This window comes from Pseudomonas trivialis, from assembly GCF_001439805.1.
GTDB lineage: Bacteria > Pseudomonadota > Gammaproteobacteria > Pseudomonadales > Pseudomonadaceae > Aquipseudomonas > Aquipseudomonas trivialis.
On the sequence record NZ_JYLK01000015.1, the window covers coordinates 112,039 to 163,955 of the forward strand.

At 53.7% G+C, this 51,917-nt stretch carries 43 protein-coding genes and 7 pseudogenes (1 of these 50 running past the window's edge); 34 read left to right on the plus strand and 16 right to left on the minus strand.

The window, feature by feature from the left end; translation table 11 throughout:
• From pheA to TU79_RS20070, 22 genes are all read left to right on the plus strand, one after another.
• Nucleotides 1-411, plus strand: partial view of a prephenate dehydratase gene (pheA, locus tag TU79_RS19965; RefSeq protein ID WP_057009614.1) — the end only. The gene continues 684 nt to the left of window position 1, outside the view; the window shows 411 of its 1,095 coding nt (coding positions 685-1,095); its start codon lies off the left edge, out of view; the stop codon is at nucleotides 409-411.
• Nucleotides 412-420: 9 nt separating this feature from the next.
• Complete coding sequence (hisC, locus tag TU79_RS19970; protein ID WP_057009615.1) at nucleotides 421-1,533, plus strand: histidinol-phosphate transaminase; 1,113 nt, start codon at nucleotides 421-423, stop codon at nucleotides 1,531-1,533.
• Between the two features lie 28 nt (nucleotides 1,534-1,561).
• Nucleotides 1,562-3,772, plus strand: a complete 2,211-nt coding sequence (locus tag TU79_RS19975; protein WP_057009616.1) for a bifunctional prephenate dehydrogenase/3-phosphoshikimate 1-carboxyvinyltransferase — start codon at nucleotides 1,562-1,564, stop codon at nucleotides 3,770-3,772.
• On the plus strand, nucleotides 3,769-4,458 hold the full coding sequence (gene cmk, locus TU79_RS19980; protein WP_012722932.1) for a (d)CMP kinase: 690 nt from the start codon (nucleotides 3,769-3,771) through the stop codon (nucleotides 4,456-4,458). The genes TU79_RS19975 and cmk overlap by 4 nt, the downstream gene beginning before the upstream one ends.
• A 119-nt stretch (nucleotides 4,459-4,577) precedes the next feature.
• The gene (gene rpsA, locus TU79_RS19985; protein ID WP_003235361.1) at nucleotides 4,578-6,269 is read left to right on the plus strand and encodes a 30S ribosomal protein S1; all 1,692 of its coding nucleotides are present in this window, start codon (nucleotides 4,578-4,580) and stop codon (nucleotides 6,267-6,269) included.
• Between the two features lie 160 nt (nucleotides 6,270-6,429).
• A complete protein-coding gene (locus tag TU79_RS19990) occupies nucleotides 6,430-6,714 on the plus strand; it encodes a hypothetical protein (RefSeq protein WP_057009617.1) in 285 nt (94 codons plus the stop codon).
• A 133-nt stretch (nucleotides 6,715-6,847) separates the two neighbouring features.
• Nucleotides 6,848-7,144 (plus strand): integration host factor subunit beta, encoded by a 297-nt coding sequence (ihfB, locus tag TU79_RS19995; protein ID WP_003189779.1) that lies wholly within the window; start codon nucleotides 6,848-6,850, stop codon nucleotides 7,142-7,144.
• 24 nt (nucleotides 7,145-7,168) lie between these two features.
• A complete protein-coding gene (locus TU79_RS20000) occupies nucleotides 7,169-7,411 on the plus strand; it encodes a LapA family protein (RefSeq protein WP_057009618.1) in 243 nt (80 codons plus the stop codon).
• Nucleotides 7,412-7,884: 473 nt separating this feature from the next.
• Nucleotides 7,885-9,165, plus strand: coding sequence for a Wzz/FepE/Etk N-terminal domain-containing protein (locus tag TU79_RS20005; RefSeq protein ID WP_057009619.1), 1,281 nt, complete (start codon nucleotides 7,885-7,887; stop codon nucleotides 9,163-9,165).
• Nucleotides 9,166-9,644: 479 nt separating this feature from the next.
• The gene (gene tviB, locus TU79_RS20010; protein ID WP_057009620.1) at nucleotides 9,645-10,922 is read left to right on the plus strand and encodes a Vi polysaccharide biosynthesis UDP-N-acetylglucosamine C-6 dehydrogenase TviB; all 1,278 of its coding nucleotides are present in this window, start codon (nucleotides 9,645-9,647) and stop codon (nucleotides 10,920-10,922) included.
• 43 nt (nucleotides 10,923-10,965) lie between these two features.
• Nucleotides 10,966-11,991, plus strand: a complete 1,026-nt coding sequence (locus TU79_RS20015; RefSeq protein WP_057009621.1) for an NAD-dependent epimerase/dehydratase family protein — start codon at nucleotides 10,966-10,968, stop codon at nucleotides 11,989-11,991.
• 50 nt (nucleotides 11,992-12,041) lie between these two features.
• Nucleotides 12,042-13,472 carry an oligosaccharide flippase family protein gene (locus TU79_RS20020; protein WP_057009622.1) on the plus strand — a complete coding sequence of 477 codons (1,431 nt, stop codon included), beginning with the start codon at nucleotides 12,042-12,044 and terminating at the stop codon, nucleotides 13,470-13,472.
• Nucleotides 13,473-13,502: 30 nt separating this feature from the next.
• Nucleotides 13,503-14,378 carry a glycosyltransferase family A protein gene (locus tag TU79_RS20025; protein WP_269457981.1) on the plus strand — a complete coding sequence of 292 codons (876 nt, stop codon included), beginning with the start codon at nucleotides 13,503-13,505 and terminating at the stop codon, nucleotides 14,376-14,378.
• 49 nt (nucleotides 14,379-14,427) lie between these two features.
• Nucleotides 14,428-15,651 carry an O-antigen polymerase gene (locus TU79_RS20030; RefSeq protein ID WP_082638603.1) on the plus strand — a complete coding sequence of 408 codons (1,224 nt, stop codon included), beginning with the start codon at nucleotides 14,428-14,430 and terminating at the stop codon, nucleotides 15,649-15,651.
• 10 nt (nucleotides 15,652-15,661) lie between these two features.
• Entirely contained in the window at nucleotides 15,662-16,693 is a 1,032-nt protein-coding gene (locus tag TU79_RS20035) for a glycosyltransferase family 4 protein (protein ID WP_169793803.1), read from the plus strand.
• A gap of 56 nt (nucleotides 16,694-16,749) precedes the next feature.
• Nucleotides 16,750-18,636 (plus strand): asparagine synthase (glutamine-hydrolyzing), encoded by a 1,887-nt coding sequence (gene asnB / locus TU79_RS20040; protein ID WP_057009626.1) that lies wholly within the window; start codon nucleotides 16,750-16,752, stop codon nucleotides 18,634-18,636.
• Nucleotides 18,633-19,775 (plus strand): glycosyltransferase family 4 protein, encoded by a 1,143-nt coding sequence (locus TU79_RS20045; RefSeq protein ID WP_057009627.1) that lies wholly within the window; start codon nucleotides 18,633-18,635, stop codon nucleotides 19,773-19,775. Before asnB (TU79_RS20040) ends, TU79_RS20045 begins: the two co-directional genes overlap by 4 nt.
• Nucleotides 19,775-21,730 carry an asparagine synthase (glutamine-hydrolyzing) gene (gene asnB / locus TU79_RS20050; protein ID WP_057009628.1) on the plus strand — a complete coding sequence of 652 codons (1,956 nt, stop codon included), beginning with the start codon at nucleotides 19,775-19,777 and terminating at the stop codon, nucleotides 21,728-21,730. Before TU79_RS20045 ends, asnB (TU79_RS20050) begins: the two co-directional genes overlap by 1 nt.
• Nucleotide 21,731: 1 nt before the next feature.
• The gene (locus TU79_RS20055) at nucleotides 21,732-22,859 is read left to right on the plus strand and encodes a glycosyltransferase family 4 protein (protein WP_057009629.1); all 1,128 of its coding nucleotides are present in this window, start codon (nucleotides 21,732-21,734) and stop codon (nucleotides 22,857-22,859) included.
• A 104-nt stretch (nucleotides 22,860-22,963) separates the two neighbouring features.
• The gene (locus tag TU79_RS20060; protein WP_057009630.1) at nucleotides 22,964-23,566 is read left to right on the plus strand and encodes a sugar transferase; all 603 of its coding nucleotides are present in this window, start codon (nucleotides 22,964-22,966) and stop codon (nucleotides 23,564-23,566) included.
• A gap of 74 nt (nucleotides 23,567-23,640) precedes the next feature.
• The gene (locus TU79_RS20065; protein ID WP_057009631.1) at nucleotides 23,641-24,816 is read left to right on the plus strand and encodes a DegT/DnrJ/EryC1/StrS family aminotransferase; all 1,176 of its coding nucleotides are present in this window, start codon (nucleotides 23,641-23,643) and stop codon (nucleotides 24,814-24,816) included.
• 74 nt (nucleotides 24,817-24,890) lie between these two features.
• The gene (locus TU79_RS20070) at nucleotides 24,891-26,885 is read left to right on the plus strand and encodes a polysaccharide biosynthesis protein (RefSeq protein WP_057009646.1); all 1,995 of its coding nucleotides are present in this window, start codon (nucleotides 24,891-24,893) and stop codon (nucleotides 26,883-26,885) included.
• Nucleotides 26,886-26,950: 65 nt separating this feature from the next.
• Here the strand turns inward: TU79_RS20070 and TU79_RS20075 are convergent, their stop codons facing one another.
• From TU79_RS20075 to TU79_RS26115, 6 genes and pseudogenes are all read right to left on the minus strand, one after another.
• Nucleotides 26,951-27,805, minus strand: coding sequence for a 3-hydroxyacyl-CoA dehydrogenase family protein (locus TU79_RS20075; protein ID WP_173670269.1), 855 nt, complete (start codon nucleotides 27,803-27,805; stop codon nucleotides 26,951-26,953).
• Nucleotides 27,806-27,819: 14 nt separating this feature from the next.
• The gene (locus TU79_RS20080; protein ID WP_015371583.1) at nucleotides 27,820-28,476 is read right to left on the minus strand and encodes an acetyltransferase; all 657 of its coding nucleotides are present in this window, start codon (nucleotides 28,474-28,476) and stop codon (nucleotides 27,820-27,822) included.
• Nucleotides 28,477-28,921: 445 nt separating this feature from the next.
• Nucleotides 28,922-29,388: pseudogene (locus TU79_RS25505) on the minus strand (IS66 family transposase zinc-finger binding domain-containing protein); the annotation flags it as partial.
• Between the two features lie 126 nt (nucleotides 29,389-29,514).
• Nucleotides 29,515-30,699: an acyltransferase family protein gene (locus TU79_RS20090; protein WP_082638605.1), complete on the minus strand. Its 1,185-nt coding sequence runs from the start codon at nucleotides 30,697-30,699 to the stop codon at nucleotides 29,515-29,517.
• 112 nt (nucleotides 30,700-30,811) lie between these two features.
• Nucleotides 30,812-30,974: pseudogene (locus TU79_RS26650) on the minus strand (lysis protein); the annotation flags it as partial.
• Nucleotides 30,961-31,143: pseudogene (locus TU79_RS26115) on the minus strand (IS66 family transposase); the annotation flags it as partial. The pseudogenes TU79_RS26115 and TU79_RS26650, both read right to left, overlap by 14 nt.
• Before the next feature lie 150 nt (nucleotides 31,144-31,293).
• Here TU79_RS26115 and TU79_RS20095 point away from each other — a divergent pair.
• A complete protein-coding gene (locus TU79_RS20095) occupies nucleotides 31,294-31,626 on the plus strand; it encodes a ComEA family DNA-binding protein (RefSeq protein WP_003238622.1) in 333 nt (110 codons plus the stop codon).
• 185 nt (nucleotides 31,627-31,811) lie between these two features.
• A pseudogene (locus tag TU79_RS25515) lies at nucleotides 31,812-32,018 on the plus strand (hypothetical protein); the annotation flags it as partial.
• Nucleotides 32,019-32,025: 7 nt separating this feature from the next.
• On the opposite strand, the gene TU79_RS25520 reads toward TU79_RS25515, so the two are convergent.
• Both TU79_RS25520 and eat read right to left on the minus strand, forming a co-directional pair.
• A complete protein-coding gene (locus TU79_RS25520) occupies nucleotides 32,026-32,193 on the minus strand; it encodes a DUF2897 family protein (protein WP_069665401.1) in 168 nt (55 codons plus the stop codon).
• 111 nt (nucleotides 32,194-32,304) lie between these two features.
• A complete protein-coding gene (gene eat / locus TU79_RS20100; protein ID WP_057009649.1) occupies nucleotides 32,305-33,669 on the minus strand; it encodes an ethanolamine permease in 1,365 nt (454 codons plus the stop codon).
• Nucleotides 33,670-34,063: 394 nt separating this feature from the next.
• On the opposite strand from eat, the gene kdpF reads away from it, so the two are divergent.
• The 6 genes from kdpF (at nucleotide 34,064) to TU79_RS20130 (ending at nucleotide 42,173) form a co-directional block, all read left to right on the plus strand.
• Nucleotides 34,064-34,153: a K(+)-transporting ATPase subunit F gene (gene kdpF, locus TU79_RS20105; protein WP_003218754.1), complete on the plus strand. Its 90-nt coding sequence runs from the start codon at nucleotides 34,064-34,066 to the stop codon at nucleotides 34,151-34,153.
• A gap of 9 nt (nucleotides 34,154-34,162) precedes the next feature.
• A complete protein-coding gene (gene kdpA, locus TU79_RS20110; RefSeq protein WP_057009633.1) occupies nucleotides 34,163-35,857 on the plus strand; it encodes a potassium-transporting ATPase subunit KdpA in 1,695 nt (564 codons plus the stop codon).
• An 11-nt stretch (nucleotides 35,858-35,868) separates the two neighbouring features.
• Nucleotides 35,869-37,926, plus strand: a complete 2,058-nt coding sequence (kdpB, locus tag TU79_RS20115) for a potassium-transporting ATPase subunit KdpB (protein WP_173670270.1) — start codon at nucleotides 35,869-35,871, stop codon at nucleotides 37,924-37,926.
• A 33-nt stretch (nucleotides 37,927-37,959) separates the two neighbouring features.
• Nucleotides 37,960-38,505: a potassium-transporting ATPase subunit KdpC gene (gene kdpC / locus TU79_RS20120; protein WP_057009635.1), complete on the plus strand. Its 546-nt coding sequence runs from the start codon at nucleotides 37,960-37,962 to the stop codon at nucleotides 38,503-38,505.
• A 289-nt stretch (nucleotides 38,506-38,794) separates the two neighbouring features.
• The gene (locus TU79_RS20125) at nucleotides 38,795-41,446 is read left to right on the plus strand and encodes a sensor histidine kinase (RefSeq protein WP_057009636.1); all 2,652 of its coding nucleotides are present in this window, start codon (nucleotides 38,795-38,797) and stop codon (nucleotides 41,444-41,446) included.
• A 37-nt stretch (nucleotides 41,447-41,483) separates the two neighbouring features.
• Complete coding sequence (locus TU79_RS20130; protein WP_057009637.1) at nucleotides 41,484-42,173, plus strand: response regulator; 690 nt, start codon at nucleotides 41,484-41,486, stop codon at nucleotides 42,171-42,173.
• A gap of 36 nt (nucleotides 42,174-42,209) precedes the next feature.
• On the opposite strand, the gene TU79_RS20135 is transcribed toward TU79_RS20130, so the two are convergent.
• Nucleotides 42,210-43,247 carry a patatin-like phospholipase family protein gene (locus TU79_RS20135; protein ID WP_057009638.1) on the minus strand — a complete coding sequence of 346 codons (1,038 nt, stop codon included), beginning with the start codon at nucleotides 43,245-43,247 and terminating at the stop codon, nucleotides 42,210-42,212.
• Between the two features lie 218 nt (nucleotides 43,248-43,465).
• Here TU79_RS20135 and TU79_RS20140 point away from each other — a divergent pair, with 218 nt between their 5' ends.
• From TU79_RS20140 to TU79_RS20150, 3 genes are all read left to right on the plus strand, one after another.
• A complete protein-coding gene (locus tag TU79_RS20140) occupies nucleotides 43,466-43,744 on the plus strand; it encodes a hypothetical protein (protein ID WP_003238638.1) in 279 nt (92 codons plus the stop codon).
• 38 nt (nucleotides 43,745-43,782) lie between these two features.
• Nucleotides 43,783-44,544 carry a CHAD domain-containing protein gene (locus TU79_RS20145; protein ID WP_057009639.1) on the plus strand — a complete coding sequence of 254 codons (762 nt, stop codon included), beginning with the start codon at nucleotides 43,783-43,785 and terminating at the stop codon, nucleotides 44,542-44,544.
• Between the two features lie 110 nt (nucleotides 44,545-44,654).
• Complete coding sequence (locus TU79_RS20150; protein WP_057009640.1) at nucleotides 44,655-45,452, plus strand: acyl-CoA thioesterase; 798 nt, start codon at nucleotides 44,655-44,657, stop codon at nucleotides 45,450-45,452.
• 11 nt (nucleotides 45,453-45,463) lie between these two features.
• Here TU79_RS20150 and TU79_RS20155 read toward each other — a convergent pair.
• A pseudogene (locus tag TU79_RS20155) lies at nucleotides 45,464-45,673 on the minus strand (terminase); the annotation flags it as partial.
• 199 nt (nucleotides 45,674-45,872) lie between these two features.
• Nucleotides 45,873-46,262: an Imm50 family immunity protein gene (locus TU79_RS25525; protein WP_331716205.1), complete on the minus strand. Its 390-nt coding sequence runs from the start codon at nucleotides 46,260-46,262 to the stop codon at nucleotides 45,873-45,875.
• Nucleotides 46,263-46,435: 173 nt separating this feature from the next.
• Between TU79_RS25525 and TU79_RS27020 the strand changes: the two are divergent.
• A pseudogene (locus tag TU79_RS27020) lies at nucleotides 46,436-46,574 on the plus strand (glutamate carboxypeptidase); the annotation flags it as partial.
• 9 nt (nucleotides 46,575-46,583) lie between these two features.
• Here TU79_RS27020 and TU79_RS20165 read toward each other — a convergent pair.
• The 5 genes and pseudogenes from TU79_RS20165 to TU79_RS20180 form a co-directional block, all read right to left on the minus strand.
• Nucleotides 46,584-46,964 carry a hypothetical protein gene (locus TU79_RS20165; RefSeq protein WP_057009642.1) on the minus strand — a complete coding sequence of 127 codons (381 nt, stop codon included), beginning with the start codon at nucleotides 46,962-46,964 and terminating at the stop codon, nucleotides 46,584-46,586.
• Nucleotides 46,961-47,083 (minus strand): hypothetical protein, encoded by a 123-nt coding sequence (locus TU79_RS26760; protein ID WP_269457970.1) that lies wholly within the window; start codon nucleotides 47,081-47,083, stop codon nucleotides 46,961-46,963. Before TU79_RS26760 ends, TU79_RS20165 begins: the two co-directional genes overlap by 4 nt.
• Before the next feature lie 173 nt (nucleotides 47,084-47,256).
• Nucleotides 47,257-48,057: pseudogene (locus TU79_RS20170) on the minus strand (IS5 family transposase); the annotation flags it as partial.
• 67 nt (nucleotides 48,058-48,124) lie between these two features.
• The gene (locus tag TU79_RS20175) at nucleotides 48,125-48,457 is read right to left on the minus strand and encodes a hypothetical protein (protein ID WP_057009643.1); all 333 of its coding nucleotides are present in this window, start codon (nucleotides 48,455-48,457) and stop codon (nucleotides 48,125-48,127) included.
• Nucleotides 48,454-51,917 (minus strand): RHS repeat-associated core domain-containing protein (locus tag TU79_RS20180; RefSeq protein ID WP_057009650.1); only part of this gene is annotated, 3,464 nt, incomplete at its 5' end. The genes TU79_RS20175 and TU79_RS20180, both read right to left, overlap by 4 nt.

Consider the following 51,917-nt stretch of genomic DNA (forward strand, 5'->3'; position numbering starts at 1 on the left):
GTCAAGGGTGAGTGGAATTCGGCGGCGATTGCCGGTGATATGGCTGCGGGCCTTTACGGGCTGACGCGCCTGGCCGAAAAGATCGAGGACCGCCCGGACAACTCCACGCGGTTCCTGATGATCGGCAGTCAGGAAGTGCCGCCGACCGGCGACGACAAGACTTCGATCATCGTGTCCATGAGCAACAAGCCAGGCGCCCTGCATGAACTGCTGGTGCCGTTCCACGACAACGGGATTGACCTGACGCGCATCGAGACGCGTCCTTCGCGCAGCGGTAAATGGACCTACGTGTTCTTTATCGACTTCATCGGCCACCACCGCGACCCGCTGGTCAAGGGCGTACTCGAGAAGATCAGTCAGGAAGCCGTGGCACTCAAGGTGCTGGGCTCTTACCCGAAAGCGGTTTTGTGAGGCTTTGACATGAGTGGCAACTTCCTCGCCCTGGCGCAGCCGGGCGTGCAACAACTCTCGCCATACGTGCCGGGCAAGCCTGTGGACGAGCTGGCGCGTGAGTTGAATCTGGACCCTTCGAAGATCGTCAAGCTGGCCAGTAATGAGAACCCGCTGGGCCCGAGCCCCAAGGTGCTGGCGGCGATTCGTGAAGAGCTGACCGAGCTGACCCGTTATCCGGATGGCAACGGTTTTGCGCTGAAGTCGCTGCTGGCGCAAAACTGCGGTGTAGCGCTCGACCAGGTGACCCTGGGCAACGGCTCCAACGACATTCTTGAGCTGGTCGGCCGTGCCTACCTGGCACCGGGCCTGAATGCGGTGTTCAGCGAGCATGCGTTTGCGGTCTACCCCATCGTGACCCAGGCCGTTGGCGCCGATGCACGGATCATTCCGGCCAGGGATTGGGGCCATGACCTGCCGGCGATGCTGGCGGCCATCGACGCGCAGACGCGCGTGGTGTTTATCGCCAACCCGAACAATCCGACCGGCACCTGGTTCGATGCCCAGGCGTTGAACGACTTCCTGCAGGGTGTGCCCGAGCACGTGCTGGTCGTGCTCGACGAAGCCTATATCGAGTACGCCGAAGGCGGCGAGTTGCCAAACGGCCTCGACTTCCTGGCGGCCTATCCGAACCTGCTGGTGTCGCGCACCTTCTCCAAGGCCTATGGCCTGGCGTCGCTGCGCGTTGGCTACGGCCTGTCGACGGCGGTGGTTGCAGATGTGCTGAACCGCGTGCGCCAGCCCTTCAACGTCAACAGCCTCGCCCTGGCGGCAGCTTGCGCGGCGGTGAAGGACACCGAGTACCTGGAGGAAGGCCGCCGCATCAATGAACGCGGCATGCTGCAACTGCAGCAAGGTTTCCGTGAGTTGGGCTTGGGCTGGATTCCATCCAGGGGCAATTTCATCTGCGTCGACCTCGGCCAGGTAGCTGCACCGGTATTCCAGGGCCTGCTGCGCGAAGGCGTGATCGTGCGCCCGGTGGCCAACTACGGCATGCCGAACCACCTGCGTATCACCATCGGCCTGCCGGCCGAGAACAGCCGCTTCCTTGAGGCGCTGGCCAAGGTTCTCGCTCGTGGTTGATGTCACTGCATTGCAACCTGCTGTGCCTATGATCGGTCGCCTGGTAGTGGTCGGCCTGGGGTTGATCGGTGGTTCCTTCGCCAAAGGCCTGCGTGAAAGCGGGCTGTGCGGCGAAGTGGTCGGTGTGGACCTGGACCCGCAATCGCGCACGCTGGCGGTTGAGCTGGGCGTGGTCGACCGCTGTGAAGCGGACCTGGCCCTGGCTTGCCAGGGCGCCGATGTGATCCAGCTGGCGGTGCCGATCCTTGCGATGGAAAAGCTGCTTGGGGTATTGGCCGGCATGGACCTGGGGCAGGCGATTCTCACCGACGTCGGCAGTGCCAAGGGCAATGTGGTGCGCGCGGCGCAGCAGGCGTTTGGCGGCATGCCGGCGCGCTTTGTGCCGGGCCACCCGATTGCCGGCTCCGAACAGAGCGGGGTGGAAGCCTCCAATGCGCAGTTGTTTCGTCGGCATAAAGTGATTCTGACGCCGCTGGCGCAAACCGATCCGGCGGCGCTGGCCGTGGTTGATCGTCTGTGGCGCGAGCTGGGGGCGGATGTGGAGCATATGCAGGTCGAGCGTCACGACGAAGTGCTGGCGGCGACCAGTCACCTGCCGCATTTGTTGGCGTTTGGTCTGGTGGATTCTTTGGCCAAGCGCAACGAAAACCTGGAGATCTTCCGCTACGCCGCCGGCGGTTTCCGTGATTTCACGCGGATTGCCGGCAGCGACCCGGTGATGTGGCACGACATTTTTCTCGCCAATCGCGAAGCGGTGTTGCGCACCCTGGACACCTTTCGCAGCGACCTCGACGCCTTGCGCGACGCGGTCGATGCCGGAGATGGTCATCAGTTACTGGGCGTGTTCACCCGTGCGCGGGTGGCACGTGAGCACTTCAGCAAGATCCTGGCGCGCCGGGCCTATATGGAAACCGCTGTGAGCGCTGATGAGGTGGTCTTCGTGGCCAGCCCGGGTGGTCGCTTGAGTGGGCGCATCCGTGTGCCGGGCGACAAGTCGATCTCCCATCGCTCGATCATGCTGGGCTCGTTGGCCGAGGGGGTCACCGACGTTGAAGGTTTCCTGGAGGGCGAGGATGCCCTGGCGACCTTGCAGGCGTTTCGTGACATGGGCGTCGTGATCGAAGGTCCGCACCATGGGCGCGTGACGATTCATGGCGTCGGTCTGCTGGGGCTGAAGGCGCCACCGGGGCCGATCTACCTCGGCAACTCCGGCACTTCGATGCGCCTGCTCGCCGGGCTGCTCGCGGCGCAGCGTTTTGACAGCGTATTGACCGGCGACGCCTCGCTGTCCCGGCGCCCGATGAATCGTGTGGTCCAGCCGCTGCGGGAAATGGGGGCGGTGATCGAGACGGGGCCTGAGGGGCGTCCGCCGTTGAGCATTCGTGGTGGTCAGTCGTTGAAAGGGTTGAATTACACGCTGCCAATGGCCAGTGCCCAGGTCAAATCCAGTCTGCTGCTGGCGGGGTTGTATGCTGAAGGCAAGACCGCAGTGACCGAGCCTGCACCGACCCGTGATCATACCGAGCGCCTGTTGCGCGGGTTTGGTTATCCGGTGGCGGTGGAGGGCTCGACGGCTTCCTTGGAGTCGGGTCACTTGCTGAGCGCAACCCATATAGAAGTGCCGGGGGATATTTCCTCGGCGGCGTTTTTCCTGGTGGCGGCTTCGCTCGCCGGCGGGGCCGAGCTGCTGCTGGAGCATGTCGGCATCAACCCGACGCGCACTGGCGTGATTGATATCCTGCGGCTGATGGGCGCTGATATCAGCCTGGAAAATCAGCGTGAGGTGGGCGGTGAGCCTGTCGCGGATCTGCGGGTGCGTTCGGCAGCGTTGAAGGGGATTGAAATTCCCGAGGCACTGGTGCCGTTGGCAATTGATGAGTTTCCGGTGTTGTTCGTGGCTGCCGCCTGCGCTGAAGGTAGAACGGTGCTGCGCGGTGCTCAGGAGCTGCGCGTGAAGGAATCCGACCGCATTCAAGTCATGGCCGATGGTCTGCTGATGCTCGGGGTGAAGTGTGAACCGACTCCCGATGGGATTATTATCGACGGCGGCCCGTTAAGCGGCGGCGAGGTCCAGGCCCATGGCGACCACCGGATTGCCATGGCCTTCAGCGTGGCTGGCTTGCGAGCGGCTGCGCCGATTCGTATCCATGACTGTGCCAATGTAGCGACGTCTTTTCCGAATTTTCTTACCCTGTGTGCCCATGTCGGCATGCGTGTTGCCCAAGAGGCTCAATTGTGAATATCAAAGCACCGGTGATTACCATCGACGGGCCAAGCGGCTCGGGCAAAGGCACTATCGCCGGCATCCTAGCCAAGCGCCTGGGCTGGTGCCTGCTGGACTCCGGCGCGCTGTATCGCCTGCTGGCGTTTGCCGCACGCAACCATGGCGTCGACCTTACCAACGAAGAATCCCTGAAACTGCTGGCGGCGCATCTGGATGTGCAGTTCGTCGGCGCGACCGAAGGTCATCCGCAGCGCATCATCCTCGAAGGCGATGATGTGACCGACGACCTGCGTAACGAACAGGTTGGCTCGTGGGCATCCCAGGTCGCCGCGCTGCCGGCGGTGCGTGATGCCTTGCTGCAGCGTCAGCGCGCGTTTCAGGAGCCACCGGGCCTGGTGGCTGATGGCCGCGACATGGGTACCGTTGTGTTTCCCGAGGCGCCGCTGAAGATTTTCCTGACCGCCAGTGCCGAGGAGCGCGCGCGCCGTCGTTACTTGCAGTTGAAGGGCAAAGTCGATGGTGTTAGTCTGTCGAGTCTGCTAGATGAGATCCGTGCACGCGATGAGCGTGATACCCAGCGTGCGGTAGCCCCGCTCAAGCCGGCGGCTGACGCTATACAGCTGGATTCCACGGAGCTTTCCATCGAGCAGGTGCTGGAACGCATCATGAGTGAAATCGCCATTCGCGATATTGCCGGATGACCAAGAAGGCTGCAGGGGACCAGTCAAAGTCCTGCGGTGCTTCTTCTAAATGAAACTGACCCACACCGTCTGGGGTGTGGAGATGGGCGTATTCTTCGCCCTTATCAACAGGAATTAAAATGAGCGAAAGCTTTGCGGAACTCTTTGAAGAAAGCCTAAAAACCCTGAACCTTCAGGCAGGCTCCATCATCACCGGTGTTATCGTTGATATCGATTACCAAGCTCGTTGGGTAACCGTTCACGCTGGTCTGAAGTCTGAAGCTCTGATCCCGCTGGAACAGTTCTACAACGATGCTGGCGAGCTGAACATCAACGTCGGTGACGAAGTTCACGTTGCTCTGGACTCGGTTGAAGACGGTTTCGGTGAAACCAAGCTGTCCCGTGAAAAAGCCAAGCGCGCTGAATGCTGGATTGTTCTCGAAGCAGCCTTCGCAGCTGAAGAAGTGGTCAAGGGCGTTATCAACGGTAAGGTTAAAGGCGGCTTCACTGTCGACGTTAACGGCATCCGTGCGTTCCTGCCAGGTTCTTTGGTCGACGTTCGTCCAGTGCGCGACACCACGCACCTGGAAGGCAAGGAACTCGAATTCAAGGTCATCAAACTCGATCAGAAGCGCAACAACGTTGTCGTTTCCCGTCGCAGCGTCCTGGAAGCAGAGAACTCCGCCGAGCGTGAAGCTCTGCTGGAATCCCTGCAGGAAGGCCAACAAGTCAAAGGTATCGTCAAAAACCTCACCGATTACGGCGCATTCGTCGATCTGGGTGGCGTCGATGGCTTGCTGCACATTACCGACATGGCTTGGAAGCGTATCAAGCATCCTTCCGAAATCGTCAATGTTGGCGACGAGATCGATGTCAAGGTTCTGAAATACGATCGCGAACGCAACCGTGTTTCCCTGGGCCTGAAGCAACTGGGTGAAGATCCATGGGTTGCTATCAAAGCGCGTTACCCGGAAAGCACTCGCGTGACCGCGCGTGTAACCAACCTGACCGACTACGGCTGCTTCGCTGAGCTGGAAGAAGGCGTGGAAGGCCTGGTACACGTTTCCGAAATGGACTGGACCAACAAGAACATCCACCCTTCGAAAGTCGTACAAGTCGGCGACGAAGTGGAAGTTATGGTTCTGGACATCGACGAAGAGCGTCGTCGTATCTCCCTGGGTATCAAGCAGTGCAAATCCAACCCATGGGAAGATTTCTCCGGCCAGTTCAACAAGGGCGATAAAATCTCCGGCACCATCAAGTCGATCACCGATTTCGGTATCTTCATTGGTCTGGACGGCGGCATCGACGGCCTGGTTCACCTGTCCGACATCTCCTGGAACGAAGTCGGCGAAGAAGCTGTTCGTCGTTTCAAGAAGGGCGACGAGCTGGACACCGTTATCCTGTCGGTTGACCCAGAGCGCGAGCGCATCTCCCTGGGTATCAAGCAACTGGAAAGCGATCCGTTCTCTGAATTCGTTCAGGACAACGACAAAGGCGCAATCGTTAAAGGCATCGTGAAAGAAGTTGACGCTAAAGGCGCCATCATCACGTTGGCCGACGATATCGAAGCGACTCTGAAAGCCTCCGAAATCAGCCGTGACCGCGTTGAAGACGCGCGTAACGTTCTGAAAGAAGGCCAGGAAGTAGAAGCCAAGATCATCAGCGTTGACCGCAAGAGCCGTGTAATCCAGCTCTCCATCAAGTCGAAAGACGATGCTGAAGAGAAAGAAGCCATCCAAAGCTTGAAAGACAAGCCTTCGGATAGCATCGCTGCTGGTCCTACCACTCTGGGCGACCTGTTGCGTGCACAAATGGAAAAACAGAACTAAGTTCTGTCAGACCATAGAAAAAGGGCGACTTTGGTCGCCCTTTTTTGTGCCTGAAATTCGTTGAATCATCCTCGGGTATCTCTGGTCTACAGGTCGTTGTCAGAACTGGCTATAGTCATTGTAAAAGCGCTCTCGGCGTTTTGTTTCAATAAGGATTTGAATGAACAGGCTTATCGTAGTGCTTGTATTGGTGGTGTTGTCAGGCTGTTCCGTCACCAGCGCAAAAACGCACGTCAAGCGCGGTGTGAGTGGTATAGAGATCGACTGCTCGGGCCTTGGCGGTAATTGGGAGAAGTGCGAGAAGCGCGCTGCTCGCGAATGCAAGATGCAGGGCTATAAGGTCGTTACGCGGTCCAGTGATGCGAAGGACGAAGAGGGCGATTACTTGTTTGGTTGGAATCCTGCCGGCGCAGTTACTCGAACGATGCTGGTCATCTGTAAATAACCCCCTCACGGTGCCTGCCAGAACAGCTCTATTAACCTGCACATAAGTTATTGCGTGGGCTGTTCAAATTCATCAAGTCATGCTAAAACCTTCGAAGCGCTTTTCCTAGCTGCTTGAAAAAGAAGGGAAAAATATGACGAAGTCGGAGTTGATCGAACGAATTGTCACCCATCAGGGGCTGCTCTCATCCAAGGATGTTGAGCTAGCTATCAAGACCATGCTTGAGCAAATGTCCCAGTGTCTGGCTACCGGGGATCGCATTGAGATCCGTGGCTTCGGCAGTTTCTCCCTGCATTACCGTGCGCCCCGCGTTGGCCGCAATCCCAAGACAGGCCAGTCCGTCAGCCTTGACGGTAAATTCGTTCCTCACTTCAAGCCGGGTAAAGAGTTGCGTGACCGGGTGAATGAAGAAGAGGAAGAGGGCGTCTGAGTGTTTTTGGGGAAGGAGAAAGGTATGCGTGGGGTTAAGCGCGTTGTTGCGGTATTTGCGGTGCTGATTGTTGCTTTGATCGTGCTGGCGTTTGTATTGGAAAATCAGCAGGGTGTATCACTTTCGTTCCTGGGGCAGGCTACTGGGGAGCTGCCGGTTTCGGTGTTTGTGGTGGTGGCGTTGATTGCTGGGATGGTGATAGGGCCGTTGTTGAGGGCGGTGGTAGGTCGTAGGAATCGTACGTCTGTCGCAGCGGGGCGAAGCTGAAGGCCGCTCTTGTTTGTTTGGGCTGGTCTGAATAAAGGATTCGAGGACCGTCTGTCAGAAAATGTTGCTCAGGGTATGCTCAAGTACCCAAGCATTTTTCTCATTGAGAGTGTCTCAATGGCTAGTATTCCTTTAAATCATTGGCTGTCATCTTCAGATCTGAAATTTCCCCTGCATTTCCTTATCACCGAGGCATAACTGATAGAGGTTTGCCTGGTTTTGTAAGTAAAGGCCTACAGACATGTCAAGGCTTGTAATAAACCAAAGAGATGGCAAAATGAAATCTGTTCTCGATAACAGGCAGTTTGTGCGCTCGGAATTTGGCAGAGACGCTCGGTTCAGGCGATCCTCCAATTAGAAAAAACACATTTTGTCTGCATAACGAGCCCGCAGTTTCTTTTTGAAGGCAGGTTTTTGTTGTGAGTAGCAGTCTTCGCGTCACCCCGGTTCCAGCGGGAAAAATTGGCCTTGAAATGCTTTTTCAGGGGCTGTGGCAAAATAAGGCCACAATTATCGTTGTCGTTGTACTCGCTGGAATTCTGTCGGCCGTTTACGCTTTTTTAGCGACACCTGAATATCAAGTGACCAGTGTACTGCGCCCTGCCGCAATTAATGAGTTGGACGCTTTGAATCGGTCCGAAGTTTATACGCTTCCACCAGCGCAAGCGTTGCTTAAAGTAGGAGAAGCGCTTGAATCCTATGATATTCGTCTTGGTTTTTTTCGCTCGCATCAAAATCTGTTTAAGGCTTTCTCGCGCCCAGGAAGAACATTGGAGCAGAGTTTTGAGGAGTTTAATAAAAACTCTATCAGTCTTGAAGTTCCCGATCCGAAGAAGACGAACACGTTAAGCAATTATATTAGGCTTGAAATGACCTACCCCAAGGGAATAGACGGGGTATCTATCCTCAATGGCTTTGTCGAATATGCAATTAATGTAGAGCGGCAGCAGATTGCTGCTGACTTAACTGTGATTGTTAAAAACCGATTAGCAGAAATTGAAGGAAAGTTAAACGCAGCTCGCTCAAGTTATGAAATGGATAAAGAGGCCAGGATTGCAAAGTTGGCCGAGAAAGATGTGCTTCGTCGTGCTCAATTGCAAGATGAGCTCAAGGCGCTGCGCGCTCAACTGAAAGCCGTTCGTAGCGACCGACTGGCCTTGTTGGATGAATCCATAAACATTGCCAAATCACTTGGAATACAAAAACCCTCCACGCTTTCGTCGTTAGGTGATAAGAGCGGCAATCGGTCATCCAGCATCATTCGCACCGAAATCAATAATCAGCAGGTCCCGCTGTACTTTATGGGCGTCGAGGCACTGGAGGCAGAGCGTCGCACTTTGCTACAGCGCAAGAGTGATGACTTTACCGGTGCCCGTATTGCGCAAATCGCCAAGGACCTTCAATTGCTGCAGTCTAATCGAGAGATTGAATTACTGAACAATCGTAAAAACGAAGATCTGTTTTTAAGTAATGTTGCGCCTCTTCGGGGGGAGCAGGCCCGGCTCCGTAGTCTGAATCTTGATATGGCGCAGTTGAAATTGGTCGTCATAGATAAGCTGGCGCTTGAGCCGATTAAACCGATTAAACCGAAAAAAGTTCTTATTCTGCTGTCCGGCCTGATTTTGGGTGGAGTCCTCGGTGTTTTGATCGCCCTGGCGCGTTCAATACTGTTAATTAGGCGCAATGCCGCAGTTGATAGAGCTGCGCACTCACAGCATGCCGTAATCGCAGAGTCAGCAAAAAGTGAGCGATGAGCTGGCACGAGGGATATCACGCGCTCTGGCTCAAGGCGTTGACTTGCTGATCTGAAACCAAAACTATCACGCATTCGGGCCGCTGGTAGCAGATCTGGGTTTGGCGGATTCATATGGTGGAGTTAATGTAGTGCCAACGCTTATTTGGTGAGGCATCTCGTAGTATGCTTGCAATGCGCCTTCGCTCTGGCGTATGGAGCAATTACGAAGTTTTTTGCAGCGAATTGCCTTTGAAAGGCTAAACTGGACGAAACCGTCCGGGTGCAGGCATGGCATAGTGATATTGGCTGTGGCGTTCACGATGTTGGCGTGACGCCCAACTGGCGCGCAAAGCGTGTCAGCAAACCGTTGGGAATTTTTCGCCGGTGGGTGAGATAGGCCGCGAAGCCTGCTGTCAGAGGTCTTGATTCACAGGATGTTGAAGTATTTCAGTGCTGAAGATGGTTCAGTGAAATTTTATTTTTTATTAGGCTTTGATTATGCAAAAACTGGAAGATATTAAGCTCGCCATTATAGGTCTTGGATATGTTGGCCTGCCCCTTGCTGTGGAGTTTGGCAAGCATCGGACGGTGGTTGGGTTTGACATCAACCAGCCGCGTATCCAGGCCTTGAGATCCGGTCACGACTCCACGCTGGAAGTGAGCGATGAGGAGTTGAAGCAGGCCGGCAAGCTCAGCTTCAGTTTTAACCTGGACGAATTGTCCAGTTGCAATACGTTCGTCGTGACAGTGCCTACGCCGATTGATGAGTACAACCAGCCAGACCTTACGCCACTGATCAGAGCATCAGAGAGTATCGGTAAGGTACTGAAGAAAGGCGACTTGGTTATTTATGAGTCGACCGTCTATCCCGGCGCAACCGAAGAAGACTGTGTGCCCGTCCTTGAGAAGTTTTCAGGATTAAAATTCAACGTCGATTTTTTTGCCGGATACAGCCCTGAGCGTATTAATCCGGGAGACAAGGAACACCGTGTCACTACCATCAAAAAAGTGACTTCCGGATCCACACCTGAGATCGCTGACTTGGTGGATGCTCTTTACAACCAGATCATTATTGCTGGCACGCACAAGGCAAGCAGCATTAAAGTTGCCGAAGCGGCGAAAGTTATTGAAAACACCCAGCGCGACTTAAACATCGCTCTGATCAATGAGCTGGCTATTATTTTCAATAAAATGGGTATTGATACGGAGTCAGTGCTTCAGGCCGCGGGCACAAAATGGAATTTCCTGCCATTTCGGCCAGGCTTGGTGGGCGGACACTGCATCGGCGTCGACCCCTACTACCTGACTCACAAAGCTCAGTCCATCGGCTATCACCCCGAAATCATTCTCGCGGGTCGCCGTCTCAACGACGGAATGGGTGCATATGTGGTCTCCCAGTTGGTAAAAACGATGATTAAGCGTCGTATTCACGTCGATGGCGCTCGTGTACTGATCATGGGGCTGGCGTTCAAGGAGAACTGCCCGGACCTGCGTAACACGCGAATCGTCGATATTGTCAATGAGCTGAAAGAGTACAATATTGCAGTGGATATTTATGATCCATGGGTCAGTCCTGAAGAAGCTAATCATGAATATGGCATAACGCCTATTGTTGAGCCAGGCACTGATGTTTACGACGGTATTGTGCTCGCCGTTGCACATAATGAATTCAAAGCTCTGGGCGCTGAAAACATTCGGAAGTTTGGTAAATCTGAACACGTTCTTTACGATCTTAAATATCTGCTGAGTCGTGAAGAGTCTGATATTCGTTTGTAATTTTATCCATGTGTTCTATTTTCAATAAACGAAGAGTCAATTTATGTCCCGCTATGAAACGCTCCTGGAAACACTCAAGACCTCACCTAAAACGTGGTTGATTACTGGGGTGGCCGGATTTATTGGTTCCAATCTATTGGAGACTCTGCTTGGTCTGAATCAAGTTGTCGTCGGCCTTGACAATTTTGCGACGGGTCATCAGCGCAACCTTGATGAGGTTAAGGGTGCCGTCACTGCGCAGCAATGGGCTCGTTTTAGCTTCATCGACGGTGATATCAAGGTATTGGATGATTGTCAGCGCGCGTGTGGAGGGGTTGATTACGTGCTGCACCAGGCGGCGCTTGGATCGGTACCACGTTCTCTGAACGACCCAATCGCTACGAATGCCACCAATATTGATGGATTTCTCAATATGCTGGTGGCGGCCAGGGATGCGCAAGTAAAAAGCTTTACTTACGCTGCCAGCAGTTCTACTTATGGAGATCACCCGGGGTTGCCGAAAGTGGAAGATATTATTGGCAAACCACTTTCCCCATACGCGGTTACCAAATATGTTAACGAGTTGTACGCTGATGTTTTCGCCAAATGCTATGGGTTTGATACTATTGGTCTTCGGTATTTTAATGTTTTCGGTAAGCGTCAAGATCCAGAGGGAGCATATGCAGCAGTGATACCCAAATGGGCTGCCTCCATGATCAATAACGAAGAGGTTTTTATCAATGGCGATGGCCAAACGAGTCGGGATTTTTGTTTTATCGAAAATACCGTCCAAGCTAACTTGTTAGCTGCCACCACTACAGATTTGACCTCACGTAATCAGGTTTACAATGTTGCAGTCAGCGGTCGAACAGATCTAAATATGCTGTTTACTTCTTTACGTGACGCATTGGCGAAAAATGGGATTAACTATGATAAGCCTCCAGTGTATCGGGATTTTCGAGCGGGGGACGTTCGCCATTCGCAAGCAGATATCAGCAAAATAAAAAATCAACTTCAGTATGAGCCGCACTTTAACATCGTTGAGGGTGTTGAAAAAGCTATGCCATGGTACGTACAGTTTTTGAGTTAAAGTTATTTTTGACTGTATGTACGAATGAATGGTAGATAGGGGACAACAAGTTGCTAGCAAAACACGGGGCCGCTTATCTGGTTGTAAAGTTGATACCAGCAATATTGTCTCTTTCGGCGTTGGTGATTTTTACGCGTATTTTGACGCCTGCTGAGTACGGAGTTTATTCGCTCACCATCTTGGTTGCTGGTGTCGGCAATGCGGTATTACTACAATGGTTAAGCTTGGGCGTCGGCAGGTATCTTCCTGCCGCAGCTGACAAAGACGATGAAAATCGCCTGCTAACGACCGCAAAATCGATTTCATTTACTATTTTTGTTGTTGTTATTGTTTTTTCACTTGGTTGCGCAGCCATAGGTGGGTTTTCAACATTTTCAATAATATTCTGGATCGTCGGTTTTTTATTTGCGGCTCAAGGTTGGCATGAACTTAACTTAAAAATTTTAAATACATCGTTAAAGCCTTTTGATTATGGGAAGGTGCTCATTGTAAAAAGTGCCGTTGGCTTTTTTTTATCTGTGCTTGCAGCTTACTTGGGGTTTGGTGCCGCAGGTATATTGGTCTCGATTATAGTGGGTTCAATGTTGGCTTGCATAATCAGTAGACAGATATGGAAAGGCTTACCTTGGTTTTCTATTAATAGGGATTACTTGGGTAAATTATTCGCTTACGGCGCTCCATTAACGATTACTTATCTCCTGATATTTATCATTGATGCATCTGATAGGTTTTTTATCGAGCGCATGGTGGGTGTTGAGGCTGTTGGCGTATATTCAGCATCGTATGAGCTGAGTCAGTATTCAATCGGCATGCTGACATCCGTCGTCCACTTGGCTGCCCTGCCATTGGTGATAAATGCATTGGCTAAAGAAGGCTTGCTGGCGGCGGGTTTAAAACTACGACAGACTTTTTCATTAGTTTTTGCGGTTGCTGTACCATTGTCGGCAGGGATGGCGTTGACCGCCCCTGATATAGCATATTCTATACTCGGAGATAAGTTTAGAGAGGGCGCTACTGTAATCATACCTTGGATCGCGTTGGCTATGTTTTTAAGTACAATGAAATCATATTACTTCGATTATGCATTTCAGTTGTCAGGATCTACTCGAATACAGATGGGTATTGTGTTCGTAAGTGCGATCGTGAATGTTGTCTTCAACTACTTCTTAATTGCTGCGTATGGTGCTACAGGCGCAGCGATTTCGACGGTGATCGCTTTTCTTGTTTCCTTGATACTAAGCTGGATTCTAGGGTTGCATGTATTTGCCATGCCGCGCCTCCCCTATAAAAATGCGGCGCAAGTCATACTTGCTGTGGTCGTTATGGCTGTAATTGTAAGTAGCATTAATCTTGAGCTTTCTTTATTTTCCTTTTTCTTAAAGGTCATTTTGGGTGGTGCGGCCTATATAGCTGTGTTGCTAGTGTTTAACGCGCGATATTTGATTGCCAATGTTCCAGTATTTTTAAAAAATAATCACTGAGTGTTAGGGGGGATTTTGCCATATTTTACAGTGTTTACGCCGACATATAATAGAGCGTATATTTTGAGTCATGTGTATGAGTCGCTTAAGGCTCAAACCTTTCAAGATTTCGAGTGGCTTATTATAGACGATGGTTCCACCGATGGAACGCGATTACTTGTCGAAGAATGGATGCAAGAGGAAAAGTTAAATATTCGTTACATTTATCAAAATAACAAAGGTAAGCACGCGGCGCATAATAATGCGGTCGAGAATGCAAAAGGCTATTTGTTTTTGGTTTTTGATTCTGATGATAGGTGCGTTAGCACAGCTCTGGAACGATTGAAGTTTCATTGGGAAGATATTAGCCCATTGCATAGAGAGCAGTTCTCAACGCTTTCAGTTTTATGCATGGACGATAATTATAATGTTTTAGGTCACGAGTATCCAAATTATATATGTGATGTTGCTGATCCTGACCAGCAGCGGCAATACCGTTCCACTGGAGATAAGTGGGGCGTTAATGTCACAGATATATTGAAGCAATATAAATTTCCAATCATCGAAGGTGAGCGATTTATTGCGGAAAGCATCGTTTGGAATAGAATGTCACTTGCCTATTCTGCTAGATTTGTTAATGAAAAGTTATGCGTAAAGGTTTATCGAAGTGACGGGCTTACGCAGTCCTCGGTGCGAGTCAGAGTTAACAATCCTCGTGGCACCAGCATGGTGTACCTTGAAGAGTTTAAGGTGCTGAAGGGGCTCGTTTATAGGTTTAAGTCGGCTATTAATTACGTTAGATTTGCCCTAAGGACAAACAAAGTGGAAATAATTTTTCCAAGTTATAAGTCCTCGCTGTTGATGATTTGTGCGCTGCCCGTGGGCTTTGTTTTTTATCTTGTTGATTCCTATCGAGTGAAGAAGTAGGTGTCGGGTTGTAGGGTTTTGTCGACTGTTTATCAGAGGTTGAGGCGATATGTATAGCTTTATAGCAGGCTTTACTCTATTGATAGTCGCAACTTTATCGCGTGTAACTATAAAAGATGCGTTCCATCCATCTTTTATATTTCCTGCTATTTGGGGTGTTGGATTATGCTTAATAGCCTTCACTCCTTTATTAGGTTTTTATGCCGTTGAGTCTGAGGCGCTGCTGATTTTTATTTTGGGTGGTATGATATTTAGTGCGGTCTCTATTTGTATAACCTTTTTTGCCAAGAATTTCGTGTACGAAGGTTTTTTTTATCGCACACTTAATTTTAATGGTTTATTTTTCCTCTTTGCTTTTTCGCATCTTCTGGTTTTACCGGTTGCTTACATTGATTTATCTGCGCTCGGTTCTGACTTTGAGCAAATATCATATAACGCAAGGGCAATGACGGTCGCTGGAGAGTCAATATTTGGCCGTCTAACAGCAAACTATCTGCTTCTAGGGCTGGTAATAATTCCGTTATTCACAATAGCCTTGGCTCAGAGAAGAATAGGATGGCTGAAGTATCTTGTAATCGCTTTACCATGGTGTGCTCTAATCTTAGTTGGTAGCGGCAGGGCTGGGTTGGTTCAGATGTTGTTAGGCTTGGTATTTATTTATCGAGTTGTAAATAAAAAACTTCCTATTAAGATAATGGTGTACTTGGGGCTGTTGCTTTTGATAATTTTATTTGTTGGCGCTATCGCAACAAATAAAATTGATGTTAGCTCAGATGAAAGTTTGGGCGAAATTATTTTTATAATGCTAAAGCATGTAGCAAGTTATGCCCTGCAAGGGCCAATCCTGTTTTCACTGTATTTTGATGGTGCCGTTCAAGTCTTCGAAAATTGGAGCCCCTTTATATCGGTTTGTCACTTACTGTCCATGTTTCAGTTATGTACGCCTTCAGCCATGCACGCCGAGTTTAATTTGTACGGTGATGGATTAGATGGTAATGTTTATAGTTTGTATTTCTCCATTTTTCCTGGCTTTGGTGTTATGGGTGTAGTTTTTTTCATAGCACTATATTCCGCAGCTTCAACCTATGCTTATTTGAAGGCTAAGCAAGGCCACATTTTCTACATGGTTATTTCGGCTTACTTATATTCGGCGATTGTCCTGTCATTGTTTTCGGATAATTTTTTGCCTTCGTTATGGTTCTTTATTAAGGTCTTTGTGATTGTGATTTTTGTTTTGTTATTTTTTTCAAAAAAACAATTTCACAAGGGCTAGGGTTAAATTTATGAAAAAAGAAATTTCGGTTATGGCATTCACGCAGGGCGAAAAGGTGCCAAGTACACGGTTTAGAGTGGACTATTTAAAATGTGGCTTAAAAGAAAAAAAAATAAAAATCAATATCTCTAACGCTTATGAAAGTGCTTATCCGCCCAGTGAGCGTAAGCAAAGATTGCTTTGGGCTATCAAAGAGTTTTGCTCCAGGCTTTTTGGTGTCTGCAAAAGTTTCAAATTCGATGTGGTTATATTGCAGAGGGAGATGATTTCGACGATACCTACTCTGGAGAGGTTTACCAAAAAACCACGAATTTTAGATGTTGATGACGCAATTTGGCTACGCCGAGATGGATGGGCGGCCAATGCGATTGCGAAACACGTTGATCATATAGTTTGTGGAAATACTTATATCGCCGATTATTTTCGTAAGTTTGGCAAGCCAATAACTATTATTGCCACTCCGGTCAATATTGATAGGTTTTTTCCTTTAAAAAAAGATTGCGTTGCCAAGATAATTGGATGGTCTGGCACGTCTGGAGGTTTCAAGTTTTTATATGATATAGAAGATGTTCTGGCTCAGGTGCTTAAGGATAATCAAGGTTGGAGGTTGCGCATTGTTTCTGATCAGTACCCGCGCTTCAACAAAATACCTGATGAGTCGATTGAGTTTGTACAGTGGGCAGTGGAGAATGAAGTCAACTCAATCGCCACTATGGATATTGGGCTGATGCCACTGGATGATACTGAATGGTCGCGAGGCAAGTGCAGCTATAAGATGTTACTTTATATGGCTTGCGGTGTTCCGGTCGTTGTATCTGACTTTGGTATGAATAGCGAAATTTTAAAAAATGGGTTTGTCGGTTATGGAGCCATTACGCCTGCTGAATGGTATAGCTCTTTAAACGCATTGATTAATAGTCCGCTAGACAGAGAACTTGCGGGCCAGCATGCTAGAGATATCGTTGTTAAAAAGTATTCCCAATATCAGGCTTTTAATGAATGGGAGAGAGTGATCAGAGAGACTGCTGAAAAAAGCCGCTAATGAAGAAGTAAATTTATACTGTTTGCCTGAAAAATTAATTAGGGAAGGATTTCGTAGTGTGTGGAATAGCCGGTTACTTTCATTCGAAGCCGTCCTATATAACTGATCGTCATGTCGTTCAGATGGTTCAGGCCATAAATAAGCGTGGCCCCGACGGTTCTGGAACATGGACTGATAATGCCCAGGTTGTATTAGGTCATGCTCGTCTGGCTATTCAGGACCTCTCACCCGCAGGCCATCAGCCGATGCAAAGCGCGAATGGCCGTTATGTGATCGCGTTCAACGGCGAAATTTACAATCATCGGACCCTCCGAAAATCACTCGAAATCCATTCCGAGGCGCCTGTTTGGCGCGGGCACTCAGACACGGAGACTCTTTTAGCATGCTTCAACAGCTGGGGTGTCGAGAAAACGCTTCAAGCTACAGTGGGAATGTTTGCTATCGCTTTGTGGGATCGTGTAGAAAATAAGCTTGTGCTTGCACGTGACCGACTGGGTGAAAAGCCGCTTTATTGGGGGTGGTTGGGTGATATTCTGGTTTTCGGGTCTGAGCTTAAAGCGCTTAAACAACATCCCGATTTCGAAGCAACTATTGATAGGGGCGCGTTATCTTTATACCTCCGCCATAATTATGTACCGGCCCCTTATAGCATATATACAGGTATAGAAAAACTCATGCCTGGTCAGTATGTCAGTATTGTCTTGGGCCAAAATAGAAAGTCGGTTAAGCCAGCATTTTTTTGGACGTACAATGAAGCTGTTGTAAGGGGGTTGGATCAGCCCTTGGTTGGCAGCGAAGCTACCATTGTAAACGCTCTTGAATTGCAGCTAGATGAAAGTGTTGGAATGCAAATGCTATCCGATGTGCCCCTAGGTGCGTTTTTAAGCGGCGGCGTCGACAGCAGCCTAATTGTTGGGCTGATGCAGAAACAAAGTCAGCGGCCAGTCAAAACGTTCACCATCGGTTTCAGTGAGGCTGGCTTTAACGAGGCGGAACATGCCTTGGCTGTTTCCCGCCACCTGGGTACCGAGCATACGGAAATATACATTCAGCCTAAAGACGCTTTGGATGTTATTCCTCACTTACCGGAAATTTATTGTGAGCCATTTGCCGACAGCTCACAGATTCCAACGTTTTTGGTTAGCCAGCTTGCAAAACAGCAAGTCACGGTTGCTCTGAGCGGTGACGCTGGCGATGAGCTGTTCGGCGGCTATAATCCTTATCAATTCACACCGCGGGCGTGGAATTACATCAGTAAATTGCCGGTCTCTTTACGGCGGTTGGCGGCGTCATCCCTGAAAGTTCTGCCGTTGGAAGGTAGGATCGAAAAGCTGGTGGATATTATGCACACCTCTACCCGAGAAGATTTTTATCGGCAGATGATCAGCCACTGGAAGGACCCCCTTATTGCGGTAAGAGGTGCGAAAGAGCCTGCAACGCTGTTGGATACACCCACCAGCTGGCCCTTGGTTAAGTGTAGGTATGAAGAGTGGATGATGGCGATGGATGCGCAAACCTATATGGTCGACGATATCTTGGTAAAGGTTGATCGCGCCGCGATGGCCAATAGCCTTGAAACACGTGTTCCACTCTTAGATCATCGTGTTGTCGAATTCGCTTGGCGTATTCCCTTGCATTTGAAAATTCGTCAGGGTGTAGGCAAGTGGGTATTAAGAGAAGTGCTCTATCGGCATGTTCCTCGGCAGTTGATTGAACGTCCCAAAAAAGGATTTTCCATTCCTATCGCTTCTTGGTTGCGTGGACCATTGCGTGAGTGGGCGGAAAATCTGTTGAGCGAAAGCCGACTACGTCAGGAAGGTTATTTTCACCCAGCGCCTATCCGGTATATCTGGACGCAGCACCTTGCTGGACGTTCGGATTATTCGAGCAGGCTGTGGAGCGTTTTGATGTTCCAGGCGTGGCTGGAGGAGCAGGGCCGGTGAAAGTTACCCATATTATTGTTGGCCTTAATATCGGTGGCGCTGAGTTAATGCTGCGTCGAATCTGTGAGTCTTTCAACTCCAATTCCGATGACGAACACAATGTCATTTCTTTAACGGATCTGGGCGAAGTCGGTTCATTGTTGCGTGCTCAGGGTGTTACCGTTGATACCTTAGGCATGCGAGGCGCCTGGGACGTTTTTAGCGCATTCAGCAAGCTTGTGCGTTTTTTACGGTCTACTAAGCCTGACGTGGTACAAACTTGGATGTATCACGCTGATTTGCTGGGCGGGCTCGCTGCACGTCGGGTCGGTATAAAGGCGGTTATCTGGGGTATCAGAACCACGGACGTCAGTAGAGGGGGAGGAAAGGCGACAATCGTTATTCGCAGACTTTGTGCGTGGCTTTCGTCGAGAGTGCCTAGCGTCATCGTCTGTGCTGCGCAAGCGTCGAGAGCGTCGCATGTCGCGGTAGGCTACTCCCCCGGCAGAATGACTGTCATTCCCAATGGGTTTGACCTGGACCGCCTGGTTGCTGAACCTCAAGAACGTGAAGCAATTCGATCGAACCACGGTATCGATGAGGGTGCTTTGGTTATTGGTAGTCTCGGACGTTATAACAAAGTTAAAGACCACTCCAGTTTCGTCACGGCAGCCGGGTTTGTTGCCGCCCGATTTGCACATGTCAAGTTCCTGATGGTAGGTCGTGACGTGGATCGCGCCAACGAGGCGCTAATGGCCGAAATTATGGCAACTGGATACGCTGATCGGTTCGTGCTTCTGGGTGAGCGTCGTGATGTCCCTGCATGTTTTAAGGCGATGGATATATTTTGCCTGCACTCTCTCACCGAAGGCTTTCCCAATGTTTTAGGCGAAGCCATGAGTATGGCGTTGCCTTGCGTGACGACAGAAGCCGGAGATGCTGCTTTTCTGCTGGGTGAAAATGGACTTGTCGTGCCAGTACAAGACCCTCTGGCATTGTCTGAGGCCTTGGCGAAGATTGCAGTGTTGACTGCCGACGAACGCTCAGCGATGGGACAGGGTGCCTATAAGCGGATCGTTGAAAATTTCACGATGAAATGTGCAGAGCATAAATTTAAAGCAATCTATGACAGTCTTTACTCAAATCAGGACATTCATTGATGTGTGGTTTTAGCGGGATTTTCCAAGCCGGTAATGATGATTTGGTCTCTGTCATTACCCGGATGAACGATGCCCTTACGCATCGTGGCCCCGACGATCGTGGGGTGTGGGTCGACGATAATGTGGGGTTGGCCCTCGGGCATCGACGCTTGGCAATTGTCGAGTTGTCGGAGGCTGGTCACCAGCCTATGTATTCCAGTTGCGGACGATTTGTAATTGCTTTCAACGGCGAGATCTATAACCACGCCGAACTCCGGCGGAAGTTGGACATTGAGGGGTTGTCGCCGCCGGTATGGCGAGGTAATTCTGATACCGAGGTACTGGTTACAGGCCTTGCTCGCTGGGGAGTCGAAAAGACCTTACAAGCTTCGGTGGGGATGTTTGCCTTCGCGCTGTGGGATAGGCAAGAACAAGTATTGACACTTGCGCGTGACCGGATGGGTGAAAAGCCTTTGTATTATGGCTGGCAGGGCGACACTCTGCTTTTAGGTTCAGAGCTTAAGGCTATCAAGGCTTTCCCGCAGTTCATCTGGGAAGTGGATCGCAACGCTTTGGCGTTGTTGCTTCGTCACAACTGCATTCCGGCGCCTTACAGTATTTACAAAGGCATCGCGAAGCTTGAGCCTGGTCACTACGTAATGCTTGCACTGAACAATCTCCCTGCCGCGAAAGCCTCAGTCCCTCAGGCTTATTGGCGTTTCAATGACGCAGTTGCGAATGGCATCGCCAATCCCTTCCAAGGAACCCCCGAACAAGCAACGGATTTACTAGAGGCACAATTACGTTCCACTATTGGCCAGCAAATGCTTGCAGATGTGCCTTTGGGGGCGTTTCTGAGCGGCGGTGTTGATAGCAGCACAATCGTAGCTATGATGCAGGCACAAAGTACTCAGCCGGTTCTTACGTTCACTATAGGATTTGACGAAGGCGGCTATGACGAAGCTACACATGCCAAGGCTGTCGCCCGGCACTTGGGTACGCAACATACAGAGTTGTACGTGCGTCCTGAGGACGCATTAGCGATGATTGCGCGTCTACCCTCGATGTATTGCGAGCCGTTCAGCGATAGCTCGCAGATTCCTACGTTTCTGGTCAGCCAAATGGCCAGCAAGCATCTGAAGGTTGTATTAAGTGGTGACGGGGGAGACGAGCTCTTCGGCGGTTATAACCGGTACCTCACCGCCAAGAAGGTCTGGTCGAAAATGCAGCAGTTGCCGCCATTTGCCCGTCAATTAAGCGCCGAGCTGTTACGGTCACTTTCGCCCTCTAGCTGGGATACTCTGTTCCATATCTTCAAGCCATTGTTGCCTAGGCGTTTACATCTTAGTACGCCAGGTGATAAGGCGCATAAATTGTCTGAGGTTCTTAAGCTCGCCGACGGTCACGAGTTCTACCACCGGTTGAACAGTCACTGGGCCGATCCTGCTAGCGTCGTGATCGATGGTAAAGAGCCCAAAACCATTTTCACTGATTCTTCACGCTGGCCGCAAACCAATAGCTTTGAACATTGGATGATGGCAATGGATGCGCAAACCTATATGTCGGATGACATCATGGTTAAGCTTGATCGTGCAACCATGGCGGCTAGCATTGAGGGGCGTGTGCCGTTGCTTGACCATAGAATCGTCGAACTGGCTTGGCGTATGCCGCTTGATCTGAAAATTCGCAATGGGCAAGGCAAGTGGTTGCTGCGTGAGGTGTTGTATCGACATGTTCCCAAGGAACTTATCGAACGCCCGAAGCAAGGATTTGGCATTCCGCTGGACAGCTGGCTTCGAGGGCCTCTACGGGATTGGGCGGAGGAGCTTTTAAGCGAGGATCGGCTGCGTAGCGAAGGATATTTTCATGCAGAGCCTATCAGGCGTAAATGGGCGGAGCATTTGAGTGGCAAAAAAAATTGGCAGCACCACCTCTGGGATATCCTAATGTTTCAAGCATGGCTGGCTGAGCAATAAAATGAAATTTTTTTTAATCGCAAGTTACGCTGACTCACTGATAAATTTCCGTGGCCCTTTAGTTGATGCGTTACGTGCACAGGGACAGGAGGTTCACGTTGCCGCTCCGGATATGCCTTTTGGCTCAGATGTTCGCGTGCACCTCGAGCAGAAGGGCGTAGTGGTGCACGAGATACCTCTAAGGCGAGTGGGTATGAACCCATTTTCCGATCTGATGACTCTTTTTGCACTTTGTAAGCTGATGCGGGATATCAAGCCTGATTCGGTATTAGCCTATACAGTCAAACCGGTTATCTATGGCTTGTTAGCCGCGCGGATCATGAAGATAAAGCGCCGTTTCGCGCTGATTACGGGTTTGGGTTATGCATTTCAGTCAGAGGATAACCAGGCTGTTAGCTCTCGAGGAATGCTTAAGATACTCGTTCAACGCCTGTACGCACTTTCTCTGAGCTTCGCAACGCGGGTTTTCTTTCAGAACCCGGACGACGAAGCTCTTTTCAGGTATTTGCACTTGATCTCGGTTGATACACCATCGACTATTGTAAATGGTTCGGGTGTCGACGTTAACGATTTCAACGTTGCGTCCTTTCCAGAACATCTCAGTTTTCTCCTGATTGCTCGACTATTGGGCGATAAGGGTATCCGAGAGTTTGTCAGCGCAGCGCGTGAGGTGAAATCTACACGCGCAGATGTGAAGTTCAGGATCGTGGGATGGATTGATGAAAATCCTAACGCTATTCTCCGCGAGGAACTCGATGCGTGGATTGCAGAGGGCACAGTTGAATATCTGGGTCGGCTGAAAGATGTAAGGCCCGCCATTGCAAGCTCAAGTGTTTATGTTCTGCCCTCTTATAGGGAGGGTACGCCTCGAACTGTTCTGGAGGCGATGGCCATGGGACGGGCAGTAATTACAACTGATGCTCCTGGATGTCGGGAAACTGTGGTTGATGGTGTGAACGGGTTCCTGATTCCGGTCAAGAATGTCGATAAGCTTACTGCGGCCATGTTGAAATTTGCTGAGAACCCGCATCTTGTTTCTATGCTGGGTAGGAAGTCTCGTGAGCTGGCAGAACTTAAGTACGATGTTAAAAAAGTCAATGCAGCGATGTTACAAGGCATGGGGATTTAATTATGATTTCCCGTTTCAGCTACACGTTATTTTCTAAAAAGTAGAAGCGTCTGGTTCATAAATATATTTTAATTGTTGCTTATATAATATATGTCAGGTGGATAATGTTGAAGCGTTCATTAGATTTTTTAGTTTCGTTGTGTGCTCTGCTTTTATTGGCCCCGGTCATGGTCGTAATCGCTTGGTTGGTCAAACGGAAGCTTGGTTCGCCCGTCCTTTTTAGTCAAGTCAGACCGGGGCTGAACGCGAAGCCATTCACGATGCTAAAGTTTCGGACGATGCGTGATGCGGTTGGCAGTGATGGCAAACCTTTGCCCGACTCAATGCGCATGACTCGGTTCGGCACCTTTCTACGCTCCAGTAGTATGGATGAACTTCCTGGCCTCTTTAATGTACTCAAAGGGGACATGAGCCTTGTTGGACCCAGGCCGCTTCTTATGGAGTACCTCCCTCTTTATAGCGCCGAGCAATATCGCCGTCATCATGTCAGGCCTGGTGTGACGGGATGGGCTCAGGTGAATGGCAGGAACTCTTTGAGCTGGGAGGAGAAATTTAAACTAGACGTATGGTATGTTGACAACCGGAACCTTTGGCTTGACATTAGAGTGGTTTTTTTGACGCTGAAGAAAATCGTGGCCAGGGAAGGTATTAATGCAAGTGGTGAAGCAACAATGCAGCGGTTTACGGGCTCAAAGGAGCCTGAATAAATAGTGATGAATTTTTATGAGAGTGAACTTTATAGTAATATGTCCTTTTCGGCATAAAAATTAGGATTCTGTGTATGTTGGGTACAACATTTTCTGCTTGGCCTTCCTTCAGTGAAGAAGAGGGCAACGCTGTTCGCGATGTTATCCTTTCAAATAAGGTAAATTATTGGACCGGCCAAGAATCCCGCCAATTCGAGGTTGAGTTCGCGGCCTGGGCTGGTACCAAATACGCGGTTGCGCTTGCCAATGGCACGGTCGCCTTAGACCTTGCGCTCAAGGCACTGGGAATAGGCAAGGGCGATGAAGTAATAGTAACGTCTCGAACCTTCCTGGCTTCAGTATCCAGTATCGTTAACGCTGGCGCCATTCCAATATTCGCTGACGTAGATCTGGACTCCCAGAACTTCACCGCTCATTCCATTGAAGCGGTCTTGACGCCTCGTACCCGGGCGTTGATCTGTGTGCATCTAGCCGGTTGGCCCTGCGACATGGATCCAATCATGGACCTTGCTCTGCAGCGGGGTTTAAAAGTAATCGAAGACTGCGCACAAGCTCACGGTGCTCACTATAGAGGGAGGCCTGTCGGCTCCATCGGTCATATAGGGGCTTGGTCCTTTTGCCAGGACAAAATCATGACTACCGGTGGTGAGGGTGGCATGGTTACGACTAATGACAAGGAGCTTTGGGCACGCATGTGGGCATATAAAGACCATGGAAAGAGCTGGAAGGCTGTTTATGAAAGCTCTCATCCTCCGGGTTTTCGCTGGCTGCACGAAAGTTTCGGCACCAACTGGAGAATGATGGAGGTTCAGGCTGTCATTGGTCGCATTCAATTGGCCAGAATGAAGGACTGGCAAGCTAGCCGCGCGAACAATCTTGAAGCTATATGGAATTCTGCCCGTCTCTTGCCAGCCTTGAGGGTGCCGGATTTCCCTAAAGGGGATGTGCACGCCGCTTATAAATGCTATGTATTCGTTCGGACTGAATGCTTGAAGGAGGGATGGTCCCGTGATCGAATCCTCAGCGAAATAGTCTCGCGCGGGGTGCCTGCATTCTCCGGCTCTTGCTCGGAGGTATATCTTGAGAAAGCGTTTGATGATACCGGTTTACGGCCGCCATTCCGCTTGCCGAACGCCAGGGAGCTGGGTGAAACGAGTATGATGTTTCTAGTGCACCCGACCTTAGAAAATAGTGAGATTGAGCTGACGTGTAAGGTACTGACTGATGTAATGCAACAGGCTTCTGTTTAGTAGCTCCTTCGTTATAATACTGCGTTATTTGGCAATAAAAGCTTGACTGGGAGCAAAAAGTGTACAAGGGATTTATAGATCGTATACGTGCGTATTTGTTGAGCCTTCCTCGCCGACAGAAACGCATACTGCAGGTGCTTACGGACGTTATTTTAGTCTGGGTTGCGCTGTGGCTGGCTTTTGTAGTTCGTCTGGGAATGGACGAAATGATCAATCCAGTTAAGATGCATTTATGGTTATTTATTTGCGCACCGGTAGTTTCTGTTCCCTTGTTCATTCGATTTGGTATGTATAGAGCGGTAATGCGGTATTTCGGCAATGATGCTCTTATTGCAATTGTTAAAGCGGTAAGTCTCTCAGCGTTGGTGCTTGGTGTGGTCGTATACTGGTACAGCAACCATCAAAATGTAGTCCCTCGATCCATTATATTCAACTACTGGTGGTTGAGCCTTATCATGTTGGGCGGCTTGCGCCTCGCAATGAGGCAGTATTTTCTTGGCGATTGGTTCGCGGCGGCTCAACACGTACCATTCACCAGCCGTGAGGATGGTTTGCCACGTGTGGCTATCTATGGTGCAGGCGCCGCTGGAAATCAGTTAGTTGCTGCTTTGCGCATGGGGCGTGTCATGCGGCCAGTTGCCTTCATTGATGATGATGACAGCATTTCTGATCGAGTAATTGCAGGATTGCAGGTTTATAAGTCCAAACATATCCAGCGGATGATTGATGCAACAAGCGCTCAGGAGATTCTCTTGGCTATTCCCTCAGCCAATCGAGCAAGGCGCCGTGAAATTCTTGGCTTTCTTGAGGGCTATCCTTTACACGTGCGCAGTATTCCGGGGTTCATGGACTTGGCAAGTGGGCGCGTCAAGGTCGACGATATCCAGGAGGTGGATATCGCTGATCTATTAGGGCGCGACTCGGTACCTGCCCAAGGCGAACTGCTCGAACGCTGTATCCTTGAACAGAACGTCTTAGTGACCGGAGCAGGTGGCTCCATCGGCTCAGAGCTGTGTCGGCAGATCTTGGCCCTCCATCCCAAGACTCTTCTATTGTTTGAGCACAGTGAGTTTAATCTTTACTGTATTTTGTCAGAGATTGAGCAGCGTATTGTACGTGAGTCGCTGCCGATTCGAGTGTTGCCCATCCTTGGCTCAGTTCGCAATCAGGAACAGTTGATTGATGTAATGAAGACATGGCGTGTCGATACCGTTTATCATGCTGCCGCCTATAAGCATGTACCCATCGTAGAGCACAATATTGCTGAAGGTGTCTTAAATAACGTTATTGGAACTTTGAATACCGCGCAAGCTGCATTGCAGGCGGGGGTTTCAAACTTTGTATTGATTTCCACTGATAAAGCTGTGCGTCCGACCAATGTCATGGGTAGTACTAAGCGATTGGCGGAATTGACTTTGCAAGCGCTCAGTTTGGAGGTCGCACCGGTTTTGTTCGGAGACGAGTCTAATGCTCCCAAGGTCAACAAAACTCGTTTTACCATGGTTCGTTTTGGCAATGTGCTTGGGTCGTCGGGCTCTGTGATTCCTTTGTTTCATAAACAAATCAAGTTGGGGGGACCATTAACAGTTACACACCCGAAAATCACCCGGTATTTCATGACCATACCTGAAGCAGCTCAGTTAGTGATTCAGGCGGGGTCTATGGGGCAGGGGGGCGATGTATTTGTGCTCGATATGGGTGAGCCGGTCCGGATAGTCGAGTTAGCTGAAAAAATGGTTCATCTGTCGGGTCTCAGTCTGCGTTCCGAAAAAAATCCTCATGGTGATATTTCTATTGAGTTCACAGGGCTTCGACCTGGAGAGAAGCTGTATGAGGAGCTTCTGATCGGTGACAATGTGGTTGCCACACAGCACCCAATGATCATGAGTGCGAACGAGGACCATATTGAATGGGAGGTACTGAAGTCCAAGTTGACTGAGCTGTTGGACGCGGTCAAGAGAGATGACTATGCTCGTGTGCGGCAGCTGCTTCGTGACACTGTAAGTGGTTATACGCCGGACGGTGAGATCGTTGACTGGATCTATCAGCAACGCAGGTTGGAACCTTAGGCCTACAGTTCACGTAGCAGGTTATTGAAGGCTGGGAGGATGATCGGACTGTGCAGTCCGATTCCCTAGTAGCTGTAAAAACCTGAACCGGATTTTCTTCCGAGCTTATTAGCTCTTACCATTTTTCTCAGCAAGGGATGAGCCCTATATTTCGGGTCTCCGGTCTCATTATGCAGTGTTTCCATAATTGAAAGATTGACGTCGTTGCCGATCAAATCTGCCAGCGCTAGCGGCCCGATAGGATGATTGGCGCCAAACTTCATCGCTCTGTCTATTTCTTCTGCGCTCGCGACACCCTCAGCCAAGATTCCTATTGCTTCATTTATCATTGGAATCAACATTCGATTGACGATGAAGCCCGGGGCTTCATTCACTAATACCGGCTCTTTGTGCAGTGTCTTGGCGAAGTCGAAGGCCCAAGAGGCTGTGTGTTTCGAGGTCGAGAAACCTACAATGATTTCCACCAGCTTCATCACGGGGGCTGGATTAAAAAAGTGCATGCCTACTACATTCTCTGGATTTTTTGTGAGGCTTGCCAGTTCAGTGATGGATAGTGAAGATGTGTTCGATGCTATTATTGAGGAATCTTTTGCATAGGACGCTATATCGCGAAATATCTTATGCTTGATAAGCATGTCTTCAGATACTGCCTCAATAATTAAATCAGTATTTTTGATTGCTTCATACTCATTGGAGATAATTACTTTTTCTGAAAAAGATATTGCATCTTTAGTAGACAATCTTTTTTTGTTAACCATACGCTCCCAGCTGAACTTGAGGCTTTCGTAAGCCGCTTTGCAACCGGTCTCGGAGCGACCTATCCATACGATAGAGGAGGTTACCTCGCTCTGCGCAAGTAATTGAACGATCCCTTTTCCCATGGTTCCTGAGCCAATGACGGCAACTTTTATCTCTTTCATGTAGTGTTTAGTCCTTACTGGGAAGCTGAACGAAGTGGCTTTGCGGGATTGCCAAACACCGTAGTATAGGGGGCTACGCTTTTAGTCACGACTGAACCCATCCCAACAACCGCTCCCTCACCAATTACAATGGGCCTTTCCGGCGTACCCTGACGAATCATTGCGCCGGTACCGATATAGGCATGGTCTTCAATAACTACACTGCCATTGCATTGAACGTTAGGAGCGAAGGTCACAAAGTCGCCGATGACGCAATCATGGGCTACATAAGAATAAATGTTCGCATGGAAAAATTTTCCGATTTTCGCGTTTGCAGTAACCGTCGTGAATGGGCAAAAAACAGCTCCCTCGCCAATTGTATTGTGGCTGAGGTTGACAGCACTTAGCGCTGAAACTGTAAACGATGATGCGCCTTCTGATATGAGGCGCTCAGAAATTTTCTGTCTGACCTTGCTATTGGCGATAGTAATGTTAAAAAATTTCTCTCCTTCCATCCTAAGAAAAGACTCAACATTTACTAGGCGGTAGCCGTTGAGGCTGTCTTCCTGAGCATTATCGTCCACGAAAATAATTTTGAGATTTTCCTGAGATGTTGTACCTAGCATCTGGCTGACCAGAGGTATAACCTCACGCCCAAAACCGCCTGCTCCTACAATTGCGTAAATTTTCATATCCGTCTCCTCATGATTCATCTGAATTCTCTCGTAGGTTTGGCAATTCTACAGATGAAATCTGGCAGTGTCAGGCACCTGTTTATCCGTTTTCAACATAAGGTCATTGCTCAAACTCAACGTCACAAACAAGACTGGCTAACCATTCATTGCAGAGTGTTCTAAAATATCAATGTGTGAAGTTTCTTAGATTTCCCAGTGGTCTTGACAGCTCCAATTAATTATGGGTTCTCTTGTTCGGGTAAACGGACAGAGGGGCTGATTAGTTGCTCCCTTTCTTGAGTTAGCAGATAGTAACCTTAAACATAAGAAATCATTACTATCAATGGCGCTGTCGGAGAATATGGTATGCGCTCCATAAAGCCCACTTTAAATGATTGCGCGCTCAGCTATACGGCGTGAGCAAGCAGTTCCACGGTAGCAAGGCTTCGTAATCTTCAATTGATGTCTCCGTTGGCAAGTGTTCGAGTGCGTGGCGGCCCATTACTTTTTCAAAGCGGTGCAGGAGTAAACCGTCCACATATTTTAGTGTTCAGCAGCATTGCCAGAACGCTGGGGCTGGCCATGTTTTTTTCAATCACCTGAGCCGATTTGTCCGCAGTGACCAGTGCACTCTCGCAGTCGCGGCAACCGTGGACTTTACGAACGTCTTTGATCACCCGTATCTGCATCGGGACGATTTCAAGTTGTTTGCTGATTTCCTCGCCAATGGCGTGTTTGCGGCAACGGGGCGCAGGTCAATTCATGCTCGGGCAGTTCGTGAATTACTTCGATGCGCGGCAGAACGGCGGGCAGAGGCTTGCGCTTACCACGGCGCTTGGCAGAGGCTACGACCTCTTCTTCATAGTCTTTATCGATAGCTTCGACGACGCTTTCTGCTGCGTTGAACAGGGCCAACAGAGGCGTCGCTGTACGATGAGCATTTTCTTGAGACTTCCCTCATAGAGTTCCCCGCTGGAGAGCAATCTGGAATCTTGAAGGTGCACGCACTCGATCAAAACACTCGCCCAGCGTTTTTTCGCTGTTCCCCAGCTTCACCTAGAGCTTTACTTGAGTTGATTTCTCCCCTCTAAGCCAATCTGTGATAACGGCAACTTTTTTCATTGCGGGTCGCTCAATAAGGGAGAACGTTAGGCCACATATAAAAACCAAAATCGGAGTGAGCGCCAGAATGAAAAAACAGTATTTAAGTGCACTTATCTGACTAATTAATGTGCTCTCAAAAACCAACTTAAACATCACATACAATAGAATGCCGTGCAGGAGATACATGCTGTAAGCCAGCTCTCCCATTGTTCGCGAGACTTTGCTTTTAAATAAGCCAAAAATACTGTTGCCGCCTGCAATTAGACAGAAAACAGCTACCAATAACGTTTTCGCCAGCGAGCTTTCATATACTGAAGGAAAACCTATAAAGACCAAGATCAGCAATAACAATATAATTATAGAAGAGCATTTAGACTTGGAGAAAGCCTTAAAGGGCTCTAATCTCACAACAATGGCCGCGAACATACCGCCGACGAACAACCAATACAAACCATTTACAAAATACAGGCTGCCGAACCCATACATGCATAGCGCACTCAATAAAAGATATTTGATTGATGATTTGCCGCCAATGGCCAAAAATATTAAAGGGAGTGCGAAGTAAAAAGTCCACTCATATGGGAGGCTCCATGCAACACTAGCATTAATTAGATTTGTGTTTGCTAGGCCATTTATATCAGGGGAACCATATCGAATGGTAAAAAACAGCCATTTTGAGATGCTTAAAATTATTTCACTGAGTTCAGCTGGCGGCTTATCCCTGGTAATTATAAAAACAACTAAAAACAGTAACCCCATTGAAAAAAAATAAAGAGGCACTAGCCTTAAAAATCTAGACACATATAGCCTGAGCCAATCAACTCCAGAGTTACGAGAGTCAAGCAATTTAGAAAAAAACAAAAATCCCGTTATCATAAAAAACAGCGAAACTCCGACCTGTCCAAGATTTACGAAAACCCTAATTGGAGGATTGGTCCAGCTGCCAGTCTTCAAATAAAAAAACCATATACAAGAGTGATGAAGAAAAACAAAAAAAGCTAAATAGCCTCTTAGCCCATCAATAGTAATAAATCGATGAGCATTATCCGAAACAGATAGTCTGCTAGAAATAAAATACGTCGACAACAAAGCTATAAGCATCGCCAAAAAGGCGAAAAGTACGCCGATTATTTCCACTGTTTTTATTCCCTATTGTATTTTTACCATTCAATCTTATCATGATATCTTTTTTACTCGCTCTGCATTTTAAACGAAAGGGCTCCTCAGCACCCCATCGGTGAGTCATTTTGATTGCTCTGACATACGCTTGGCACGCACGTAAGGCAATTACCGCGTTATCTCCGTCATTGGCGATCGCGACAATTTTTTTGCGCATGCGCTGGTTCAAGTTGAGCTCGACGGGTTGCGTGGACCAGGCTGACGGCGTCGAGGGTGGCATGCATGTAGCATCCACGCATAGGACTCTCGGCCGTTGGTAGAGGCGTTGTTGTCGATCGGCAGGTAACCTTCCTCGACGTATCGTTCCAACTTGCTCCAGTTAATTGCGAGGTAACTGATGGCTTTGCCCAAGGCACTCTCAGCGTTGAACTGGGGCTGCGTTTCAATCCGGCTTTTCAACTGAGCCTTTTTCTATGCTTTCCTATGCGCCATTTTTTCAGCGTTCACACCCTGTAACTCAAGTACTTTTGACGCCCTCCAAACATCGCCTACCTTAGAAAAGCAGCTTCGGAAAAGCTGCTTCTCTCTAACCGATGTCATGGAGCGTCAACAATGAAAAACACTTACATCTCCTCCCTAGTCTTCGCTCTCCTCACCAGCCTCTCGGCCGCGACCACCGCAGCCCCGTCCATCAAGCCCGAGGCCCCAACCCCCATCTCTGCCCAGATGATGAAGGCGGAGCAATCCGCCAAGGTCAATCTCAATGCCGCCGACGCCGAAACTCTTCGTCGTGATCTCTTCGGAATTGGCGCGGCAAAGGCTAAGGCAATCGTCGCCTATCGCGATACCAACGGTCCCTTCACGGCGATTGATGAGTTATTGGAAGTCAAAGGTATCGGCAAGGCTTTGTTGGAGAAGAACCGCGAACGGCTGGTGATCAACTAAGCGAAGTACAGGAGGAGGCCGGTCATTGATCGGCTTCTTCCTTCTCATAAATCTAGCCTTCGAATTTATCGAGTGCAACTTCCATAAGCCGATCCGCCAGAGTGGGCTCCTGAATACGGCCGAATAACACCAACGCGCCAACTCTCAGCTTCTTTCCATCAGCCACCTAAAATCGACCTGTGCAACTGCGCGCGCTATCGACGTGCCCGGGTAGAGATTTGTCGTTGCCGATATGAGGCCCGCAGGCGCAGGACCCGCTGACGGTGTGTCGTCCGTTGGGCGTCGAGATCTACAGGCTGGAGGATGAGCTGCTGAGCGGCTGGAGCCAGCCTCAACGTGCCGCCTATAAAGGCCAGCACGGTTTGCATATTGCCAGGGCGGAGTGGGAGTAAACCCGGTTCAGCGATCCTGCGCGTCCTTGGCATCCGCCTGCGCATTGCGCTGGGCCACGCGCTTGCGTTGTTCGTCGGTGAGTTCCACCTTGTTGGCGCTGTCACGCAGCATCATGAGGCCACCGACGATCGACCCGATCGCTACTACCATAATCAACCACGCATACCACGGCATAACGCTCTCCTTGAGGCAGATCGCCGTGGGAGAATTTTCCCACGGTAATAACTGCTTTGAGTGACGGGCTTTCTGAGTAGTTCAGTGTAGGCCCGTTCTGCCTCTTACGTCTTATAACCCGGTCAGCATGGCGTCCGCCGGCGCATCGGCGCGGTCTTGTGCGGTCAATTGGAAGTACACGAAGCCAACGGCCATGAAACCGAGAAAGATCAGCCCGATCAACGTGTTGAACCAGGCCATGGCCACCAGGCACACCACCGCCAACACCAACGCAATGCCCGGTACGATGGGGTAGCCCGGCGCACGGAAGGTGCGCTCCAGCAGAGGTTCGGTCTTGCGCAGTTTGAACAGGCTGAGCATGCTCATGATGTACATGACGATGGCGCCGAACACGGCCATGGTGATCATCGCGGCGGTCAGGGTCATGCCGCCGAGGTTGATCAGGCCATCGCTGTAGATGGCCGCGATGCCGACGACGCCGCCGGCGATGATGGCGCGGTGCGGTGTCTGAAAACGCGACAGTTTGGCGAGGAAGGAGGGCAGGTAACCGGCGCGCGCCAGGGCGAAGAACTGCCGCGAGTAGCCGAGGATGATGCCGTGGAAGCTTGCTACCAGGCCGAACAGGCCGATCCACACCAGCATGTGCAGCCAGCCGGAGTTGTCGCCCACTACGGTTTTCATGGCTTGGGGCAGCGGGTCGTTGATGTTCGCCAGGGTACGCCAGTCACCCACACCGCCGGCGAAGAACATCACGCCCATGGCCAGAATTACCAGGGTGAGGATGCCGCTGATGTAGGCCTTTGGAATGGTGCGCTTGGGATCTTTCGCTTCCTCGGCCGCCATGGCTGCGCCCTCGATGGCGAGGAAGAACCAGATGGCGAAGGGGATCGCCGCAAACATCCCGGCAATCGCCGGTGCGCCGAATGTATCGGACCCGGCCCAGCCATTGAGGGCGAAGTGGCTGAAGCTGAACGCGGGAGCGACCACGCCCATGAACACCAGCAGCTCGGCGACGGCGAGTACGCACACCACCAGTTCGAAGGTGGCGGCGAGTTTTACGCCAAGGATGTTCAGGCCCATGAACACGATGTAGGCGCCGACGGCCGCGTGTTTCGGGTCCAGGGCCGGGAACTGCACATTCAGGTAGGCGCCGATGGCCAGGGCGATGGCAGGTGGCGCGAACACGAATTCGATCAGGGTCGCGAGGCCGGCGATCAAACCACCTTTTTCACCAAAGGCGCGGCGGCTGTAGGCAAAGGGGCCGCCAGCGTGAGGAATCGCGGTAGTGAGTTCGGTGAAACTGAAGATGAAGCAGGTGTACATCGCGGCGACCATCAATGACGTCACCAGAAACCCGAGGGTGCCGGCCACGCCCCAGCCGTAGCTCCAGCCGAAGTACTCCCCGGAAATCACCAGCCCGACGGCAATACCCCATAAATGCAGGGTGCCCAAGGTGGGTTTGAGGTGTGTGTTCATTGTGCTGCGCTCCTTGAACGGGTTGGATGATTCAAGGTGTTGCAGCGGGCATGCCAGCATGAAAATCGTGGTCGTAAAGTGGCGCATCCGTCGTATCGGGGACGGTTTGGTGTTTGAACATCCTCACCACTGCACCAGGCAGGTGCAGTGTTGCCCTGGCCGCCGCCATCGCGGGCAAGCCCGGCTCCCACAGGTAACCGCATTCCAATGGGGAGTCGGGCTCGCCCGCGATAACGCCCGTTCAAGCAATGCAAACCCGCGGTGTAAACCCCGCATAAACCCACTCTTTACGCCGTCCTTACGCCCCGCCCACGCCCTCGCTCTCGTTCCTTTACACCACTCCTGCGGACAATTGCCCCACACGCGGCACTCGCCGCACAACGGAGAGACTTCCATGAGCGTTCTGGACGGGGTGTCACTGCTATTGGCCGTGGCGCTGTTCATTTATCTGCTGGTTGCGCTGTTACGCGCGGATCGGAACTAGGAGTTGGGCATGCACAGTTATGACTATTGGCTGATCATTGCCTTCTTTGCCGTGGTGCTGGTACCGGCACCCTTGCTCGGGCGTTTTTACTACAAGGTGATGGAAGGCCAGCGCACCTGGCTGACCCCTGTGCTGGGGCCGGTGGAAAGGGCCTGCTATCGCCTGTCCGGCGTGGATGAACAACAGGAACAGAGCTGGCAGAAATACGCGCTGGCCTTGCTCGCGTTCAACCTCGCGGGTTTTCTGCTGTTGTTCGCCATCCTGCTGTTCCAGGACTACCTGCCGCTCAATCCGCAGAAACTGCCGGGTCAGGAGTGGACGCTGGCCTTCAACACGGCCGTCAGTTTCATGACCAACACCAACTGGCAGTCCTACAGCGGTGAGGCGTCCCTGAGCTACCTCAGTCAGATGGCCGGCCTGACCGTGCAGAACTTCGTCAGTGCGGCCACGGGGCTGGCAGTCCTCGTCGCTCTTTGCCGTGGGATCGGTCGCAAATCCGCCGCGACATTGGGTAATTTCTGGGTCGACATGACCCGCGCCACCCTCTACGGCCTGCTGCCGCTGTGCCTGGTGCTGGCGCTGTTCCTGGTGTGGCAGGGCGTGCCGCAAACCTTCGCCCACTACGTCGATGCCGTGACCCTGCAGGGCGTTGATCAGGTGATTCCTCTTGGCCCGGCAGCCAGCCAGATTGCGATCAAGCAACTGGGCACCAACGGCGGCGGTTTCTTCGGCGTCAACTCGGCGCACCCGTTCGAGGATCCGACCGCCTGGGCCAACCTGTTTGAGCTGGCGTCGATCATCCTGATTCCGGTGGCGCTGGTGTTTACCTTCGGCCACTACGTCAAGGACCTGCGCCAGAGCCGCGCGATCCTCGGCTGCATGCTCGCGTTGTTCCTGATCGGCGGCGCGACCTCGCTGTGGGCCGAATACCAGCCCAACCCAACCCTGAACAACCCCGCCGTGGAGCAGACCGCACCGCTGGAAGGCAAGGAAGCGCGCTTTGGCACCACCGGCACCGTGCTCTGGTCGGTGACGACTACGGCGGCGTCCAACGGTTCGGTCAACGGTATGCAGGACAGCCTCAATCCGTTGAGCGGCATGGTGGCGCTGGTCAACATGATGGTCGGCGAAGTGATCTTCGGCGGCGTCGGCGCCGGTATGTACGGCATGCTGCTCAACGTGCTGATCGCAGTCTTCCTCGCCGGCCTGATGATCGGCCGCACCCCTGAATACCTGGGCAAGAAACTTCAGGCCAAGGAAGTGCAACTGCTCGTGGTGACCCTGCTGGTGATGCCGGTTGGCGTACTGGTGCTGGGCGCCATCGCCGCCAGTCTGCCAGGCCCGGCCGGTGCGATCAGCAACCCCGGACCCCATGGTTTCAGCCAGTTGCTCTACGCCTACACCTCGGCCAGTGCCAACAACGGCTCGGCGTTCGGCGGCTTCAGTGGCAACACGCCATTCCATAACCTGATGCTGAGCCTGGGCATGTTGCTCGGCCGCTTCGGCTACATCCTCCCGGTACTGGCCCTGGCCGGCAGCCTGGCGATGAAGAAGACCGCGCCGATTGGCCAGAACAGCTTTCCCACCCACGGCCCGCTGTTCGTGACGCTGTTGACCGTGACCATTCTGCTGGTGGGCGGCCTGACGTTCCTGCCGACGCTGGCATTGGGCCCTATCGCTGAACACCTGAGCATGGGCTTCTGAGGGATATGAACATGAATATGCCTGCAAACAACGCGGCCCCGGTCAAACCCCAGGAACCCGCCAAAACCGCAATCTCCGCGCTGTGGCGCCCGGCGCTGGTCCAGGCCTTCGTCAAGCTCGACCCACGGCAGTTGCAACGCTCGCCAGTGATGCTGGTGGTCGAATTGACGGCCATCCTCACCACCGTGCTGTGTTTCGTGCCCGACACCGCCGTGCCCACCTTTGTCGCTGCGCAGATTGCGGTGTGGCTGTGGTTCACCGTGCTGTTCGCCAACTTCGCCGAAGCGCTGGCCGAAGGCCGTGGCAAGGCCCGCGCCGACAGCCTCAAGGCCGGCAGTGAAGGCCTCGGCGCACGGCGCAAAGAGGCCGATGGCACCTTCAAGATGGTACCCGCTGCCAGCCTGCGCAAGGGTGACGTGGTACGCGTGGTCGTCGGCGAAATGATCCCCGGCGACGGTGAAGTCATCGAAGGGATCGCCGCAGTCAACGAAGCCGCGATCACTGGCGAGTCCGCCCCGGTCATCCGCGAATCCGGCGGCGACCGTTCGGCCGTCACCGGCAATACGCGGCTGGTGTCCGACTGGCTGCTGGTGCGCATTACTGCCAACCCCGGTGAATCCACCCTGGACCGCATGATTGCCCTCGTGGAAGGCGCCAAACGCCAGAAAACCCCTAACGAGGTGGCGCTGGACATCCTGCTGATCGGCCTCACCCTGATCTTCCTGATGGTCGTGGTCACCCTGCAGCCGTTTGCCCACTTTGCCAATGGCAGCTTGCCGCTGGTGTTCCTCGTCGCACTGCTGGTGACGCTGATTCCTACCACCATTGGTGGCTTGTTGTCGGCCATCGGTATCGCCGGCATGGACCGTCTGGTGCGCCTCAATGTGATCGCCAAGTCCGGCCGCGCCGTGGAAGCGGCGGGGGACGTGCATGTGTTGCTGCTGGACAAGACCGGCACCATCACGTTCGGCAACCGCCGGTGCTCGGCGGTGGTCGCCGCGCCAGGCGTCAGTGGCCGCGAGGTGGCCGAAGGTGCCTTGTTCGCGTCCCTGGCGGATGACACGGCGGAGGGCAAATCCATCGTCGAGTACCTGCGCGCCTTGCACCCCCAGGCCGAGCCGTCGCTGGATGAGTTGACCGCCGTGCCGTTCAGTGCCGAAACCCGCCTGTCCGGTGTCGACTACCAGGGCCGCGTATTTCGCAAAGGCGCGGTGGATTCGTTGCTGGCGTTTATCGGCTTGCAACGCAGTGACCTGTTACCGGCGCTCTCGCGGGAAATCGACAAGATCGCCCAGAGCGGTGGCACGCCGTTGCTGGTGTGCGCCGACGGCAAATTGCTTGGTGCGATCCACCTCAAGGACGTGGTCAAGCCCGGGATCCGCGAGCGCTTCGCCGAGCTGCGCAAGCTGGGTATTCGCACTGTGATGGTCACCGGCGACAACCCGCTGACGGCCGCCGCGATTGCCGCCGAAGCCGGCGTGGACGATGTGCTGGCCGAGGCCACCCCGGAGAAAAAACTCGCCCGCATCCGCCTCGAGCAAAATGACGGGCGCCTGGTTGCCATGTGCGGCGACGGCGCCAACGACGCTCCGGCGCTGGCCCAGGCAGACGTCGGCATGGCGATGAACGATGGCACCCAGGCCGCGCGTGAAGCAGCCAACATGGTCGACCTCGACAGCGATCCCACCAAGCTGCTGGACGTGGTGCAGATCGGCAAGGAATTGCTGGTGACGCGAGGCGCGCTGACGACGTTCTCCATCGCCAACGACGTGGCCAAGTACTTCGCCATCCTGCCCGCGCTGTTCGCCGCGATCTACCCGCAGTTGGGCGTACTCAACGTGATGCACCTGCAGAGCCCGCAGAGCGCGATCCTTTCGGCGATTGTGTTCAACGCGCTGATCATCGTGGTGCTGATTCCCCTGGCGCTGCGCGGTGTGCGCGTGCAGGCGGCGAGTGCGGCGGCGTTGCTGCGGCGCAACCTGCTGATCTACGGCCTGGGCGGCTTGCTGGTGCCGTTCGTGGGCATCAAGGCGATCGACATGCTGCTGACGGCGTTGCACCTGGTGTAACGCTCGCCTTCCCGACTTAATGAGGATTTGACCATGACTAACATGATCCGCCCGGCCCTGAGCCTGCTGGTTCTGATGACCCTGATCACCGGTGTCGCCTATCCGTTGGTGGTTACCGGTGTGGCCCAGGTGGCGTTCCCCGCCCAGGCCAACGGCAGTCTGGTGCGCGATGCCAGCGGCAAGGTGCGCGGCTCCAGCCTGATCGCCCAGGACTTTACCGGCGACGGCTGGTTCCACCCACGGCCTTCGGCCGGGGCTTTCGCCACGGTATCCAGCAGCGCCAGTAACCTGGGCCCAAGCAATCCGGCGCTGGCTACGCGCGTGTTCGACGACGCGACCAAACAGCAGGTGCCAGGCCAGGGCCCGGTGCCGCTGGCCTCGCTGACCACCTCCGGCAGCGGTCTGGATCCGCACTTGCCACCGCCGGCGATTGCCTATCAACTGGCGCGGGTGGCCGCGGCGCGAAATGTGCCGGTGGCAACCTTGCAACGCTTGCTGGATGAGCACATCGAAAGCCCGTTGGTGGGCCCACCGGTGGTGAATGTCCTGGCCCTGAACATGGCCCTGGAAAAGTTGTAGGCAGCGCCGCCGTCATCGCGGGCAAGCCCTAATGCCGTTCAGTTAAGGGAAATGTGTGGGCTTATTGTGGCGAGCGGGCTTGCCCCGCGTTGGGGTGCGAAGCGCCTCCAATCGAGCAAAACGCGGTGTACCTGATACGGCTCAGCGCCTGGTTTTGGGGCTGCTGCGCAGCCCAACGCAGGACAAGCCTGCTCGCCACAGGGAATCTGCGCTTAACTGAACGGCATTAGGGCTTGCCCGCGATAAGGCCATAAACGCCCTCCATAAACACCTGAAGGAACCCTGAAGCATGAGCGACTCCGGCCGCGCCGACGCCCTGTTAGCCGATCTGCCCCGGGATGGCCGTGGCCGCCTCAAAGTTTTCCTCGGCGCCGCGCCCGGTGTGGGCAAGACCTACGCCATGCTCCAGGCCGCCCATACCCAACTGCGCCAGGGCGTGCGACTGATCGCCGGGGTGGTCGAAACCCACGGCCGCGCCGAGACCGAAGCCTTGCTCGGCGGCCTGCCGCAACAACCGTTGCTGCGCAGCGAATACCGCGGCGTGATGCTCGAAGAAATGGACCTCGACGGCTTGCTCGCGGCCCGGCCCGCGTTGGTGCTGGTGGACGAGCTGGCCCACAGCAATGCGCCCGGCAGCCGTCATGAAAAGCGCTGGCAGGATATTCAGGAGTTGCTCGCGGCCGGTATCGACGTGTTCACCACCGTCAACGTCCAGCACCTGGAAAGCCTTAATGATCAAGTGCGCGGCATCACCGGCGTGCAGGTGCGTGAAACCCTGCCGGACTGGGTGCTGCAGGACGCCGACGAACTGCTGCTGATCGACCTGCCGTCCCGTGAGTTGCTCGAGCGCCTGCGCGACGGCAAGGTCTATGTGCCGGAGCAGGCCCGCGCCGCCATCGATGCGTTTTTTACCCAGACCAACCTGATGGCCCTGCGCGAGCTGGCGATGCAAACCGCCGCCGCCCATGTCGACGATGACCTGGCCCAAGGCTATCGCCAACTCGGCCAGGCCGCACCGGCGGTGCGTGGTCGCTTGCTGGTGGGCGTGGATGGCGACGCGCAGGCCGAGCGTCTGGTGCGCCATGCCAGTCGCGTGGCCCAGCGCCGGCATTTGCCGTGGAGCCTGGTGCATATCGATAACGGCCGGGCGCGGGATGAGCAGTCGCGCCTGCGTCTGCAAAACGCCCAGCAACTGGCCGAGCGCCTGGGTGGCGAAGTGGTGCTGTTGCGCGCCGGCGAGGTGGCCAGGACGTTAATCCAGCACGCCGCCGAACGCCGAGCCAGCCTGCTGCTGGTGGGGCAGTCGCGGATGCGCTGGCGCCGCCGGCTGCTGGGGGGCGGGCTGGCCGCACGCCTGTTGCGTCAGGCGCGGGGGCTGGAAATCAACGTGCTCGACAGCGACGAGTTGCCCGCGCCGCCGCGCTTGCCGCAGGTGATGGGGCTGCGCTGGTTCGATTACGCCCTGGCAGTGGTGGCCACTTTGGTGGCGGCGGCCGTGGCCTGGGGCGTGTCCAGCGTGATGCCGTTGCCGAATATCTCCCTGGTGTTTCTTGCCGCGGTGTTGCTGGTGGCGGTACGCAGCAGCCTTGGGCCGTCGCTGGTGTGTGCCGCGTTCTCCTTCATGGCTTACGACTTTCTGTTTATCCCGCCGAATTTCTCTTTCGCCATCCAGCGCGAAGAAGACGTGCTGACGCTGTTGTTCTTCCTGTTGATGGCCGCGCTCACCGGCAACCTGGCCGCGCGGCAGCGCCAGCAATTGCAGGCGCTGCGCGATACCCAGGAAGAAACCAGCGAACTGCTGGACCTGTCCCGCAAGCTGACCGCCGCCACCGATCGCCAGGCGGTGATCAGCGCGGCGACCCTGCACCTGCAGGGTTGGAGTGACCTCGATCTGTGCCTGGTCAATCGCGACGGGCAAGGCGGCTGGACGGTCGAAACCGGCGGCCCGCTGACGTTCACCGAAGCCGAGCGCGCCGCCGCCGACTGGGCCTGGCAGCATGACCAGCCGGCAGGCCGGGGCACTGGCACTTTGCCGTTTGGGCGTTGGTGGTGGTGGCCGTTGTCGGGCGAAGAAGGTCCGCTGGGCTTGCTCGGTGTGAGTGCCAAGCCGGGCCTGGAACTGAGCGGCCAGCGTCGACGCCTGCTCACGGCCTTGAGCCAACCGCTGGCGCAGGCCCTGGCCCGCGCGCAGTTGGCGCAGGAGCTCGAATCCGCGCGGTTGCATGGCGAAACCGAACAACTGCGCAGCGCCTTGCTCGCCTCGGTGTCCCACGACTTGCGCACGCCGTTGACCTCCATGCGCGGCAGCATCGACAGCCTGCTGGCGCTCGGCGAAGCGATTCCTCTGGACGATCGCCGCGAACTGCTGGAAGGCACCCGCGATGAAGCCGAGCGCCTGGACCGCTATATCCAGAACCTGCTCGACATGACCCGCCTGGGGCACGGCGCACTCAAGCTGGCGCGCGACTGGGTATCGCCCGGCGATATCGTCGGCAGCGCCCTTGGCCGTCTGCGCGCGGTGCTGGCGCCGTTGCAGGTGATCACCGATGTGCCAGCTGAGCTGCCGTTGCTGTATGTGCACGCGGCGCTGATCGAACAGGCGCTGGTCAACGTGCTGGAGAACGCCGCGCGCTTTTCACCGGTTCAAGGCCGCTTGCAGTTGAGCGCCGGCGTCGCGGACGATCAGCTGTTTTTCGCCGTGGCCGATGAGGGGCCGGGGATTCCCGAAGATGAACGCGCGAAGATTTTCGACATGTTCTATACCGCCGCTCGGGGTGACCGGGGCGGGCAGGGCACGGGCCTGGGCCTGGCAATCTGCCAGGGCATGGTTGGCGCGCACGGCGGGCATATCCGCGTGGCCGATGGCATCGACGGACGCGGCACCTGCATCACCTTGTTTCTGCCTTTGCCGGCACAACCTGGCCTGGAGCGTGAGGCGTGAGATACCCTGTGTTCTCGACGATTTATGATTGGACGCCATGAGCCAGACCGCGACGATTTTGGTCATTGATGATGAGCCGCAGATCCGCAAGTTTCTGCGCATCAGCCTGGCTTCCCAAGGCTATAAAGTGATCGAGGCCGGCACCGGCACCGAGGGCCTGGCCCAGGCGGCGCTGAACAAGCCGGACTTGCTGGTGCTCGACCTCGGCCTGCCGGACATGGACGGCCAACAGGTGCTGCGCGAGTTTCGCGAATGGTCCACGGTGCCGGTGCTGGTGCTGTCGGTCCGCGCCAGCGAAGGGCAGAAAGTCGAAGCCCTGGACGGTGGCGCCAACGACTATGTGACCAAGCCGTTCGGCATCCAGGAATTTCTCGCCCGTGTCCGCGCGTTGTTGCGCCAGGCGCCGGCGGGTGAGGCTCAGGAGGCCGCGTTGCGCTTCGGTCCGCTCACCGTGGACCTGGCCTATCGCCGGGTATTGCTCGACGGCGCCGAAGTGGCGCTGACCCGCAAGGAGTACGCGGTGCTGGCGCAACTGGCGCGCCATCCGGGGCGGGTGATCACCCAGCAGCAACTGCTCAAGGACATTTGGGGCCCGACCCATACCGAGAACAGCCACTATCTGCGTATCGTGGTGGGGCACCTGCGGCAGAAGCTTGCGGATGATCCGACCCAACCGCGGTTTATCCTGACGGAGCCGGGGGTGGGGTATCGGTTGCTAAGCAGCTGAGTGCCGTTGCGGCTGGACTGGCCTCTTCGCCAAATATCAACCCTGCTCACTCTCATACCGATCCAACGTATCGCTGGCAATCTCCCGCCCCAGCGCGATCAATTCCGGCGCCTTGTAAAACTCGAAAAACCGACACACGCGCTTGGGCACATTGATCAGCACATCCGGCGGGTACCCGGCGATCTTGTACTGCGCCAGCGATGTTTGCATCACCTCGAAACTCTGGTTGATCAAGTCCAGCAGCGACGCCGGCCCAACGTTGTCGATGATGAACGAACCGGTGGCCGACTTCGGCGCGCCGGGTTTTTCCGGCGCGGCGGCGGGCTGCTGGGATTCGGGCTCGGCCGATTCCAGCCACGGATTGATTTCCGCCGCGTGGGCCTGCAGGGCTTCCTGCTCGAGTTTCATCAACTGTTCGGCTTGCTTGCGGCGAAACGGCAGGTGCGAACCCAGTGATTTGGCCAGGCTGTTGAAGCGGCTCTTGAACGCCGGCGGGCGCTGGATCACGGGCAAATGGTAGTGCTTCTGGTTGGTGGCGTTGAGGTTGACCGCGATGATCAGGTCGCAATGGCTCGACACCACCGGCACGATCGGCAGCGGGTTGAGCAGGCCGCCGTCCACCAGCATGCGGTTGCCCTGCATCACCGGGGTGAACAGGCTGGGGATCGCCGCCGAGGCGCGCATGGCCTGGTGCAGGCAGCCTTCCTGGAACCAGATTTCCTGCTGATTGGTCAGGTCGGTGGCGACGGCGGTGTAGGGGATGCGCAGGTCTTCGATATTGATCTCGCCGACGATCTTGCGGATCTGCCCGAACACTTTCTCGCCGCGAATGGCCCCCAGGCGAAAGCTCACGTCCACCAGGCGCAATACATCGAGGTAGTCCAGGCTTTCGATCCAGTTGCGATAGTCGTCCAGCTTGCCGGCGGCGTAGATCCCGCCCACCACCGCGCCCATGGAGCAGCCGGCGATACAGGCGATGTCATAGCCGCGCCGTTCGATTTCCTCGATCACGCCGATATGGGCGTAACCCCGGGCCCCGCCGGACCCCAACACCAAGGCAACACGTTTCTTCATAGTCCCTGTCCTACAGAAAACAGGTGCCCACAATGCACCCATTGAGGGGGCCGCTTCAATCGTCGCGGCTGCTTCACAATAGTTCTCCAGAATAGGGAGGGGGCTAGGGTATGCTTCGGCAATCAGCGCTTCACGTTACAGGCTGTCCTACAAGGCACTTTTTGTCGTAGGCACCGTCTACAGCGTACGACTGTTTTTCTTATTTTGAGGTGTCATCAATGAAAGCCTGGATGTGTGTGCCCGTGATTCTGTTGGCCTTGGCCGGTTGCGCCGGGAAAACCGCTTACCGCGACAGCTGCGGATCGCAATTGGACGCTGCCTGGAAAGAGTTGGACCTGGCCAAGGCCGAAGGTTTTGCTGGCACCGTCAGTTACTCCAAGGCCTTGTCGCTGTTGACGGGGGCCAAGACCCAGCAGCAATTCGAAGCGTTCGAGGGCTGCTCCAACAAGGCCGAAAAAGCGCGGTTCTATATTCGTGAGTCGCGCGCCGGTCGTTGATCGGTTAAACAGGGTTTTCATCGAAAAGGGAGGACAGGATGTCAGCGTTGGTTGATCAGTTAGTCGCTCAGGTCATTGGCCTGGAAGTAGGGTTGCTGAGCTGCCAGGCTCGCCTTGCCGCCGTCACCGATGATGAAGCCCTTCACGACCTGCGCACCACCGTGCGCCGCCTGCGCAGTCTGCTGCGCCCGTTGCGTGATCTGCCGGGTGTCGAGCAGCTTGAATTGGCGGCCGGCACGGTGGGTCGTTTGACCACGCCGCTGCGCGACCGCGAGGTGCTGGCGGCGTATTTGCTTGATCAGGGTTATCAGGCGGCCGCGCAGCGTCGCCTGCAGCTGCAACCTGACGCCTATCGCCAGGTGGCGCAAAGCCAGGAGCTGGCGCACCTGCTGCAGATTCTCGATGCATTCCCACGATTTATTCGTGCCGCCCAGCGTCAGAAATTGCTCAAGGGCCTGCGTTCGCGTATCAAAAAGCGCCTGGCCAAACAATGGCGCCAGCTGGGTGATGCGCTGAACGATCCGAGCCACGATCGCCACCGGCTGCGGCTGTTGATCAAGCGCGTTCGTTATGCGGCCGAGGCTTACCCCGAGTTGGACAAGCTGCCGCCCAAAGCCGTACCGCGTCTGAAAAAGGCCCAGGGCGCCCTGGGTGACTGGCACGACTGCTGGCAGTGGCTGGCCCAGGCTGAGCGGCAGCTCGACCTGCTTCCCTGCGTGCCGGTTTGGCATATCACCATGACAAGGGCCGAGGTGCAGGCTGATCGGGTGCTGGACAAACTGCGCGCCGATTGTTTCTGAATGGGGGTTCACCCGCTTCTGCAGGTCCGGTTTTTGGCGGGAACAGGCGCTGTACCTTAAAGGCGTGATGGTTAAGATGCGTCGATCGATTTTCCTGATATGAGGCTGCCATGCGCTTTAGTGATTTAATCGACGCAGTTCGTCGCAACCCACTGGATGTCACCCTCCCCGCCGAGTGGGGCCAGGGTCGCGCCAGCTTCGGCGGCCTGGTTGCCGCGCTGCTGTACGAAGCGATGATTGCCCAGGTGCCGGCCGGACGGCCGTTGCGCTCCCTGGCCGTCACCTTTGTGGGGCCCGTGGCGCCGGATGTGTCGGCCAGCTATCAGGTTGAAGTGTTGCGCGAAGGCAAGGCCGTCAGCCAATTGCTCGGTCGCGTGGTGCAGAACGGCGAAGTCGCAACCCTGGCGCAGGCCAGTTTCGGCGCTTCCCGCGTCTCGGAAATTGACGTGGCCAGCGAGCCGGCCCCGGTGTTCAAGCATTGGGAAGAAGGCGAGGACTTACCCTATATCAAGGGCGTCACCCCCGAGTTCATGCGGCACATGTCGATGCGCTGGACTGTGGGCGGTCTGCCGTTCAGCGGTCAGAAATCCCGCACCATGGGCGGCTGGATTCGTTTGCGTGGCGACGTGAAAGAGGAGCCCCTGACCGAAGCGCATATCCTCGCACTGGTCGACGCCTGGCCGCCGGCCTTGCTCCCGCACCTGAGCAAACCGGCGCCGGGCAGTTCACTCACCTGGACCATCGAGTTCATTCAACCCCTGCAGGACCTCACCACCCTCGACTGGTGCCAGTACCACGTCACCATCGAACATGCCCGCGACGGCTACGGCCACACCGCCGCCGCCTTTTGGAGCCCGAACGGCGCACTGATCGCCATCAGCCGCCAGACCGTGACCGTGTTCGCCTGACACCTTCAGCGACGCTGCAACCCCAGGCCTGCGAGGATCCCGACCACACCCACGGCAACACTGGCCAGGCTGGTGCTGAACACACCCGAAGCGATCAGCAAAAAGCCGGTGATAAACAGCGGCACAGCGATCAACTGCAGCGCCTGGTGAGTGGCGTGTTGCTGGTTTTGCGGGTAGTTGCGCCATTGCCAGGCGGGAAAATCAGGATGACGTTTGCCCATGATGGTAAATCCTCTGTCCGTTTAAACAACATGGGCAGAGTTTAGGTGGGGCAGGGTGGGGGCGGCGAATTGGGGTTGGCTATGGGGGTCATAGACGACATGATTAAACTGTCTTCAGGCCCAAATGACGCAGTCATGGTCGTCCATGTGTACCAGAAACGTGAGGTCGCCATCGGTCACCCAGAACGGATAACCTTGTTCAATAGCAAGCTGAGTCTGGATCATTCATGTATACGGATGGCCCGCCAAGAGAAGGATATTTAGTTCTAAATTCAATTAATGATCCTGTAGATTCCGCTCTTATGGAAAAGAAGTTTTCGTGCTTGTGTACTGACAGGTTAAGCGTATCCAATGTGGGTAAATTTTTTATGATGAGGTCGGTGATTCCGCCACAGCTAAGGCCTATTCGGCAAGTGTTGAATCCTTCTACAATCCATTTTTCAGGCGGTCTGTCTGGTACTTCAGGTATATCAAACTCCATGTTTATATGGGATCTGTTATTGTCTATGTTGAAGGAAAAAAGGGTTATTTTTCCTATCGGGATCGACGTAGAGAATACTTGATTAAAAAATACTTCTTTCGAAATTATTCCAGAATTTCATTTTCTTGCTCATAAAAATAGTGTTGTCCAGTTCGTTACAATATTTAATTTTTTACCCTTGAATAGTCCAGCAAGTTGGGCCTTAGCCAGCAACTCCATCCGCAATCCCTCGCACTGTGTGATCAGGCGAAGGACTTTGCAGAGGTTGGAAGATAAAAGAAGTCGGCCTTATTCGCGGGGATGGATTTGGGATTGTGGGTGGGCAATATTCATACGCCGGAAGAATATGCTGAGGTGGAGAGTGTGGTGCAGCGGGTGTATTTGTTGAGTCGGATGATTATGGAGCTTTCGAAGCGGTGAGTGGGGGGCTCATTCGGTGTTGAGTGAGCATGTTTTTGTTGCGGTAGCTTCTGCATCATAAGTAACTAGGCAGTTGAGTAAAGTTAGCATGAACTTCCTTTTGTTTAAGATTTCGTCTTCGAAGTATGTGTCAAATAGATAAAATACAGACTCAAAGTCATCTCCCTTTTCTAGGAAATATTGAAGTGTATCGATATGCCAGCGCCTTTCATCAGGCTTGTATCTCATGAGCTCTGGTTTTGTAAGGGTTTCAAATAAGCTTATAAGTTCTTGTTCGTTGTTCACGTTTTTTGAACAAATCAACTCTTCTCTTTTAGAGTCTCGTGAGTTTTCTATGCAGTAAGTGAATAGGAGACCTTTGATGATTTGTAAATCTGGTTTAAATTTCATTCGAGGTCACCATAGGCAGTGATAGGCTGTCCATTTTCATTTAAAAAGACTCTTGCATTTCTTGTTTTTCCGTATGTGTAATTTTCTTTTTTATAGCCTTCGCCAATAATTTTACCCATGTCCATTGGTCTTTTAGATACCGATAAATTTGTCTGCTTGAAGATGAGCTGTGCACGGTAGATAGCGTTTAACTGATCCCTGTGACTTAAAAAGTGAGTGGCTGCACTGGGCGGTCTAGGTTCTCCCGTATGGGGACCACCCAAAACGGATGCTCGACCTTAGCGCGAACCTAGGCCTTGGCCTTCTCGATTTTTCGGATCGCCTTGTACAAAACACTGCGTTTTCCGTGCTCTTTGTAAGTGCTGCGGCGAGCGGCAATCTGCCAAATGACCTTGCGCCCAGCGTGTTCTTCGCGCTTCTCGACCCCGGTGTAACCTGCGTCAGCGCAGACTACGATTTCCTCGCCGTGCAGCAGTTTGGCAACCTGCGTGACGTCTGCCACATTGGCCGCTGTGACCTCGACGCTGTGCACCAGGCCTGACTCGTCGTCGGCGCCGATATGAGCTTTGGCGCCGAAATAGTACTGGTTACCTTTCTTGGTTTGATGCATCTCAGGGTCGCGTTTGCCATCTTTGTTCTTGGTCGAACTGGGCTCATGAATCAGCGTGGCATCGACGATAGTGCCTTGACGCAACGACAAGCCACGGTCGCCCAGATAACCATTAATTACGCTGAGAATCCCGATCGCCAACTCGTGCTTTTCCTGCAGACGACGGAAGTTGAGAATGGTGGTTTCGTCTGAAATGCGCTCCAGGCTCAGGCCTGAAAACTGACGCAGGATGGTCGTCTCATACAGCGCTTCTTCCATCGCCGGATCGCTGTAGCCGAACCAGTTCTGCATCAGATGAACACGCAGCATCGCCATCAGTGGGTAGGCCGGACGGCCACCTTCGCCTTTTGGATAATAGGGCTCAATCAGGGCAATCAAAACCTTCCAGGGCACCGCCTGATTCATCTCGATCAGGAACAATTCCTTACGAGGCTCCTTGCGCTTGCCGGCGTATTCGGCGTCGGCGAAGGTCATCTGTTTCATCATCGAAAAGCTCGGCAACTGGTGTCCGGAGATTTTGCCAAATTAGGAAGTCTTTTTCAGAGTTTCCTTAGAAGTAGAAAAAAACTCCCGTTTCCTTATCTAGTGCTAATTCATTAATGCTGATTAGTTTTTCCAGGAGTTTAGGGTTTTCGGGTAAAGAATGCTTTTTTAGTATTTTAAGCATTTGTTCGAGCTCCTTGTGAGCGACGATATATTCATCTTCATAATCGTCAATGTTTTTTATAAGAGATGTGTTGATAATGTTGAATAGTCCCGATTTTTCCAGTTGCAGATATTCAGAGTTTGTAAGGAGTAAACGTTCCAACAGGGTTGATGGGCAGGCATCAACGTCTAGTAGAGACATCGCTTTTTTAGAAAGTGGGGTGCAAATTAATTTCACTGCTCTCTTCCTTTTTTAAAGTGTGTGACCTCATTGTACTCAGCTTGTGTCCTGCCCATTTGCTTTCCTGAAGGGGAGATTTTGTTGTTTGGTACTGTCCCCGCCAAACTCAGGTAGCGCCTCGAACCTGATAATGACGGATCGTAGATCCTAAAGTAGGCTCCATTCAAGTCTTCAACTACTTCAATACCACTTTCAGGGTTTTTGTATATCTTTTTGCCTTTGCTCGTAGTGGTTACTATTGAGTCGGAACCGGCGAATTTGATTACATTTTCGTTTAGATCCGCTGTTTGCCAGTTCGCAGAATATCGAGCTGCTCGCTGTGCGCCTCCTGTTTTTGGTAACTCGGTATCACCTTCATCAACTCGCACTGCCTTAATTGGATCATTAGCGTCTAGCTTTGGCTTACAGTCGTCTTTACCAGGACAAGTGTTCAGCCCCAGCGGATCCACCCACCCGGTAGGATTCGGCACGTACTGGTACGCATTGATCCCGCCCGCCAGCTTCACCGGGTCCGGCGTCAGATAGCGCCCAACATCCGGATTGTAGTAGCGATGACGGTTGTAGTGCAGGCCGCTTTCCTGATCGAAGTATTGACCCTGAAAGCGCAGCGGGTTATCGATTTTGCCGACGTCGAGGCGGCTGATCTGGCCGTAGGCGCGGTAGTGGGCGGACCAGACGATTTCGCCGTCTGCGGCGGTGAGTTCCTGTGGGGTGCCGAGGTGGTCGAGTTGGTAGTGGTAGGGTTTAGTGGCGCTGGGACCGAAGCCTTCCAGCAGGGCCAATGGCCGGAAGCTGTCGGGTTCGTAGAGGTAGCTGCGGTGGCGGTCGGCGTGGTGTTCGGCGATCAGTTTGTCGCCTTGCCAGAAAAACTCGGTCGTTATGCCGTCAACGGTTTTGCTGATGCGGCGGCCAAAGGGGTCGTAGCGATAGCGGGCGGTTTGGCCGTTGGGCTTTTTGACGGCGATCAGCCGGTGCTGGCAGTCGTAGCGATATTCGGTGACCAGTGCGTGACCTTTGCCACGACGTTTGCGGATCAGGTTGCCGAAGGCGTCGTGGTCGTAATGCCGGTCGCCCTGGATCAGCAGGCGATTGCCGGCGACGATATCCGGGCCGGGGCGGTCGTGCATCAGCAGGTTGCCGGCCGGGTTGTGGCCGAAGCGTTCCTGTAGATCCTGCGAGTGGTCGGCGCGGGTCAGGCGGTGGAGCGGGTCGTAGGCGTAGTGGTGTTCGCCTTTGCGCGTATCGAGAATGCGAGCGAGGTTGCCGGATTTGTCGTAATCGTATTGGCGGCGGTAGTGGCGGTTTTCCTGTTGCGTGATGGCGTGGGCGTGCAGGCGGTGTTGGTCGTCGTAGTGGTAGTGACTGAGTAGGTCGCCTTGCTGGCGCTGGCGTTCGCGGCCGTGACTGAACAAGTGGGACGTCAGCAGCGTGCCGTTCAGTTCGATGGTGCCGAGGTGGCCGCCTTTATCGTGGTTAAACGTGACGCGGTTGTTGTCCGGCAGGCGCAGGCGTTGCAGTTGTCCGCAGGCGTCATAGCCATAACGCAAGGTGCCCCAGCCTTGATGCTCGGCGGTCAGGCGGTTTTGTCGATCGTATTCGTAGGCCAGCGCCCAGTGACCGTCTTCGACGCTGAGGAGATTGCCCTGGCGGTCGTAGGCATAGTCAACAACGGCGCCGTCCGGCAGGGTTTTTCTGACAAGACGTCCGGCGTGGTCGCGCGCGTAGCGGGTAACCAACTGACTGCCATCGTCGCCGTATTCAGTCTTTTCCTGCAGATTGCCGTTGAGGTCATAAACGTAGGCAGTGCGCTGGCCATCAAAGCCGATTTCCTGCTGGATCAACCCGTTGGGGTGATAGGCAAGCCGGTAAGTCTCGCCCACCTCGTTTTCGATCTCGGTCAGCAATAGCCGCACGTTGTCATAGCGGTACTGGACCTGGGTGCCGTCGACATTGAGTCGCCGACTGATCAGGTGCAGCCCATCGGCATACTCGTAGCGGGTGACGTGGCCCAGTTCATCGCGTTCGGCGGTGATTTTTCCGTAGGCGTTGTAGCTGTATTCGCGACACGCACCGCCCGGCAGCACCAAACGGATCAACCGACCGATGTTGTCCCACTGGTATTGGGTCAGCGCCCCATGTTCATCCTCGCGGGCAACCTCCCGTCCCAGGTCGTCATAGCGATAGCGCCTGATCCCGCCATTGGGCAACTGCTCCTCAAGCAGTTGCCCGCGCGCATTCCACACCAGCCGCTGACAACTGTGATCGGGATACCACACCCCGATCAGTTGCCCGTGTTTATTGTAGCTGTAGTCAGTAATGTGGCCGTCAGGATCGGTCCTGCGCGTTACGTCACCTTGCTCGTTGCGCTCGTATTTCCAAACCGCCTCACCCCGGCGCACCACCCGTACGAACCCGTTGTCATGCTCGTAGGACGTCGGCTCATCGTCACCCGGAAACAGCGCCACCAAGCGCCCAGCCTCGTCATACTGATACGCCGTCACCGCGCCCAGCGGGTCCTGCTCAACCGTCAGCCGGCCTTTTTCATCGTAGGATTTGAAGTGCTGAGCGCCATCCGGATCAACCCGCTGCACCAGCCGCGCCCGCGGGTCGTGCACATACACTTCCTGGCTACCATCGGCGTTATGCACGGTGACGCGCCCGTCATCACCCCACACATAGCGCGTGTCCATCTGCGTAAAACTGGCCCAGTGCCGCACACAGCGCGCCGCCTTGCCAGCTCGCTCCCATTCCCAAAAGAAACTCGCGCCACCGGCCAGCCCACGCTCGAGAATCACGTGCTGCTCGTCGTACCGATAAACCTCGCATTCACCTACGGCATTGGTCGCTGACACCAGCCGGCCGGCGGCGTCGTAGGCGTAGGACACCACCGTCTGCTCAGTCACCCACTCGTAAGGCTCACGCCCCTTGGCGCGATGAACCTGGTAGTCCACCGCCGCAATGCGGCCCTGCGCATAGCGCAACCACAGCGAGCGCCCGGCGCCGTTATCCAGCCGTTCAATACGCCCCAGCACATCGCGGGAAATGCGCAGCCGGTTGTCATACGCATCGCTGATCGACACCAGCACGCCATCGCGAAAGTGGTAAAACCGCGACGCCTGGGCCAGCACCAGCTCATCCGGCAAGTCCCCCAAAAAGATCGCTGCTTCCGCCAGGCTGTTGGTGATCGCCGGTCGCGAAACGGTCGGCATGGGAAACGAGGTCGAGCGATTCTCATGGTCGGTCCACACCACCGAATCGCCGGACACCACCAGCCGCTGCGCCAGGGCATGACTCCAGCCAAACCCCAGCCCAACATCGATTCCCACCGCGCTGGTGCGATACACCCGCGTCCACTCAAACGGCAAAATCCCGTCCAGCGTGCCGTCGGTGAGGGTGAGCAATTCCTCGCCGGTGACCATCGACACCGGGCAGCCGTGGGTCACGGTTTTATCGGAAG

Coding starts and splice junctions, on each gene's coding strand:
- hisC (WP_057009615.1), top strand. CDS start 421: ATGAGTGGCAACTTCCTCGCCCTGGCGCAGCCGGGCGTGCAACAACTC.
- TU79_RS19975 (WP_057009616.1), top strand. CDS start 1,562: ATGATCGGTCGCCTGGTAGTGGTCGGCCTGGGGTTGATCGGTGGTTCC.
- rpsA (WP_003235361.1), top strand. CDS start 4,578: ATGAGCGAAAGCTTTGCGGAACTCTTTGAAGAAAGCCTAAAAACCCTG.
- TU79_RS19990 (WP_057009617.1), top strand. CDS start 6,430: ATGAACAGGCTTATCGTAGTGCTTGTATTGGTGGTGTTGTCAGGCTGT.
- ihfB (WP_003189779.1), top strand. CDS start 6,848: ATGACGAAGTCGGAGTTGATCGAACGAATTGTCACCCATCAGGGGCTG.
- TU79_RS20000 (WP_057009618.1), top strand. CDS start 7,169: ATGCGTGGGGTTAAGCGCGTTGTTGCGGTATTTGCGGTGCTGATTGTT.
- TU79_RS20005 (WP_057009619.1), top strand. CDS start 7,885: ATGCTTTTTCAGGGGCTGTGGCAAAATAAGGCCACAATTATCGTTGTC.
- tviB (WP_057009620.1), top strand. CDS start 9,645: ATGCAAAAACTGGAAGATATTAAGCTCGCCATTATAGGTCTTGGATAT.
- TU79_RS20015 (WP_057009621.1), top strand. CDS start 10,966: ATGTCCCGCTATGAAACGCTCCTGGAAACACTCAAGACCTCACCTAAA.
- TU79_RS20030 (WP_082638603.1), top strand. CDS start 14,428: ATGTATAGCTTTATAGCAGGCTTTACTCTATTGATAGTCGCAACTTTA.
- TU79_RS20035 (WP_169793803.1), top strand. CDS start 15,662: ATGAAAAAAGAAATTTCGGTTATGGCATTCACGCAGGGCGAAAAGGTG.
- asnB (WP_057009628.1), top strand. CDS start 19,775: ATGTGTGGTTTTAGCGGGATTTTCCAAGCCGGTAATGATGATTTGGTC.
- TU79_RS20055 (WP_057009629.1), top strand. CDS start 21,732: ATGAAATTTTTTTTAATCGCAAGTTACGCTGACTCACTGATAAATTTC.
- TU79_RS20060 (WP_057009630.1), top strand. CDS start 22,964: ATGTTGAAGCGTTCATTAGATTTTTTAGTTTCGTTGTGTGCTCTGCTT.
- TU79_RS20065 (WP_057009631.1), top strand. CDS start 23,641: ATGTTGGGTACAACATTTTCTGCTTGGCCTTCCTTCAGTGAAGAAGAG.
- TU79_RS20075 (WP_173670269.1), bottom strand. CDS start 27,805: ATGAAAGAGATAAAAGTTGCCGTCATTGGCTCAGGAACCATGGGAAAA.
- TU79_RS20080 (WP_015371583.1), bottom strand. CDS start 28,476: ATGAAAATTTACGCAATTGTAGGAGCAGGCGGTTTTGGGCGTGAGGTT.
- TU79_RS20095 (WP_003238622.1), top strand. CDS start 31,294: ATGAAAAACACTTACATCTCCTCCCTAGTCTTCGCTCTCCTCACCAGC.
- TU79_RS25520 (WP_069665401.1), bottom strand. CDS start 32,193: ATGCCGTGGTATGCGTGGTTGATTATGGTAGTAGCGATCGGGTCGATC.
- eat (WP_057009649.1), bottom strand. CDS start 33,669: ATGAACACACACCTCAAACCCACCTTGGGCACCCTGCATTTATGGGGT.
- kdpF (WP_003218754.1), top strand. CDS start 34,064: ATGAGCGTTCTGGACGGGGTGTCACTGCTATTGGCCGTGGCGCTGTTC.
- kdpA (WP_057009633.1), top strand. CDS start 34,163: ATGCACAGTTATGACTATTGGCTGATCATTGCCTTCTTTGCCGTGGTG.
- kdpB (WP_173670270.1), top strand. CDS start 35,869: ATGAATATGCCTGCAAACAACGCGGCCCCGGTCAAACCCCAGGAACCC.
- kdpC (WP_057009635.1), top strand. CDS start 37,960: ATGACTAACATGATCCGCCCGGCCCTGAGCCTGCTGGTTCTGATGACC.
- TU79_RS20125 (WP_057009636.1), top strand. CDS start 38,795: ATGAGCGACTCCGGCCGCGCCGACGCCCTGTTAGCCGATCTGCCCCGG.
- TU79_RS20130 (WP_057009637.1), top strand. CDS start 41,484: ATGAGCCAGACCGCGACGATTTTGGTCATTGATGATGAGCCGCAGATC.
- TU79_RS20135 (WP_057009638.1), bottom strand. CDS start 43,247: ATGAAGAAACGTGTTGCCTTGGTGTTGGGGTCCGGCGGGGCCCGGGGT.
- TU79_RS20140 (WP_003238638.1), top strand. CDS start 43,466: ATGAAAGCCTGGATGTGTGTGCCCGTGATTCTGTTGGCCTTGGCCGGT.
- TU79_RS20145 (WP_057009639.1), top strand. CDS start 43,783: ATGTCAGCGTTGGTTGATCAGTTAGTCGCTCAGGTCATTGGCCTGGAA.
- TU79_RS20150 (WP_057009640.1), top strand. CDS start 44,655: ATGCGCTTTAGTGATTTAATCGACGCAGTTCGTCGCAACCCACTGGAT.
- TU79_RS20165 (WP_057009642.1), bottom strand. CDS start 46,964: ATGAAATTTAAACCAGATTTACAAATCATCAAAGGTCTCCTATTCACT.
- TU79_RS26760 (WP_269457970.1), bottom strand. CDS start 47,083: ATGGGTAAAATTATTGGCGAAGGCTATAAAAAAGAAAATTACACATAC.